Annotated in this window: 62 protein-coding genes (2 of these 62 only partly in view); 32 read left to right on the top strand and 30 right to left on the bottom strand. The window is 37.9% G+C overall.

Annotated elements, in window-relative coordinates; genetic code table 11:
* From adk to PYV58_RS05570, 3 genes are all read left to right on the top strand, one after another.
* Positions 1-221, top strand: the 3' end of a protein-coding gene (adk, locus tag PYV58_RS05560; RefSeq protein ID WP_004717260.1) for an adenylate kinase. 433 nt of this gene lie to the left of the window's left edge; only the last 221 of its 654 coding nucleotides appear in the window; its start codon lies off the left edge, out of view; its stop codon occupies positions 219-221.
* Between the two features lie 90 nt (positions 222-311).
* Positions 312-527, top strand: a complete 216-nt coding sequence (locus PYV58_RS05565) for a hypothetical protein (RefSeq protein ID WP_004823188.1) — start codon at positions 312-314, stop codon at positions 525-527.
* Between the two features lie 186 nt (positions 528-713).
* Positions 714-1,064 (top strand): SH3 domain-containing protein, encoded by a 351-nt coding sequence (locus PYV58_RS05570; RefSeq protein WP_004823187.1) that lies wholly within the window; start codon positions 714-716, stop codon positions 1,062-1,064.
* A 118-nt stretch (positions 1,065-1,182) separates the two neighbouring features.
* On the opposite strand, the gene nth is transcribed toward PYV58_RS05570, so the two are convergent.
* Both nth and PYV58_RS05580 read right to left on the bottom strand, forming a co-directional pair.
* A complete protein-coding gene (gene nth / locus PYV58_RS05575; protein WP_034612511.1) occupies positions 1,183-1,860 on the bottom strand; it encodes an endonuclease III in 678 nt (225 codons plus the stop codon).
* A complete protein-coding gene (locus PYV58_RS05580; RefSeq protein ID WP_004823183.1) occupies positions 1,857-2,660 on the bottom strand; it encodes an RnfABCDGE type electron transport complex subunit B in 804 nt (267 codons plus the stop codon). Before PYV58_RS05580 ends, nth begins: the two co-directional genes overlap by 4 nt.
* 345 nt (positions 2,661-3,005) lie before the next feature.
* Between PYV58_RS05580 and gdhA the strand changes: the two genes are divergently transcribed.
* A complete protein-coding gene (gene gdhA, locus PYV58_RS05585; RefSeq protein WP_034612519.1) occupies positions 3,006-4,349 on the top strand; it encodes an NADP-specific glutamate dehydrogenase in 1,344 nt (447 codons plus the stop codon).
* A gap of 79 nt (positions 4,350-4,428) precedes the next feature.
* On the opposite strand, the gene PYV58_RS05590 is transcribed toward gdhA, so the two are convergent.
* The 4 genes from PYV58_RS05590 to rlmH form a co-directional block, all read right to left on the bottom strand.
* Complete coding sequence (locus PYV58_RS05590; RefSeq protein WP_004823181.1) at positions 4,429-4,845, bottom strand: DUF4377 domain-containing protein; 417 nt, start codon at positions 4,843-4,845, stop codon at positions 4,429-4,431.
* Between the two features lie 276 nt (positions 4,846-5,121).
* Positions 5,122-5,892 carry an META and DUF4377 domain-containing protein gene (locus tag PYV58_RS05595; RefSeq protein ID WP_004717248.1) on the bottom strand — a complete coding sequence of 257 codons (771 nt, stop codon included), beginning with the start codon at positions 5,890-5,892 and terminating at the stop codon, positions 5,122-5,124.
* Between the two features lie 166 nt (positions 5,893-6,058).
* Positions 6,059-6,835 (bottom strand): class III extradiol ring-cleavage dioxygenase, encoded by a 777-nt coding sequence (locus PYV58_RS05600; protein ID WP_004717246.1) that lies wholly within the window; start codon positions 6,833-6,835, stop codon positions 6,059-6,061.
* A 126-nt stretch (positions 6,836-6,961) separates the two neighbouring features.
* Entirely contained in the window at positions 6,962-7,444 is a 483-nt protein-coding gene (rlmH, locus tag PYV58_RS05605) for a 23S rRNA (pseudouridine(1915)-N(3))-methyltransferase RlmH (RefSeq protein ID WP_034612522.1), read from the bottom strand.
* 139 nt (positions 7,445-7,583) lie between these two features.
* On the opposite strand from rlmH, the gene PYV58_RS05610 reads away from it, so the two are divergent.
* The 3 genes from PYV58_RS05610 to PYV58_RS05620 all read left to right on the top strand — a co-directional run bounded on the left by PYV58_RS05610 (position 7,584) and on the right by PYV58_RS05620 (position 10,124).
* Entirely contained in the window at positions 7,584-8,543 is a 960-nt protein-coding gene (locus PYV58_RS05610; protein ID WP_004717241.1) for a M28 family peptidase, read from the top strand.
* 50 nt (positions 8,544-8,593) lie between these two features.
* A complete protein-coding gene (locus PYV58_RS05615) occupies positions 8,594-9,523 on the top strand; it encodes a tyrosine recombinase XerC (RefSeq protein WP_004823180.1) in 930 nt (309 codons plus the stop codon).
* Between the two features lie 229 nt (positions 9,524-9,752).
* Positions 9,753-10,124: a hypothetical protein gene (locus tag PYV58_RS05620; protein WP_004717237.1), complete on the top strand. Its 372-nt coding sequence runs from the start codon at positions 9,753-9,755 to the stop codon at positions 10,122-10,124.
* A gap of 1 nt (position 10,125) precedes the next feature.
* On the opposite strand, the gene PYV58_RS05625 is transcribed toward PYV58_RS05620, so the two are convergent.
* The 3 genes from PYV58_RS05625 to PYV58_RS05635 form a co-directional block, all read right to left on the bottom strand.
* On the bottom strand, positions 10,126-10,677 hold the full coding sequence (locus PYV58_RS05625) for a GNAT family N-acetyltransferase (RefSeq protein WP_034612525.1): 552 nt from the start codon (positions 10,675-10,677) through the stop codon (positions 10,126-10,128).
* A gap of 153 nt (positions 10,678-10,830) precedes the next feature.
* Positions 10,831-11,385, bottom strand: a complete 555-nt coding sequence (locus tag PYV58_RS05630) for a GNAT family N-acetyltransferase (protein ID WP_034612528.1) — start codon at positions 11,383-11,385, stop codon at positions 10,831-10,833.
* 24 nt (positions 11,386-11,409) lie between these two features.
* The gene (locus PYV58_RS05635; protein ID WP_004717233.1) at positions 11,410-11,904 is read right to left on the bottom strand and encodes an Lrp/AsnC family transcriptional regulator; all 495 of its coding nucleotides are present in this window, start codon (positions 11,902-11,904) and stop codon (positions 11,410-11,412) included.
* 116 nt (positions 11,905-12,020) lie between these two features.
* On the opposite strand from PYV58_RS05635, the gene PYV58_RS05640 reads away from it, so the two are divergent.
* From PYV58_RS05640 to PYV58_RS05665, 6 genes are all read left to right on the top strand, one after another.
* Positions 12,021-12,626, top strand: coding sequence for a LysE family translocator (locus PYV58_RS05640; RefSeq protein WP_034612532.1), 606 nt, complete (start codon positions 12,021-12,023; stop codon positions 12,624-12,626).
* Between the two features lie 483 nt (positions 12,627-13,109).
* The gene (locus PYV58_RS05645; RefSeq protein WP_034612535.1) at positions 13,110-13,862 is read left to right on the top strand and encodes an electron transfer flavoprotein subunit beta/FixA family protein; all 753 of its coding nucleotides are present in this window, start codon (positions 13,110-13,112) and stop codon (positions 13,860-13,862) included.
* Between the two features lie 17 nt (positions 13,863-13,879).
* Positions 13,880-14,812 carry an FAD-binding protein gene (locus PYV58_RS05650; RefSeq protein WP_004717227.1) on the top strand — a complete coding sequence of 311 codons (933 nt, stop codon included), beginning with the start codon at positions 13,880-13,882 and terminating at the stop codon, positions 14,810-14,812.
* 735 nt (positions 14,813-15,547) lie between these two features.
* Positions 15,548-16,366, top strand: a complete 819-nt coding sequence (locus PYV58_RS05655) for a zinc ribbon domain-containing protein (protein WP_227504219.1) — start codon at positions 15,548-15,550, stop codon at positions 16,364-16,366.
* A gap of 523 nt (positions 16,367-16,889) precedes the next feature.
* Positions 16,890-19,913: a DNA gyrase subunit A gene (gyrA, locus tag PYV58_RS05660; protein ID WP_034612537.1), complete on the top strand. Its 3,024-nt coding sequence runs from the start codon at positions 16,890-16,892 to the stop codon at positions 19,911-19,913.
* A 193-nt stretch (positions 19,914-20,106) separates the two neighbouring features.
* The gene (locus PYV58_RS05665; RefSeq protein ID WP_004823167.1) at positions 20,107-20,421 is read left to right on the top strand and encodes a hypothetical protein; all 315 of its coding nucleotides are present in this window, start codon (positions 20,107-20,109) and stop codon (positions 20,419-20,421) included.
* Between the two features lie 56 nt (positions 20,422-20,477).
* Here the strand turns inward: PYV58_RS05665 and PYV58_RS05670 are convergent, their stop codons facing one another.
* Both PYV58_RS05670 and PYV58_RS05675 read right to left on the bottom strand, forming a co-directional pair.
* Positions 20,478-21,236 carry a nitroreductase family protein gene (locus PYV58_RS05670; RefSeq protein ID WP_034612540.1) on the bottom strand — a complete coding sequence of 253 codons (759 nt, stop codon included), beginning with the start codon at positions 21,234-21,236 and terminating at the stop codon, positions 20,478-20,480.
* Positions 21,237-21,334: 98 nt separating this feature from the next.
* The gene (locus PYV58_RS05675; RefSeq protein WP_004717217.1) at positions 21,335-22,135 is read right to left on the bottom strand and encodes an enoyl-CoA hydratase; all 801 of its coding nucleotides are present in this window, start codon (positions 22,133-22,135) and stop codon (positions 21,335-21,337) included.
* A 101-nt stretch (positions 22,136-22,236) separates the two neighbouring features.
* Here PYV58_RS05675 and PYV58_RS05680 point away from each other — a divergent pair, with 101 nt between their 5' ends.
* Both PYV58_RS05680 and PYV58_RS05685 read left to right on the top strand, forming a co-directional pair.
* Positions 22,237-22,803, top strand: a complete 567-nt coding sequence (locus tag PYV58_RS05680) for a nicotinate-nicotinamide nucleotide adenylyltransferase (protein ID WP_034612542.1) — start codon at positions 22,237-22,239, stop codon at positions 22,801-22,803.
* A 62-nt stretch (positions 22,804-22,865) separates the two neighbouring features.
* Positions 22,866-23,429, top strand: a complete 564-nt coding sequence (locus PYV58_RS05685; protein ID WP_034612544.1) for a YceI family protein — start codon at positions 22,866-22,868, stop codon at positions 23,427-23,429.
* Between the two features lie 75 nt (positions 23,430-23,504).
* Here PYV58_RS05685 and PYV58_RS05690 read toward each other — a convergent pair whose 3' ends face one another.
* Positions 23,505-24,416, bottom strand: coding sequence for a LysR family transcriptional regulator (locus PYV58_RS05690; RefSeq protein WP_034612546.1), 912 nt, complete (start codon positions 24,414-24,416; stop codon positions 23,505-23,507).
* Between the two features lie 97 nt (positions 24,417-24,513).
* On the opposite strand from PYV58_RS05690, the gene gstA reads away from it, so the two are divergent.
* Positions 24,514-25,119 (top strand): glutathione transferase GstA, encoded by a 606-nt coding sequence (gene gstA / locus PYV58_RS05695; RefSeq protein WP_034612547.1) that lies wholly within the window; start codon positions 24,514-24,516, stop codon positions 25,117-25,119.
* Between the two features lie 209 nt (positions 25,120-25,328).
* Here the strand turns inward: gstA and PYV58_RS05700 are convergent, their stop codons facing one another.
* Positions 25,329-26,219, bottom strand: coding sequence for a LysR family transcriptional regulator ArgP (locus tag PYV58_RS05700; protein WP_034612550.1), 891 nt, complete (start codon positions 26,217-26,219; stop codon positions 25,329-25,331).
* 180 nt (positions 26,220-26,399) lie between these two features.
* Here PYV58_RS05700 and PYV58_RS05705 point away from each other — a divergent pair, with 180 nt between their 5' ends.
* The gene (locus PYV58_RS05705) at positions 26,400-26,999 is read left to right on the top strand and encodes a LysE/ArgO family amino acid transporter (RefSeq protein ID WP_034612553.1); all 600 of its coding nucleotides are present in this window, start codon (positions 26,400-26,402) and stop codon (positions 26,997-26,999) included.
* Positions 27,000-27,153: 154 nt separating this feature from the next.
* Here PYV58_RS05705 and PYV58_RS05710 read toward each other — a convergent pair whose 3' ends face one another.
* The 6 genes from PYV58_RS05710 to dapD all read right to left on the bottom strand — a co-directional run bounded on the left by PYV58_RS05710 (position 27,154) and on the right by dapD (position 31,156).
* Complete coding sequence (locus PYV58_RS05710) at positions 27,154-27,615, bottom strand: peroxiredoxin (protein ID WP_034612555.1); 462 nt, start codon at positions 27,613-27,615, stop codon at positions 27,154-27,156.
* Positions 27,616-27,624: 9 nt separating this feature from the next.
* Positions 27,625-28,317: a diphthine--ammonia ligase gene (locus PYV58_RS05715; protein WP_004823155.1), complete on the bottom strand. Its 693-nt coding sequence runs from the start codon at positions 28,315-28,317 to the stop codon at positions 27,625-27,627.
* Between the two features lie 65 nt (positions 28,318-28,382).
* Positions 28,383-28,793, bottom strand: coding sequence for a hypothetical protein (locus PYV58_RS05720; RefSeq protein WP_004717195.1), 411 nt, complete (start codon positions 28,791-28,793; stop codon positions 28,383-28,385).
* Positions 28,794-28,806: 13 nt separating this feature from the next.
* Complete coding sequence (queC, locus tag PYV58_RS05725) at positions 28,807-29,478, bottom strand: 7-cyano-7-deazaguanine synthase QueC (RefSeq protein ID WP_004717194.1); 672 nt, start codon at positions 29,476-29,478, stop codon at positions 28,807-28,809.
* 36 nt (positions 29,479-29,514) lie between these two features.
* Complete coding sequence (gene queE / locus PYV58_RS05730; protein ID WP_004717192.1) at positions 29,515-30,225, bottom strand: 7-carboxy-7-deazaguanine synthase QueE; 711 nt, start codon at positions 30,223-30,225, stop codon at positions 29,515-29,517.
* A 109-nt stretch (positions 30,226-30,334) separates the two neighbouring features.
* Positions 30,335-31,156 (bottom strand): 2,3,4,5-tetrahydropyridine-2,6-dicarboxylate N-succinyltransferase, encoded by an 822-nt coding sequence (gene dapD / locus PYV58_RS05735; protein WP_034612558.1) that lies wholly within the window; start codon positions 31,154-31,156, stop codon positions 30,335-30,337.
* Positions 31,157-31,460: 304 nt separating this feature from the next.
* Here dapD and carO point away from each other — a divergent pair, with 304 nt between their 5' ends.
* Positions 31,461-32,204 carry an ornithine uptake porin CarO gene (carO, locus tag PYV58_RS05740; protein ID WP_034612559.1) on the top strand — a complete coding sequence of 248 codons (744 nt, stop codon included), beginning with the start codon at positions 31,461-31,463 and terminating at the stop codon, positions 32,202-32,204.
* 86 nt (positions 32,205-32,290) lie between these two features.
* Here the strand turns inward: carO and PYV58_RS05745 are convergent, their stop codons facing one another.
* The 7 genes from PYV58_RS05745 to PYV58_RS05775 form a co-directional block, all read right to left on the bottom strand.
* The gene (locus PYV58_RS05745; RefSeq protein WP_034612562.1) at positions 32,291-33,508 is read right to left on the bottom strand and encodes an outer membrane protein transport protein; all 1,218 of its coding nucleotides are present in this window, start codon (positions 33,506-33,508) and stop codon (positions 32,291-32,293) included.
* A 253-nt stretch (positions 33,509-33,761) separates the two neighbouring features.
* Complete coding sequence (locus PYV58_RS05750; RefSeq protein ID WP_004717184.1) at positions 33,762-34,691, bottom strand: CysB family HTH-type transcriptional regulator; 930 nt, start codon at positions 34,689-34,691, stop codon at positions 33,762-33,764.
* Between the two features lie 55 nt (positions 34,692-34,746).
* A complete protein-coding gene (locus PYV58_RS05755; protein ID WP_004823148.1) occupies positions 34,747-35,808 on the bottom strand; it encodes a sulfate ABC transporter ATP-binding protein in 1,062 nt (353 codons plus the stop codon).
* A gap of 10 nt (positions 35,809-35,818) precedes the next feature.
* Positions 35,819-36,715, bottom strand: coding sequence for a sulfate ABC transporter permease subunit CysW (gene cysW / locus PYV58_RS05760; protein ID WP_004717181.1), 897 nt, complete (start codon positions 36,713-36,715; stop codon positions 35,819-35,821).
* Entirely contained in the window at positions 36,712-37,545 is an 834-nt protein-coding gene (cysT, locus tag PYV58_RS05765) for a sulfate ABC transporter permease subunit CysT (RefSeq protein WP_004717179.1), read from the bottom strand. Before cysT ends, cysW begins: the two co-directional genes overlap by 4 nt.
* An 80-nt stretch (positions 37,546-37,625) precedes the next feature.
* Positions 37,626-38,231 (bottom strand): alpha/beta hydrolase, encoded by a 606-nt coding sequence (locus PYV58_RS05770; protein ID WP_034612566.1) that lies wholly within the window; start codon positions 38,229-38,231, stop codon positions 37,626-37,628.
* Positions 38,232-38,274: 43 nt separating this feature from the next.
* Positions 38,275-39,285, bottom strand: coding sequence for a sulfate ABC transporter substrate-binding protein (locus PYV58_RS05775; RefSeq protein WP_004823146.1), 1,011 nt, complete (start codon positions 39,283-39,285; stop codon positions 38,275-38,277).
* A gap of 163 nt (positions 39,286-39,448) precedes the next feature.
* Here PYV58_RS05775 and pabC point away from each other — a divergent pair, with 163 nt between their 5' ends.
* The 8 genes from pabC (at position 39,449) to PYV58_RS05815 (ending at position 46,377) form a co-directional block, all read left to right on the top strand.
* On the top strand, positions 39,449-40,270 hold the full coding sequence (pabC, locus tag PYV58_RS05780; protein WP_034612569.1) for an aminodeoxychorismate lyase: 822 nt from the start codon (positions 39,449-39,451) through the stop codon (positions 40,268-40,270).
* On the top strand, positions 40,263-41,324 hold the full coding sequence (mltG, locus tag PYV58_RS05785) for an endolytic transglycosylase MltG (RefSeq protein ID WP_034612571.1): 1,062 nt from the start codon (positions 40,263-40,265) through the stop codon (positions 41,322-41,324). The genes pabC and mltG overlap by 8 nt, the downstream gene beginning before the upstream one ends.
* Positions 41,325-41,333: 9 nt before the next feature.
* Entirely contained in the window at positions 41,334-41,933 is a 600-nt protein-coding gene (gene tmk, locus PYV58_RS05790) for a dTMP kinase (protein ID WP_004823143.1), read from the top strand.
* A gap of 391 nt (positions 41,934-42,324) precedes the next feature.
* Positions 42,325-42,741: a PaaI family thioesterase gene (locus PYV58_RS05795; RefSeq protein WP_004823140.1), complete on the top strand. Its 417-nt coding sequence runs from the start codon at positions 42,325-42,327 to the stop codon at positions 42,739-42,741.
* A 488-nt stretch (positions 42,742-43,229) separates the two neighbouring features.
* Positions 43,230-44,210 carry a hypothetical protein gene (locus tag PYV58_RS05800; protein WP_004823139.1) on the top strand — a complete coding sequence of 327 codons (981 nt, stop codon included), beginning with the start codon at positions 43,230-43,232 and terminating at the stop codon, positions 44,208-44,210.
* Between the two features lie 4 nt (positions 44,211-44,214).
* On the top strand, positions 44,215-45,096 hold the full coding sequence (locus PYV58_RS05805; RefSeq protein WP_034616257.1) for a histone deacetylase: 882 nt from the start codon (positions 44,215-44,217) through the stop codon (positions 45,094-45,096).
* Positions 45,097-45,204: 108 nt separating this feature from the next.
* Positions 45,205-45,585, top strand: coding sequence for a hypothetical protein (locus tag PYV58_RS05810; RefSeq protein WP_034616260.1), 381 nt, complete (start codon positions 45,205-45,207; stop codon positions 45,583-45,585).
* 18 nt (positions 45,586-45,603) lie between these two features.
* Entirely contained in the window at positions 45,604-46,377 is a 774-nt protein-coding gene (locus tag PYV58_RS05815) for a helix-turn-helix transcriptional regulator (protein WP_034616262.1), read from the top strand.
* Positions 46,378-46,695: 318 nt separating this feature from the next.
* On the opposite strand, the gene nadB is transcribed toward PYV58_RS05815, so the two are convergent.
* Entirely contained in the window at positions 46,696-48,339 is a 1,644-nt protein-coding gene (gene nadB, locus PYV58_RS05820) for an L-aspartate oxidase (protein ID WP_034616263.1), read from the bottom strand.
* Positions 48,340-48,565: 226 nt separating this feature from the next.
* Between nadB and PYV58_RS05825 the strand changes: the two genes are divergently transcribed.
* Both PYV58_RS05825 and PYV58_RS05830 read left to right on the top strand, forming a co-directional pair.
* Positions 48,566-49,966 (top strand): Do family serine endopeptidase, encoded by a 1,401-nt coding sequence (locus tag PYV58_RS05825; RefSeq protein ID WP_004823133.1) that lies wholly within the window; start codon positions 48,566-48,568, stop codon positions 49,964-49,966.
* Positions 49,967-50,056: 90 nt separating this feature from the next.
* Positions 50,057-50,503, top strand: a complete 447-nt coding sequence (locus PYV58_RS05830; protein ID WP_034616265.1) for a thioesterase family protein — start codon at positions 50,057-50,059, stop codon at positions 50,501-50,503.
* A 97-nt stretch (positions 50,504-50,600) separates the two neighbouring features.
* Here the strand turns inward: PYV58_RS05830 and PYV58_RS05835 are convergent, their stop codons facing one another.
* Positions 50,601-51,134, bottom strand: coding sequence for a peroxidase-related enzyme (locus PYV58_RS05835; RefSeq protein WP_034616266.1), 534 nt, complete (start codon positions 51,132-51,134; stop codon positions 50,601-50,603).
* A 117-nt stretch (positions 51,135-51,251) separates the two neighbouring features.
* Between PYV58_RS05835 and PYV58_RS05840 the strand changes: the two genes are divergently transcribed.
* Positions 51,252-52,115, top strand: coding sequence for an AraC family transcriptional regulator (locus tag PYV58_RS05840; protein ID WP_034616268.1), 864 nt, complete (start codon positions 51,252-51,254; stop codon positions 52,113-52,115).
* 108 nt (positions 52,116-52,223) lie between these two features.
* On the opposite strand, the gene PYV58_RS05845 is transcribed toward PYV58_RS05840, so the two are convergent.
* Positions 52,224-53,084 carry a glycerophosphodiester phosphodiesterase family protein gene (locus tag PYV58_RS05845; RefSeq protein WP_034616270.1) on the bottom strand — a complete coding sequence of 287 codons (861 nt, stop codon included), beginning with the start codon at positions 53,082-53,084 and terminating at the stop codon, positions 52,224-52,226.
* 799 nt (positions 53,085-53,883) lie between these two features.
* On the opposite strand from PYV58_RS05845, the gene PYV58_RS05850 reads away from it, so the two are divergent.
* From PYV58_RS05850 to PYV58_RS05860, 3 genes are all read left to right on the top strand, one after another.
* The gene (locus tag PYV58_RS05850; protein WP_034616277.1) at positions 53,884-54,711 is read left to right on the top strand and encodes an NAD(P)H-binding protein; all 828 of its coding nucleotides are present in this window, start codon (positions 53,884-53,886) and stop codon (positions 54,709-54,711) included.
* Positions 54,712-54,738: 27 nt separating this feature from the next.
* Entirely contained in the window at positions 54,739-55,599 is an 861-nt protein-coding gene (locus PYV58_RS05855; protein ID WP_034616278.1) for an arylamine N-acetyltransferase, read from the top strand.
* A 290-nt stretch (positions 55,600-55,889) separates the two neighbouring features.
* A complete protein-coding gene (locus PYV58_RS05860; protein ID WP_244013509.1) occupies positions 55,890-56,195 on the top strand; it encodes a helix-turn-helix domain-containing protein in 306 nt (101 codons plus the stop codon).
* A 72-nt stretch (positions 56,196-56,267) separates the two neighbouring features.
* On the opposite strand, the gene PYV58_RS05865 is transcribed toward PYV58_RS05860, so the two are convergent.
* Positions 56,268-56,906 carry the 3' portion of an AraC family transcriptional regulator gene (locus tag PYV58_RS05865; protein ID WP_034616280.1) on the bottom strand. Its footprint extends 249 nt past the window's final position, so the window shows 639 of its 888 coding nt (coding positions 250-888); its start codon lies off the right edge, out of view — the gene reads right to left on this strand; the stop codon is at positions 56,268-56,270.

The raw sequence follows: 56,906 nt of genomic DNA on the forward strand, positions 1-56,906 counted from the left end.
AAGATGATGAAACTGGCGAAGATCTTGTGCAACGTCCAGATGACGAAGAAGCAACGATTCGTAAGCGTTTAGGCTCTTATCATAATGAAACTGAACAGCTTGTTGGTTTCTATCAAGGACGTGCAGCTTCTGGGGAAAATGCACCGACTTATAATAAATTGAACGGTTTACGTCCAATAGAAGATGTCCAAAAAGATTTATTTGCGATTTTAGATAAATAAGACCGCATTCAAAGCATTTTTTTAAGCTTTGACAATAACAGAGACCTGATTCATATTAGGTCTCTTTTTTTTGCAAGAGTGGCGTAGAGAGTGAAGTTTGTATTAATTGCCTTGGTCATTTTGAGTATATTGCTTCTTTTAGGCTTATTGTATATGAGCTTTAAATTGCTACGCAAAGCACAAAAAGAAGAGCTTCAGCAACGTCGTGAAATGAGAAAATCAGGTAATTACCAAGTGCATCCACAGGTGGCTGAAGAGTGGAAGCGGCTTGAGAAGTTAAAGAAAGATTTGGAAAATAAAAAGTAAAATAGACAGGGAGATTCATGCTGAGGATAAATTAATCCTTATCTATCATCGTGCTTTATTCTTCCAAATTGATGAATTTAACTGATGAATTTGTATGATTGAGATGTGTAAGCAATTAATTCTAAGTGTTTTGTTTCCATCTACATGTTAAATTCACAGCATTCATATTATAAGAAGACTGTCTAAATGAAATTGATTGCCATAGCAGCACATCGTAGCGAATATTTAGAGCCTATTCATTTTTCAAAGGGGACTTTGCTAAACATAGGCGAAAAGTATCAAGGCTCGGAGAATTGGGACAATTGGTATTTCTGCACAGTCGACAATGGATTAGAGGGGTGGGTTCCTACTCAAATCATTGAATGGATCAATAAGCATCAAGGCTATGCAATCGCAGATTACACCGCGAAAGAACTTAATGTAGATCATGGCGAACTATTGCTTGGAGAAGAACAACTAAATGGCTGGATTTGGTGTAGCAGATTATCTGATGATCAGTCTGGTTGGGTGCCCTTAGAGGTGTTAAGTCAGATTTGATTGAGAACTATTTTAAGATGCTAGCTGTTTCTTCAGAAAATAACTTCCTCAGAAAAATGACAAAGCATGATCTTAATTAAACGATGATTATGCTTTGCTAAAATCTCTCGTTTATTCGTTACTTTGTTTTGACTTCGCGTGCAGCGCCAAACTCATATTTATCAGGCCAATTACAAACATCTGACACAATACATTCATTGCATTTGGGTTTACGTGCAATACAGCAGTAGCGGCCATGTAAAATTAACCAATGATGCGAGTCTATAATAAATTCTTTTGGAATCACTTTAATTAAACGATGTTCGACCTCAAGCACGTTTTTACCTACTGCCAGTCCAGTGCGATTGCCAAGACGGAAGATATGCGTATCTACAGCCATTGTAGGCTGACCAAAGGCGGTATTCAGTACAACATTGGCAGTTTTACGACCTACGCCAGGTAAAGCTTCTAAATCAGCACGATTGTCTGGAACTTGGCTATTGTGCTTCTCAATCAAAATCTTACAAGCTTTAATCACATTTTCAGCTTTGGCATTATATAAACCAATGGTTTTAATATATTGCTTTAAACCATCTACACCCAATGCATAAATCTGTTCGGGGGTATTGGCGACAGGGAATAACTTATCAGTGGCTTTGTTGACACTTACATCTGTGGCTTGAGCCGATAAGGTAACGGCGACAAGCAACTCAAATGGATTTGAGTAATTGAGTTCTGTTTTAGGATTTGGGCGTTGCTCACGTAATCGTTCAAAGAAAATCTGAATCTGCTTTTTGGTCATATTCTTTACAGTCATGATGCATCCTCTTGCAAAACAGATAACTGTTGAATCAATTCATTTAATTGATGTTGCTTATTTTCATCTGCTCGAACACTCAATTGTTTCTCTAGTTTTTTAATTTGAGTGCGTAGCTTAGCCAATTCAATGGTGGTTTTCGCATCTGTAACAATTGGATTTTTTATTGTGGGTTGGTTGATTTCAATGGTAGGTAAAGCCTGACTTTGCTGTGTTATTTGTGCAAAGAGTTCAGTGTCAATTTCTGCACGAACCACAGGACCTTTACGATGGATGCGTTGCTTTTCTTCACGTTGAATATGTGCATAGTAACGACCACGTAAGTCATTTTGTTCTAAGAGACGTTGTTCGTCATTTGGAATAGGCTGAATGTCTTCAACTAAATCAATGCAATCTACTGGACAGGGAGCAATGCATAGTTCACAGCCAGTGCATAGATCTGTAAGTACGGTATGCATCAGTTTACCAGAACCAATAATGGCGTCTACAGGGCAAGCACTGATGCATTTGGTACAACCAATGCATTCATCTTCACGAATAATGGCTTTCATGCGTTGTGGACGGCCATCGCTTTGAATTGGCCAGACACTTGGTTCAGCAATGAGTTTATTACGATTGAGTATATCCGCAAGCGCATCTGCAACAGGCTGCCCACCTGGCACACATTTATTGGCTTCTTCGCCTTTTTCTACAATAGATTTTGCATAAGGTAGACACCCATCACGGTGACCACAGAGTCCACATTGTGTTTGTGGCAAAATGGCATCTATTTGCTGAATGAAGGAAAGCGATGAATTCATGTGAATAAAACTTTAAAGAAAAATGAACAAATGCTTGGTAAAAGCGAAGAATATTTTGCAATTTTAGCATGTTTTGTAGTGAAAATCTTTGCTCTAATTTGGCGCTAAAAATGCGCTAATTTAGATCAAAATATCGAATACTTTTTGGTTAAAAACGCCAACAAATTGACATTTTATTTGGGGGTGATTAGAAATTATCATATTGAATTTAAATATTATTTGAAAAAACATTTGAAAAAAGGTTGTGGATTATATACAAAAGGGATTAAATACTTTGCGCCAAAATTTATCATTTTATTAAAAGGGTTGACCTTTTTTGTATCATTTTCTGCTGAGGAATGAGCGTTGAAATATAATAGCCTGAATGACTTTTTAAATTACGTTAAAGCACGTGATCCAAATCAACCAGAGTTTTTACAAGCTGTGGAAGAAGTTATGACCAGTTTGTGGCCATTTATTGAGAAAAACCCAGAGTATGCTGAGCACGGTTTGCTTGAACGTCTTGTTGAGCCAGAACGAGCGATTCAATTCCGTGTTTCATGGGTAGATGACAAGGGTCAAACTCAAGTTAACCGTGCTTTTCGTGTTCAATATAATTCTGCTATTGGTCCATTTAAAGGCGGCATGCGGTTTCACCCATCTGTAAATCTCTCTATTTTAAAATTTTTAGGTTTTGAGCAGACGTTTAAAAATGCCTTGACCACACTGCCTATGGGCGGTGGTAAAGGTGGTTCTGATTTCGATCCGAAAGGCAAATCAGACGGCGAGATCATGCGTTTTTGCCAAGCATTAATCATCGAACTTTACCGTCACCTTGGTTCTAATACTGATATTCCAGCAGGGGATATTGGTGTGGGTGGTCGTGAAGTAGGTTACATGGCGGGCATGATGAAAAAGCTCAGTAATGACACTTCATGTGTATTTACGGGTAAAGGTTCATCATTCGGTGGTTCTTTGGCTCGCCCAGAAGCAACAGGTTTTGGTACAGTTTATTTTGCTGAAGAAATGCTAAAAACTCGTGGTGAAAGCTTTAAAGATAAAATTGTGGTGATTTCAGGTTCGGGCAATGTTGCGCAGTTTGCTGCAGAAAAAGCCATGTACTTAGGTGCGAAAGTGGTTTCATTATCTGACTCAAACGGTACAGTACATGTAAAAAATGGCTTTACTAATGAGCTTCTTGCTGAAGTGATGGAACTTAAAAACGTAAAACGTGGACGTATTTCTGAGTTTGCTTCAAAACACGGGTTTGAATATTTAGAAGGTCAACGCCCTTGGTCAATTCAGTGTGATATTGCATTGCCATGCGCAACGCAAAATGAATTAAATGAAGAAGATGCAGATGTACTGCTTGCCAATGGTGTAATCTGTGTTGCTGAAGGTGCCAATATGCCTTCAACACTAGAAGCTGTAGAAAAATTTGTAGAAGCACAAATTCTTTATGCACCTGGTAAAGCATCTAATGCAGGTGGTGTTGCCACTTCTGGTCTTGAAATGTCACAAAACTCGATTCGTTTGGGGTGGACATTTGAAGAAGTGGATGAGCGCTTACATGCAATTATGAAAGAAATTCATCGTAACTGTGTGAAATACGGTACTCAAGCTGATGGCACAGTGAACTATGTAAATGGTGCAAATATTGCTGGTTTTGTTAAAGTTGCCGATGCAATGTTAGCGCAAGGCGTGTTCTAATCTCAGTTTGATTTTGAACTTAAAACCGATGCTTTTGCATCGGTTTTTTATTTGAGCGATTTAAAAAACAGCGACAAGCTTATTTGCTCGGAATGGTTTCAACAATTGAGTCGAGTTCATATTGGTATTGAGACTGATCAGCTGCAGGATTGGCAATTTCTGTGCGTTTGACCTTAATAATTTGAGTAGACTTTGAATTATGGGTAAAGCCGTCAATAGAGTCATAAAAATAACTCGCTTCTTTCTCAGTATAATTCTTTTGACCAGTTTCGCTCAATGTTAATTCACGGACTAAAAGACAGGTTTGTGGTGCAACACCAGTACAAGGTCGAGTTTCAGGACTGACCTCTAAAAAAATAATTTGTGGTTGAGTTGCTGTATTTGAAACTTGGGTCTCTATAGATGCAGGCGTTGGAACTTTTTGAGTTGTGGATTCTTGGCTACATGCCATGACGAGCAACGGTAAGAGTAGTGCAATGCTTAATTTGTGATTCATGATTTTACCTTTATCGATCTTGCTGTATTAAAAAATGAGCTTTGCTGCAATCACTATGGATTGTTAAGTTTCTATTATTGAGTGTATATATTCACTGCTTTTTTTAATTATTGTTCAATATTAGATGTTCTGCATCGATTAAAATAAAGATGCAAAGTTTAAGATAGAAATGTTTTGATAGTCTGATTGAAAAAGCATAAAACTGATTTAAATCTAGGTGTTTATAAATAGTTAAACAAAGAAAAGCTGAAGTTCAACTTCAGCTTTTCTATACAATTATTTTACAGTTTCACGTTCGATAATCATGTCTTGTACATAAGCGTATTTAGACTGATCAGCAGCAGGGTTTTTAATCTCATAACGTTTTACACGAACCACTTGGCGCTCAGCAGGGCTATGAGTAAAGCCTTCGATTTGGTCATAGAAATATGTCCAATCTTTATCTACTTGGGTTTTTACACCATTGTCAGCATATTTGATTTCGCGTACTTGTAAACACTGCATTTTTCTTACACCAGCAGAACATTCTTTAGTTTCTGGGCTGATTTCTAAGAAAATTGTTTCACCTTGGCTTTGGTATTTAGTTTCAGGTGTCATTTTACCTGTAAATACAACTTTACCACCTGTCGCGTTTACCAAAGTAAGCGTTGGGCTTTCAGTGTTTGCTGTATCGAGTACAAATGCTGTTTTATTTGATTGGAACAATGCAGCAGCAAAACTTTCTTGTTTCATTAATTCAGGAGAACACATCATATTGGTTGATGCAATATTGCCTGTAACTAATAAACCGTTTTCAACTTTTGCACTGGTCATTAGTCGGTTACAGCCAGTCGCAACACTTAGACGTTGGTCTGCAAAATTAAGTACGATGGGTTGTTTGGTATCTGCTGGTTGATAAGACCATTGATAAGCATTTAATGTTTGCTCTGCATTACCTTGTTGTTGTAATACTTTCACAGCGGTATCACCCAATTTTTGAATATCGCCAGATTGGCAAGCCGCTAGGGCTAAAGGAAGTACAGCTAATGCTAAATATTTGAATTTCATATTCTATTCACGTTTTAAAAAACTATGCATAGGATAAACCATGAAACACTAAAAGATATGGATACAATTTATTAATTCGGTTTCAATATGTATCGATATAACTAAAAGTTAAACAATAATTAACAAATTGTTATCATTTCTGCTGAATTTTGATCAATCAGGTTCTTTAGTCAAAACGATAAATATCCATACCTAGCGCACCCATTGAAAAACTACTGTGCACAATACTAAAGCGATGGCCTGTACCCATTGCAAAGAAAAGAGGCGCAAAGTGCTCAAGTGTTGGGTGATTTTTCTGTAGATAAGGAATGCTATCCCATTCCAATACTGCATCATAATTACTATGGTTGAGTTTGCTCACCACATAATTTCTAAATGTAGATGCCCATTCAGGAACGTTCTCATCTTTGCCGTTCCATGACAATTCTCTTAAATTGTGAGTGATGCTGCCTGAACCAATCAATAAAATTTGTTTTTCACGGAGTGGGGCAAGTGCTTGACCAATTTGGTAGATTTGATCAGCATGCATATTCATCGGTAAAGAAATTTCAATGACTGGAATATCTGCCTCAGGATACATATGTAATAAAGGCATCCATACACCATGATCACGAGGTCGAGTACTATTTGCATGTGCAGGGAGGTGAGCTTCAGCCAAGAGATGTAGAATTTCTTCCGCCAATTCAGGATTTCCTGGTGCGGGATAGCGAATCTCATACAACGCTTGAGGAAAACCACGAAAGTCATGCCATGTTTCAGGGCGTACACCTGTATTGACTTCTAAAGCCTCACTTTCCCAGTGGGCAGACATCACCACGATGGCTTGTGGTTTTGGCAAATTTAGACCAAGACGATGTAGTGCAGGACCGACTTGTTCGGGATCTAGCGCAAGCATGGGAGAGCCATGTGAAATGAATAAACCTGGGAGTGTTTGTAAGTTCATATCTTTGTGCCTAAATGATCATTAAATACAGCGTGAATTGCCCATTCTAGCTAAAATGCATGCTCTCAATAAGCCTTTTATTTCAACAGACTGTTTCAACAATGCAACTTTTGCCCAATTATATGACTAGCCAGCACGATGATACGGATGATTATGGTTAATACTCATCGCACGATAAAGTTGTTCAATCAGCATAACCCGAACCAATGGATGGGGCAGAGTCAGTTTTGACAGTGACCAGTGCCAAGCAGCAGCTTTTCGCACAGCTTCAGAATGCCCATCTGGTCCGCCAATGGCCAGTGCAACATCATAACCTTCAAGCATCCAGCCTTTCATGGTTTCAGCCAGCTTTTCAGTACTAAATTCACGTCCGCCTACTTCAAGTGCAATCAATACTTCATTGTGTTTCAGTTGGCTGAGAATACTATCACCCTCAATTTGGCGATATTTTAAAATATCTGCTTCTGAATCATTTTTGCCACGCTTTGCCATCGGAAGTTCAATAATTTGCGTCTGTACAAAAGGTTGGGTTCTTTTGAAGTAATCCTCAAAACCAGTTAATACCCAAGCAGGCATTTTTTGACCAATGGTCAGAATACGGATTTTCATATTAACAATTTCTAACGTGGTAATTGCATCATTATAGCGTGATATTGGTTATTCTCAGGCGTACAACAAGAACTGAATGTCTAATTGCTGTTTTTTTAAATTATAGCTATACCAACACGCTTTTTAATTGGATTTATACATGCAAATAGCTTATCCAAATTTTTTAAATTTAAACTATCTTTTCATTATATTGCTCAGCTGTGGGCTTTCAACATGGAGTGTCGCTGCAGAACAACGCTATGATCAGCAAGCTGAACCTGATCGTTTAAACAGTTATTTACAACAAGTGATTCACCCACAAGCGTTTCGAAATTATCAAAATATTCAAGAGCTCGATCGAGTTGCGGCATTCATTAAACAACAACTTGAACAGTTTGCGATTCCTTGTGAATACCAGCCTTATCAAGTCAAAGGCAAAACCTATCGAAATGTAATATGTCACTTACAAATGGGTCATGCCAAAAAAGTGATTGTTGGTGCACATTATGATGTTTATGGAAATTTCAAAGGTGCTGATGATAATGCTTCTGGTGTGGTGGGGTTAATAGAGATCGCACGAATTTTAGCAGCCAATAAAGCCAGTCTTAAACAGAATGTTGATTTTGTCTTTTATACTTTGGAAGAACCTCCGTATTTCCGTACTGAACATATGGGGAGTTATATTCATGCACAATCCATTTTAAAACAAAAAGATCAAATTCAAGCGGTGTATATTTTGGAAATGATTGGATATTTTGACCATAAAAATGTTCAGGATTATCCATCGGGATTAGCTTTGTTTTATCCCAAACATGGAAATTTTATTGGCGCAGTGAGTAATTTCACTTCACGTGGTTTGGGCGAAAAATATTGTGATGCCATGAAAGCGTTAAAACGCCTTGACTGTCAAAGATTGATAGCGCCATCATTTGTACAAGGCGTGGATTTCTCAGATCATTTGAATTATTGGCGCTTCGATATCCCTGCTATTATGATCACAGATACGGCTTTTTTTAGAAATAAGCATTATCATACCCAAGAGGATACTGTTGAAAAACTCAATTTAAATAAGATGGCGGAAGTCATCAATGGTGTGGTGTATACAGTTTTACAAGACTGATATTTTTCAATCTGGTTATATCATTTGCTATTTTGATCAAAGGAGAGCTTATGCAATACGGTGCAATGCAATTGCTCTCGATGTGGATTAAGGATCGGAAAATACAGAATCAATCGGTACATACCTTAGATGCTTATTTTCGAGATGTATCCAACTTTATTGATTTTTGCTATGACAAGCAGATTGAGTTAAAACAAGTCGAAGCTGCTGATTTAAGAGAATATGTAGCTTATCGGGTTGAAAAAGATCAGCTTTCGACCAGTAGTTTACAACGACATTTAACTTCAATTCGTCAGTTTATGAAGTGGGCCAAACAAGGTGGTTATTTAGAAATCAATGCCGCGGATGATTTTCAGATAAAGCGGCAAGCTCGACCATTACCAGGGATGATCGATATTGAAACGGTTAATCAAATCATGGATCAGCCCGAACCTGAAAAGCCAATAGAGAAGCAATTGTGGTTACGAGATAAGGCTATTCTCGAGTTGCTCTATTCCAGTGGCTTACGCTTGGCGGAAGTGCAAAGTTTAGCTATACGAGATATTGATTTTACTCGTCATTTATTGCGTATCACGGGTAAGGGGAATAAAACTCGAATTGTACCTTTCGGCTCTAAAGCGAGAGACAGTCTGATTGAATGGTTAAAAATCTATCGAATCTGGCAGGGGGAGTTTAGCCCTGAATCTTTGGTATTTATTACTCAACGCGGTACAAGTATTAGCCCACGTCAGATTGAAAATCGAGTCAAATACCAAGCACTACGTGCAGGGGTAAATGTTGATTTACACCCGCATTTATTGCGTCACTGTTTTGCCAGCCATATGTTATCCAATAGTGGCGATCTGCGTGCAGTGCAAGAAATGCTAGGACATAGCAATTTAACCACAACACAGATTTATACCCACGTCGATTTTGATCATCTGGCACAAGTCTATGATCAAGCGCATCCAAGAGCTGCTGCATCGAAAATAAAAAATTGACCTTGAATATAAGGCTTTATTAAGCGTTGATTTTTGTATTTTGTAGCGAATAGACCTGTTGAGAAGCACTGTTGGTTTTTTAATAAAATGCACAGTGCTTAAACACATTTAGCACAGAAAAAAGTCGAATAGATAATTGTTTTTAAAAATGCTCTCATGTATATCTAGGTTTGGTATTTATTCAATACATTTCTATTGATTCAATTTTGCAGAAAAATTAGGTCTTTCAATGATCCCTGAACTTGAACAAAAATATAAGCAACTGACTGACGCTCAAAAAGAAATTTTTAAGGGCTATGGCTTACGTCAAATTAAACATTTTGTAGAATTCAGCCTCCCCAAAATTGAGGCAACCTTACCGCAAGAAGGAAAAGTATTGGGTATCAATGCTGAGGGTAAAGTTCAAGCTGTAAATACCGCAACCAATCAGACCTATTTATGGATATCAGACCAACAATGGCAAGCGGCTCAAACAGTGTCTAATCATATTGACTTAAAAGAAGACTTTATTGAGATTTGGCAAGTGCTGGAGCTCAAAAATCAAGATTTGATTGATTTAAGCCATATTCATCGCGATTTTTTAGCAAGCATGGCGAAATAGTTCAATACTCAAATTGAAAATCTTGTTTTTGAATTCGATAGAGCTTCTCTTCATGTAGTGGATGGTGCTCATCAAAATCAGGATGTAGAAAGTCATGAGAAAAGCTCATTCCAATTTTTTTCATGACATTTTGCGAAGCAAGATTATGTTTAGCTGTAAATGCAACAATCTCTTGAAAATTCAGTTCTTCAAATGCAAAACTTAGACATGCTTGAGCTGCCTCAGTTGCATAGCCTTTATTCCAAAATTTTGGATCAAGTCGCCAGCCAATTTCTATACATGGTGAAAATTCAAATTTTGAGGGTTGTTGATGTAGTCCCACACACCCAATAAACTCTTGGGTTTCAATCAATTCAACGGCCCAAAGTCCCCAGCCTTTGATTTCGATTAAATATTTAATCTGATTTGCCAGTTCGTCACTTTGCTCACGATTTAAAATTTTGGGGAAAAATTGCATCACTTCAGGATTTGCTGTGATTTTTGCAAATGCATCGTAATCAGAAGCTTGCCATTGTCGAAGTAAAAGACGATCTGTACATAATTCATAAATCATTTTTATTAAACATCCTGATCAAAGCACTGCTTAGATAGAAAAGGGCGATAATTGTTAACGCATTGCCTAAGTCATATTGGGCTCGATATGCAGATCTTTGTTTTACGATATAAAATTTTGCATCGCCCAAGATAACCCACATATTGACCAGCGTTACAGCTTTGGATTTTGTATACGGTAAAGTACATGTTCAGCCAAAGCATGGTTTTTGTCTAAAGCGGGATGCATAAAGTTTTCAACATAATCCATACCAAGTCGTTGCATCACTTTTTCCGAAGCTTGATTCAGTACAGATGTGAAAGAAACAACTTGTTCTAAAGCTAATTTTTCAAATGCAAATGCCAAACATTGCTGAGCTGCTTCTGTTGCATAGCCCTGATGCCAATATTGTTGTGCAAATCGCCAACCAATTTCAACACAAGGAGAGAAAGCATATCTTTCCGCTTGATTGGCTAGACCCACAAAACCGATAAATTGCTGATTTTCTTTTAACTCAACCGCCCAAAATCCCCAACCATATTCGGTAATTGAGTCTTGAAATCGATGTGCCAAAAGGTCACTTTCGTTTTTTGACAAGGTCGTTGGAAAATACCGCATAACCTCTGGATCAGCATTTAAATCTGCAAAAGCTTCAAAATCACGAGCTTGCCACTGTCTAAGCATAAGTCTGGGTGTTTCTAATTGAACGGGGGGATTGAATGTTTTCATATTCACCTAATCGTATTTTTTGAATTACAAATCTTCAAGAGGTAGCTGAAAGCTTTGTTTAATAATTTGACTTGGGACATCCGTTTTTACACTGGTAATACCATTCTTTTTGGTCAAATGTGTCGACTGAAATTTACGATAGCTTTCTAAATCAGGGACCACCACTTTTAACATCGCATCACATTCACCCAGAATAATATAACACTCCATGACCTGAGGCAGTTCTTTCATCGCTTCAATAAAGGTATCAATGGTTTCAGCATCTTGCCCTAACAACCAGATTCTTGAGAATAGCATCAATTGAAAGCCAATTTTTTGTGGATCCACCACTGTTGTATAGTTTTGGATAACTTTGGCTTCTTCTAAGAGTCGAACTCGTCTTAGGCATGATGAGGGCGAGAGCCCAATCTCACGAGCCAGATCATTATTTTGGATTCGACCATTGGCTTGTAAAGCACGAATGATATTTTTATCAATACGGTCTAGCTTGATTAGAATAGTCTTAGATGAAATTTTCATAAATTAGAATTTAATTTGAAAAATAATCATCATTATAGAATATTTGAAATCCTATTTTAAGCATTTTAAAAGATACTGTTTTCTTCTCGCAGTCAAACTTCAGAAAGGGAAAAGAGATGTCTGTATTTGTACTTTTTGCCTTAACGGTACTTCCGTTAATTTTCACACCAGGACCAGATATGTTATTTATCCTGTCACAAGTGATAGGTAAAGATGCGAAAGCAGGTATGATGGCGACAATCGGTATCTGTTCTGGCTATCTGGTTCATTCGATTCTGGTTGCGCTTGGCATTGCCGCAATTATTGTTTCATTCCCAGTATTGTTTGAGACGATTCGATATTTAGGGATCGCCTATTTATTGTATTTGGCATTTCATTTGATTAAATCAGTATTTAGCCAAAAGACATTACGTATTGAGCAGAAAGCAGTTTCAAATCCTATTCGTAAAGGCTTTGTCACAGCATTGTTGAATCCAAAGGGCATGTTGATCTATTTTGCGATTTTGCCACAATTCATCGATAAATCAGGTAACACCGTGTTTCAAGGCTTAGCCTTGTCAGCAATTTTTATTGCTTTGATATTCTTGGTGTATTGTGGTTTGAGCCTTTTGATTGCTCAATTGACCAAAGAGCAGCACATCAATGAACGTAAGCAAAAATGGATTGATGGCGGTTCAGGAGCTTTGTTGACCATTGCAGCCGCATGGTTATTGGCAAATTAATCCAAGCAGAAACAAACGGGTGATTCTGAAAAGAAGCCCGTTTTTGCATATTTAGTATTTTGTTACAAGTTTAATGCCAAAAAGTTCACAAATTTAATCAATAAACATACTTAGAAAAATTGCTGAATCTGTCTAAAATGACAGAGCGTAACAGTATCGATGAAAGGCTAGTGTCATCCCTTTGATTGATTGATAATTTATCTTAATTCTTTTGATTATTTATACAGAATCAATACAAATAATGTTATTTATCAATATATAAATATTGTCGAAATAGTAGCCTTACGTGTCTAAGTTAAATTATTTAGAAAAAATGTGAACTGTACGTTCAAGCTTTTTTATGACTTTTTACAGTAGTTTTGCGAATTGTGACTTGACCGAAATGCCAATCACATTGCAAGATAGGACACCTAAATAATTTTAAATGAAGCGTTATTATAACTCTTCTTAACATTTACTTTTGCTAAAACAGCCGAGGATTACATGAAGGCTCTTGTTGCTGTAAAACGTGTGGTTGATGCCAACGTTAAAGTTCGCGTTAAACCGGACAATAGTGGGGTAGACCTTACTAACGTTAAAATGTCAATTAACCCATTCGATGAAATCGCAGTTGAAGAAGCGGTTCGCTTAAAAGAAAAAGGAACAGTTTCAGAAATCGTTGTTGTTTCTATTGGACCAAAAGAAGCGCAAGAACAAATTCGTTCTGCTATGGCGCTTGGTGCAGACCGCGGTATTTTAGTTGAGGCTGATGACAGTCAACTTGGCGCTTTAGAAGTTGCTAAAATCCTAAAAGCTGTTGTTGAACAAGAACAACCACAACTTGTGCTTTTAGGTAAGCAAGCAATTGATGACGACTCTAACCAAGTTGGTCAGATGTTGGGTGCTTTACTTGGCGCTGGTCAAGGTACATTTGCTTCTGTAGTAACAGTAAATGGTGATAAAGTTCAAGTAACTCGTGAAGTTGATGGTGGTTTACAAACTGTTGAGTTAAATACTCCAGCGATCATCACTACTGACTTACGTTTGAATGAGCCACGTTATGCTGCGCTTCCAAACATTATGAAAGCACGTAAAAAGCCACTTGATACGAAAACTCCTGCAGATTTCGGTGTTACAGCAACTTCTAATCTTAAAACAGTTAAAGTTGAACCACCTGCAGAGCGTAAAGCTGGTGTACAAGTGAAGTCTGTAGACGAGCTTGTTGAAAAACTTAAAAATGAAGCGAAAGTGATCTAATACAGAAGGATAAAATCATGAGTATTTTAGTTATCGCTGAGCACGACAATAAGACACTTAACGGTGCAACTTTAAACGTTGTTGCTGCGGCTCAAAAAATCGGTGGTGATATCACTGTATTGGTTGCAGGTTCTGGTGCTCAAGCAGTTGCAGATGCTGCTGCGAAAGTTGCTGGTGTAAGCAAAGTTTTGCTTGCTGATGATGCAGCTTATGCAAACCAATTGGCTGAAAATGTAGCGAAACTTGTTGCTGAATTAGGTAAAGGTTATTCACATATCCTTGCTGCTTCAACAACAACAGGTAAGAACATCTTGCCACGCGCTGCTGCACTTTTAGACTCAAGCATGATTACTGACATCATTGCTGTTGAAGGTCCTAAAACTTTCAAACGTCCAATTTATGCAGGTAATGCCATTGCTACAGTTCAATCTGACGAAGCAATTGTTCTTGCAACTGTACGTGGTACAGCTTTTGATCCTGTTGCTGCTGAAGGCGGTTCTGCTGCAGTTGAATCAGCGGCTTCTACAGGTGATGCAGGTATTTCTAAGTTCATTTCTGAAGAAATTGTGAAATCAGAACGTCCTGAATTAACTGCTGCGCGTATCGTTGTATCGGGTGGTCGTGGTGTTGGTTCTGGTGAGAACTATCATAAAGTACTTGATCCTCTTGCTGACAAGCTTAGTGCTGCTCAAGGTGCTTCACGTGCTGCGGTTGATGCTGGCTTCGTTCCTAACGATATGCAAGTTGGTCAAACTGGTAAAATCGTTGCGCCTGATCTCTACATCGCTGTAGGTATTTCTGGTGCGATCCAGCATTTGGCAGGTATGAAAGATTCTAAAGTGATTGTTGCAATCAACAAAGATGAAGAAGCACCTATCAATGCTGTAGCTGACTACTGGTTAGTTGGTGATTTGAATACTGTTGTTCCAGAATTAGTTTCTAAACTTTAATTCTCGAATTAAGTTTCAAAAAACGCGCTTAGGATTTCCTAAGTGCGTTTTTTTATTTTAGAAATTTATTGAATACGTAGATGGATGGTGTGCACGGATAAATAAGGTCGTGATGGTGGGTTATTCTCTATTCGAATAAAGAAACTCTGAGTAGCTTCTCTCATCAGTCCTTTTTATAGTCTAAATCAACTTAAAAGTTCCTTTATCGTCATTTTCTCCCATAGGGATAAGGAACCTTGCAAAATTCATATGATTCGCGCTACACGATCTTTTTTTGATTTATAAAAGTGGTTTTAAACATAAGCTGTCATAAAATAAAAATAGTGATCAAAAATGCTATTTTCATTTTTTCGGATCTTAATTTTTATGTTTAAGATGCTGTATCTTGAGTGATTATTTTATCAATAAGTAATTGATGTAACGAGATCAATGCTTTGGCGAAAAGAACAAGAGAGAAACAGTGGATAAATACCTTGAAGTCCAATTTTAAACCCGATAAGATCAAAGCATAAACACAATTAAATTTTCCATCGTATACTGGCGACATACAGAAAATTCCAGTGTAAATCAGCTGTTACAGGCATAACATTGTATTTAATCCTGTAGTGTCTCTTGACCATTCTTTTAATTCTATACTTGTTGGCGCGTTAGACTGGCTGATTCTGTCGTTTTAAATCCTTGCGTTTTTCCATTATTGCTCAATTCCTTATCATCTCACCTAGAATAGCTATAAATATGAAGTGTCCTAAATGTTACGCTGAGAATATCAATGAAGCCATGAAATGTGGTATTTGTGGTACTCGTTTAAAACAGGTTAAACAGACCAACAATTTAACAGGCAATAGCAATGTTGAATTTTCTGTACGTCGTGAAAATAAGCAAGAGCAGTCAAATCCCACGCATAATATAAAACCTCGTCAGACTCCGCCGAACAATGAAACCGAGAGCAATCAGCATGCTTCTGTAGGTGATAAGGCGAGTGCGTTACTTGAATCGTGGCAGCAGAGAGTCGCAAATACTCAAAGAGAGTCGCAAAATCAGCCTAAAAAGAAAAATTTTAAAATTGTCTGGATACTTTTAGCTGTATTTATGTTTGGTCCCGCAGTGCTTGGGGTTATTTCAAGTGTAGTTATTCCTATCGTAATGTCTGTTATTGGGTCATCCAATCAAGATGAGGCCGCTACAACAGATGAAGCACTACCCGCAAGCGAAGAGGTGGTGTCTAATGAATACCAAGCACGTTATTTTGATATGCAAGCTTATCAAGCACGCTTAGCACAGTATTATGATGCCAAGCATCGTTTTGCGACGAGCCTAAAAGATATTGAAAAGTTTGAACAGACCCAGTTTAGTGATTTTATTTTTGATCAAATTGAAATTACACAGCAAGGGATTTTAGTGGGTAAATTCACTGATGCACCTGCAAGTCGAATATATATGGTTCCACAGCTTGAAAATAATCAAATTCGTGATTGGCAGTGTTATCGCGTAGCAATCAGTGATGATTTGCTGCAACACTGTGAATTGCTTCAGTCAGATCCATATAAATTATAGAAATTTACAACACTCTATATTTGGAAGTGTTTAGATTTTTTTGATCAGTGGGGTGGACTTAGTATCACTTTCTCATATTTTTTGCCATATCGGATTTTATATGGCAATTTTCATGTTTGAGTTGTTTTAATCGATCCGAAATAAAACTGTTTGATGTGATTTATTTTTACTGATAAACATCGCAAAAATAGTGAATGAAGCACACCATTGAGTATGATTGGATAGATAAAAATAGGTCAGGTTTTGAGATAAAAATACCTAATCATTTATAAATTTAGCGATGCTTAATTGAGCGCCCAATCAGGCGATTTTTTATTGTCAATAAATCGTTAAAATTGTTTAAAAATACTACAAAAAATCATGATTATAGTGTGGTCGGATAGGCACAAAATCGCTTGGTTTTATGCTATACTGTGCGACTGAATTTTAGATTTTGGCTCAACGCTTTTTGAGCTAAATTTTGACTAGCTAGATTATATAAATGAGCAGTTGCTGCTTGCACTGTTTGTAATAAGGAGTATGCATGAGCGTATCGGAAATTAGACCGATTGCCATTGAGGATGAACTAAAAAGCTCATATCTCGATTATGCCATGAGTGTTATTGTATCTCGTGCATTACCAGACGTGAGAGATGGTTTAAAACCTGTTCATCGTCGTGTGCTGTTCGCTATGCACGAGTTAGGCAACGACTATAACAAAGCCTATAAAAAATCTGCACGTGTTGTTGGTGACGTAATCGGTAAATATCACCCACATGGTGATTCAGCTGTTTATGAAACAATTGTTCGTATGGCTCAAGATTTTAGTCTACGTTATCAATTGGTTGATGGTCAGGGTAACTTTGGTTCTGTCGATGGTGACAGCGCAGCAGCAATGCGTTATACCGAAGTCCGTATGCGTAAGCTCACCCATGAAATGTTGGCTGACTTAGAAAAAGATACAGTCGAGTGGGAAGATAACTACGATGGCTCTGAGCGTATTCCTCAGGTTATGCCAACACGTATTCCTAACTTATTGATCAATGGTGTGACAGGTATTGCTGTCGGTATGGCGACCAACATGGCGCCACACAACATGACAGAAGTAGTTAATGCATGTTTGGCTTATGCAAATAATCCGAACATCTCAATTGAAGGATTGATGGAATATATTTCTGGTCCAGATTTCCCTACAGGTGGCATTATCTATGGTAAATCAGGAATTGTAGATGCTTACCGTACAGGTAAAGGTCGTTTACATATTCGTGGTAAATACCATTTTGAAGAAGACCAAAAAACTGGTCGTACGACGATTGTTTTCACTGAAATTCCTTATCAGGTCAATAAAGCAAGAACCATTGAACGTATTGCTGAATTGGTCAAAGAGAAAAAACTTGAAGGTATTTCAGAACTTCGAGACGAATCTGATAAAGATGGGATGCGTATTGCAATTGACTTAAAGCGTGGTGAAAACGCTGAAGTTATTGTCAATAACTTATTTTTAAATACTCAACTTGAAAATTCATTCAGTATCAACATGGTTTGCCTAGACAATGGCCAACCTAAACTGATGAATTTAAAAGACATCATTGCGGCATTTATTCGTCACCGTCAAGAAGTAGTGACACGCCGTACCATGTTTGAATTACGGAAAGCGCGTGAGCGTGGTCATATCTTAGAAGGTTTGACTGTTGCTTTAGCTAATATTGATGAAATCATCGAAACCATTAAGACTTCTGCGAATCCAGCTGAAGCACGTGAGCGTTTACTTGCTGGCGAATGGGCGGGTGGAAATGTTGTTGCATTGCTAGAAAAAGCGGGTGCAATTTCAGTTCGTCCGGATGAGATCGAAGGTGAAGATCCAAGTCGTCCATTTGGTTTGGATGGTCAGCTTTATCGTTTATCTCCAGCTCAGGTTGGTGCAATTTTAGAATTACGTTTACATCGTTTAACCGGTCTTGAACAAGATAAGTTACAAGCTGAATATTCTGAAATTTTAGCTCAAATTGCTGAACTTACAGCAATTTTAAATGACTTCAATCTTTTGATGAATGTGATTCGTGAAGAACTTGCATTGGTTCTTCAACAGTATGGCGATGCACGTAAAACGGATATTGTTGAATCACGTATTGATTTTTCTCGTGAAGATTTAATCCCAGAAGAGCAAGTTGTTTTAACTGTTTCAAAAACAGGTTATGCAAAAACTCAACCATTGTCTGATTATGCTGCACAGCGCCGTGGTGGACGTGGTAAATCTGCAACTTCGATGAAAGAAGACGATTATATTCAACATTTAATCGTGACATCGAACCATGCAACTGTATTATGCTTTACCAATGTAGGTAAAGTTTATCGCTTAAGAGTATTTGAAGTACCTCAAGCGTCACGTGGTGCAAAAGGCCGCCCAATGGTGAACTTATTACCACTGGATGCAGAAGAGACCATTACAGCGATTCTTCCTGTAATTGATGCTCCGAAGAAATTTACTGAGCGTTTAACTGAGTTTAGAACTTTTGTCCGTGCCAACGTTGCTCAACTGCGTGAAAACACAATTATCGACTCACATTACGAAGCACTAAAAGCTGCGTTTGCAGAGCTTGGTGAGAATCCAGATGACTTATCAGATGCTTTACGTAAGCAACTCAAAGAAATTGGTATTGAGCTTTCTGCTTCTGATCTTGATGATGAATTAATTGCTGAATTTGCTGAACGTGTAGAAAGTGTGCGTAAAAACTTCTATGTATTTATGGCAACAGCATCAGGTACAGTAAAACGTGTTGAATTAGAGCAGTTTGGTAATGTTCGTTCAAATGGTTTACGTGCCATTGAGTTGAAAGAAGAAGATACTTTAATTGGTGTTGCAATTACTGATGGTGAACAGCAAATCATGTTGTTCTCAAATGAAGGTAAAGCAATTCGTTTCTCTGAAACTGATGCTCGTGTGATGGGTCGTACTGCGAAAGGTGTTCGTGGTATGCGTGTGGCATTGGCTGCGGCACAAACAGAAGAAGATGTTGAAGTTGATGTAGATTCAGATGATGAAGATACTGCAGATTCAAATACCAATGTGGTTAGCCGAATCGTTTCGTTAGTTGTTGTACCAGAAACTGGCGAAGTGTTATGTGCTTCTGCAAATGGTTATGGTAAACGTACACCAGTAGATGACTTCCCAACTAAAAAACGTGGTGGTAAAGGTGTTATTGCCATTAAAACATCTGAACGTAATGGTGAGTTAGTGGGCGCTGTTGCCATCGATGAATCTAAAGAATTGATGTTGATTTCTGATGGTGGAACACTGGTTCGTACCCGTGCTTCTGAAGTAGCGCGAACTGGTCGTAATGCCCAAGGTGTCCGTTTGATCCGCTTAGGTAATGAAGAAGTCTTGGTCGGTGTGGTTGCAGTTGAAGCTGTCGAAGCTGATGATGAGATTATCGATCAGTTAGACGCGATCGAAGGCGAGACTGCTTTAGATTCAGAGAATTTAATTGATTCTGAAAAATTAGTTGATGATGAAACTGTTATGGATGAAGGTGAAACTGAGTCTGATAGTACTGAATCTGACGAGTAATTTTTAGAGAAATAAGAAGAGCGCTTAGGCGCTCTTTTTTTTGTATTCTGTCAAGCTTATAAAATCTAAAGTTCTGATTAAATCTTATGAATTGAGCTAACGATACATAGCTTTTTTCTAACGAAACCAAATAAAAAATAAGTAAAAGTAAATATGAACAAAGCTATAATCGAGTTTTTGAATATAAAATAATATGCTTAAACTGATCTACTATGTTCCAGAATCACACCTTGAAGCAACCAAACTTGCAATTTTTCAAGCAGGAGCGGGTGGTATTGGTGATTATGAACATTGCGCTTGGCAAGTGTTAGGAACAGGGCAATTTAAACCGTTAAGCGGTGCAAAGCCTTTTATTGGTGAGTTAGATCATTTAGAGCAATTGCCTGAATGGCGAGTGGAAACCATCGTTCCTGAACACAAGGCCAAACAAGTGGCAATCGCTTTAAAAGCAAGTCATCCTTATGAAGAACCTGCTTTTGAGTTTATTCAAATGATTGATATTGAATAATAGTTTAAAAATCTCAACCCTCTTTTGAACAGAGAGGAGGAATTTATAAGCTAAAATTAAACTTTTTGAATAAACAAATCACGATCAAAACGGTATTGTGGGAAGAATACGCCATCTTCAGCACGTTCACCGGCACTAATCACCATGACTGGAAATTCTTTATCACCTAGATTAAGGATCTTGCGAACTAAGGGTTCATCAAAACCTTCCATCATGCAACTGTCAAAACCATAAGCGCGTAAAGCCAAAACCAAGTTTTCACAAGCCAAGGCTGTCGTTTTACTGGCCCAAAGCTTTGCATCAGCTGGGTTAAACGCAGTAACAGGAAGTTGTTTATCTAAAGTGCGTGCAACTTTGAAAGCCACTTTTTTAAAGTTACCTAAAGCATTCATATAACCTGTTTTATAGTTATATGCGATAAATTTATAATATTGTTTTACCGCTCTTGGCGCTTCAGGCATGGGAAAATGGGTTAAATTGTTTTTTGCCATTTCATCAATACGGTCAATACGTGCCACACATACAATCAGTTCTGCGGCTGTTTTTGCTGATAATTGGCTTAAACAAGCTTTGACCAATTGTTTCTTTTTCGCTTGAGACTGAACCACATAGAACGTCCAAGGCTGTAGATTTGATGAGTTTGGTGCCAGTAAAGCCAAATCTAAACAAGCATCTAGAATATCAGCAGGAATTTGCTTTTCAGTGTATTTACGGACTGAGCGACGACTTTCTATGACTTTACGGAAATTTTCAATATCGATATCTTGTGGAGCGGGTTCGTAATAGCGCTTCTTGGTCGTTGTATCTTGTGACATGATCTTTACCCATAATTAAATGAACAGTTTTATTGGATTCAAAATGAGCAAAGCCACTGAATATTAGTCATGCAGTGGCTTTGATCAGATTCACTCAATTAATTAAATTGAGAGAAGTTTGGCTTACGCTTTTGCATAAATGCAGCAACGGCTTCAGCCATTTCAGGTGATTTAACGCGTTGCATAAAGATCACCGCTTCATCATCTACGCATTGAATAATCTCTTCAAGATTATGCTTCATTAACGCTTTGGTTTGTTTGATTGAAGCCAATGGAAGTGCTGCAAGGGTTTGTGCTTGATGCAAAGCGTGACCATATACATCGTCTTCAATACTATTGATTAAGCCAGCATTGAGTGCTTTTTCACTGTTAAATTTTTGTGCAGTTAACAGTAATTCAGCCGCTTTATGATATCCCGCTTGTTGAATTAAGAGTTTGCTTGAAGCACCCTCAGGAGAAAGTCCTAAGCTGACAAATGGGATTTGGAATAGGGCTGTATTGTCTGCATAAACGAGGTCAGCATGTAAAAGTACTGTTACTCCGATCCCAATCGCTACACCACGGACTGCACAGATCAATGGTTTAGATAAACGTGCAGCAGATTTTAATAATACAAATGGAGGACCATCACCTTCTTTACCTTCAAGTGGTTGTTGAATGAAAGCCATAAAGTCTTTCATATCATTACCCGCACTAAAGTCAGCGTCTGCACCACGTAAGATCACCACACGAACATCACGATCTTGATCAGCTTCATCTAAGGCTTTTGCAATCCATAGATACAATTCACCATACAGTGCATTTTTTGCTTCTGGTCGATTAATTGCTAAAGTCAGTACACCATTCTCTAAATTTGCGTTTAAATGTTGATGTGGCTGTTGAATACAACTAAGTGTCATCGTACTATCCTTGCTTTAAAATTTAATTGGATTTTATGCCCTCATTATGTCGCATATTTGAAATTCTGTTGCAACTGATGAGTTCATAAAAAATTACTTTTATGACTTATAAATTTGATTATCTTGTTTATATTGGACGTTTTCAGCCCTTTCATCTCGCGCATATGCAAACTATTAAAATTGCATTACAACAAAGCCAATATGTAATTTTGGCCTTGGGTTCTGCGCAAAATGAACGGAATACTAAAAATCCTTTTCTGGCATCAGAACGGGAACAAATGATTTTGTCTAATTTTTCTGAAGCGGATCAAAAACGAATCAAATTTGTACATGTTATTGATGTTTATAATGATACTAAATGGGTAGAGCTGGTTAAGTCCTTGGTCAATGCTACAGTTTTAGAGACCGATAAGATTGGTTTAATTGGTCATTTTAAAGATGATTCATCTTATTACTTAAAACTATTTCCAGAATGGCAAATGGTTGAACTGGATAGTTTAGTCGGCTCTATCTCTGCGACCCCGTTACGTGAAGCGTATTATCGTGGTGAAATTTATCAGGTCGAATTTCCTTTGGGCACAGCTGAGTTTTTAGAGAAGTTTCAGAAAACTGAAATTTACCAACAATTAAAGTACAAATACCAAACGCAAGACAAATCAAATCTTTAATGTTTTTTGTGTGCATTGCAATACACTGAATAGAAATATATAGAATATGAATGGAGTATTGCATGCAGTTTAAATCAGTCGCTATAAACGGGGCTTTATTGGGTAGCTTCGTTATTTCGATTTCAAGTTATGCCGCATCTTGGACATTGACACCCAATAGTGATGTTGGATTTCATATCGACTCATTGGGTATGAACATCGTCAAAGGGCAATTTAAGCGTGTGAGTTCTGCCCTTAATTTTGATACGAGCGCTCCGCAAAAGGCATCTACTGAATTTGTGATGGATGTAAATAGCCTAAGCATTAATAAATCTTCCTTGAAAAATATGATTATGGGTGAAGACTTATTCTATGCTGCTAAATATCCTTCCGCTTCTTTTAAAAGTACCGCATTTAAACCGCTTGCTAATAATAAGTATCTAATTTCAGGTAATTTAACCTTGCGGAATGTGACTAAGCCTGTAACTTTTAATGCGACAATTAAACCCAATCTAAATAATCCAAAATTGCTGGATTTTAGCTCTACTACAGTCATAAAGCGTAGTGATTTCGGAATGAAAAAAGCTGTGGGTGGCGTTGGAGAAAAAGTGAATATCCAAGTGTCTGGGCAGTGGAAAGCACAATAGAAAACAGCCGAGATAGAAAGGATCAGGGTGCGTTATTTTCTAATCTTATCGTTATTTCGGGTCTGTTTTTTAAGTCTAATATTTTAGATGTTCAATTAAAAAATCAATGAATAAGCGGATGTGTCGTTGTTCATATTTATTCTTAGGATAAAGCAGGGAAAATTGTCGTTGAGTACCTGAATATTGTTGTAGGACTTCGACCAGCTTTCCTTGTTTTAAATCATTTTCAATAATAAAACGGCAGGTTTGCAATAGACCACCACCATGTTGAACTAAGGTAATGGTGGCTAAAATATCTTCACTGCAATTCAAGTGCCCTTGCGTTTGAATCTCTACAACTTCATTTTCAATGAGCATAGACCAAGGCACTTCTTTTCCTGTGCTGGGTAAGATAAATTGAATACATTGATGATGTTGTAAATCGGCAATCTCAGTAGGTGTGCCATGTTTCTTTAAGTATTCAGGAGAGGCGACAATCAGTAAGTCGGCTTTTTCTAAACAACGAGCAATTAAATTGGATTCAGGCACATTACGCCCCCGAATAGCAAGATCAAAACCTTCGGTAATGAAATCTACATTTTTATTGGTGAGCTGTATATCCAAGTTAATTTCAGGGTAAAGCTGCTGAAATTTAGGTAACAGAGGTAGAACTCTAAAGTGACCGAAAGGTGTTGGTAAACTCATCCTGATTGTTCCAGAAGGTTGAGCTGATTTATTTTTTAATCTTAATTCGACTTCAGCAATTTGTTTGAGGGCCTGCTGACACTCTAAAAAATATTCCTCACCCGCTTGGGTTAAACGAACATTGCGTGTTGTTCGATTAAACAGTTGAATCCCTAAGCGATCTTCTAAACGAGCAATGGATCGGCTTACCGCTGCGGGTGTTAAACCAGCTTGATAGGCAGCCTTGGAAAAACTTCGTTGTTCTGCAACGAGACAAAATATTTCAACACTACTCAACATTGTTCGTTTGAATGTTGTGTTCATTATATACACCATGTAATAACTGAATTGATATTATGAGTATTTATTGTTCATGATGTTAAGAATAGTATGAAGTTAAAGCCACTTAAGGAATAAGCAGATGCAACTTTTCTACACAGCGGGTGCATGTTCACTTGCGCCTCATATCGTATTACAAGAAATTAACCAAGATTTTAATTTAGTGAAAGTTTCTTTTAAAAATCACCAGACGGAACAGGGTCAGGATTTTTTGAAAATTAACCCGAAAGGTCAAGTGCCATTTTTAATCAGTGATGATGACTTGCATTTGAGTGAGGGTGCGATCATTAGCCAGTATTTGGCTGAGACTGCTAAACGTAGTGATTTATTACCTACATTTGGTGATTTAAAGCGCTATAAAGTATTGGAGTGGATGAACTACATTAGTTCGGAATTACATAAATCGTATGCACCATTTTTTCAAAAAGGGTTTGATGATGCGAGTAAAAATATTTTTAAAGAGAAATTATTAAAACAATACACATGGGTAGATGAGCAAATTCATGATTCGGAAAATCTGTTGGGGCAAGGATTTACCATTGCAGAGATTTACTTATTTGTTGTGACTCGTTGGGCAACATTTATCAATTTGGACTTAAGTCATTTGAAATCTTTACAAGCTTTTATGGAGCAAATGCAACAACATCCATCTGTACAAAAAGCAATGCAAGCAGAAGGTCTTCTTTAGGAAAAAATCCAATGCCGTATGTTTTATAAATACTGAGTAAAACTACGGCAGCTCTAAGCTTGAAGTATGTGATTGAAGCAAAGTATTTCTATGATGTTTTAACACAGCTTTATAGCGAAAATCGTGGCTGAATGATTCTAAAAGTTTTTCATTATAAATTATTAAAATAAGATACTTTAATTTGGGTCGAGTCGTGGCTTCTAGAAAGCTTAATCCAGAATAGATTGAGTATTGCGAATTAAATCCAATGTGAGTTTTTCCAGTTGCTTAGATTGTTGTTTCCAATGATGCCAATATAGATGTAAATCGGTTCTTGCTTTGGGCATGATTTCAAGCAATTGTCCTGTTGCTAATTCTTTTTGAATTTGCATTTTAGGTACCATGCCATAACCCAAATCGAGCAAAATTGCATCTACAAAAGATGTTGCAGAAGGAATAAAGTGGCATGGATAGCTGCTTGGCATCAAACCAAAAACGTGTTGTAAAACTTCGGCATGTACATGGTCTTTATCATTAAAAATAACAGCAGGGATATGCCGTAACGTTTCACGTTGAATACCATGCTGAAAGTAAGTGTGAATAAAATTCGGTGTAGCAACCATCCTATAGCTCATTGTACCTAAATGAATCGCCTCACAGCCTTTCATAGGTTTTGATTCGGTCGAGATACAAGCATTGACCAATCCCGCTTCAAGAAGGTGGTGGGTTTGGGTTTGATCATCAATTTTTAAGTCTATAACAATTTTTTCTGTGAGTAAGGTGTGTTGAATTGTCGGTAATAGCCATGTCACCAATGAATCGGCATTAGTGGCGATATTTAATTTAAAAAATTGTGATTGCGAACTTTGTCCTTGAAGATTCTGAATTAAATTTTGTTCCATCAAGCGATGATGTTGCAGGAAAAGTAACACTTCCTGACCTGCTTGAGTAACTTTACATGGCCTTTCTCGAATGATCAGCACTTGCCCAAGTTGTTTTTCCAAAGTTTGTAAACGTAGCGTTACCGCTGATGCTGTGATATTCAAACGAATAGCAGCTTGTTCAAAGCTACCTGTTTCGGCAACCGCTAGAAATGCTTCACTATGCTTACTTTGTAACATGCTGATCCTCAAAAAAATGGGCGTTTTTTATATAAAGATATAAGTTATTTTAAAAATGCCACATCACAAGAAACTAAGAAAAACTTAGCTAAGATGATATTTATTTAGAAATACTCATTTAAAGAGATAAGTTTGGATAATAGCACAGTCCATTCAAAACTTTAAAAGTGTAGTTTTAAAATGTTGCAAAGTTATATGCAGGGGTTGGCTGTTGGGTTTAGCTTGATTATTGCAATTGGCGCTCAAAATGCTTTTGTACTCAAACAAGGCTTAAAAAAACAACATGTATTTTGGGTCTGTGTTGTTTGTGCCGCATCTGACTCGATTTTAATTTTATTGGGTGTACTGGGGTTTTCTAAAGTCATTCAAACGCATCCAGAGTTTGTCGATTGGGCAAAATATTTTGGAGCAACGTTTTTATTGGTTTATGGGGCGCAACATTTTCTACAAGCTTTTAGAGCATCGACAGGTTTAAAACCGAGTGAAAAAAATGAATCCAAGCTTATGAAAATGCTTCTGATTTGTTTAGCTTTAACTTGGCTTAATCCACATGTTTATTTGGATACAGTGGTTTTAATTGGTTCTATATCGACAAAGTTTGAAACTACCGCACTTTATTTTGCGATTGGTGCAGTAACAGCATCGTGGTTATTCTTCTTTAGCTTAGGTTTTGGTGCACGCTTTTTACTCCCGGTTTTTCAAAATCAACGCGCATGGCAAATATTAGATTTTATTATTGCATTGGTTATGTGGGGAATTGCAATCTCTTTGCTGCTTTGATTGGTATTGTTGGATCAAGTCAGAGTAATGATCTTTTTATGAGGAAAGAGGGAACAATCTATATCGGGCTTGAGGATGTTCTCAATAAGAAGATTTAAAGTCCCTGACTCGTTTAAAGTCATGTTAACTTTAGAGCGAGTAGGGACTTTTGCAGTTAAGCTTTTTGTAGTGCTTTTAAGTCTTCTAAAACTTGTTCAGCATGTCCAGCCGCTTTAACTTTACGATACTCTTTAACCAGTTTGCCTTGATGATAAATAAATGTTGAGCGCTCAATCCCCATCACTTGTTTACCATACATATTTTTTTCTTTAATCACATCAAAGTGTTTACATAATACTTCTTCTTTGTCACTGATCAGATTAATGGTCAATGCTTGCTTCTCCGTAAAGTTTTGATGTGCTTTTACAGAGTCACGTGATACACCAATGATGGCGGTATTTAAAGCGTCAAATTGGTCTTTTATACAAGAGAAACCAACCGCTTGAGTGGTACAGCCAGGTGTAGAATCTTTTGGATAAAAATATAAAACTAACCAATCTGTAGAGAGCTCAGTGAGGTTGATCTCACCCGTCGTCGTTGGGAATTTCTGATTCGGAAGTTGTATTTGTTCAGTCATTGTTTGTCCTTAAATGCTGTTGTGTTTAAGTTCAAGTGCTAAAAAGGCATAATTTTCATGATAGAGAATATCACCTTTATTCAGTAAAAGCGGCTTTTTAAAAATTGGACCATCGATCAGCGTGGTATGAAATTCACCAGCTTCACCACATGGATCAATCCCACGTTCGATTAATTCATCCACAAAATCAGCTGTTAAAACTCTACCCAAATCTTCAACCCGCATACCGAGGTTTAAATTAATCGTCACAATGATGCTGACAAAACCCAATTGAATAAATTCACCCACAATGTCGAGCCGAGGTTTTTGCCATAATGGCATACATAACTGCAATTGGCTTTGCTCACAGACAGATTGGTTCCATTGCGCATGTCCAATCAGATCAATATCACCGGTAACAAGTGCTTCTGCACCCAGTTGTTTGGTTTGATTGAGGAGATTTACAAATTGATGTTCATAGTCATTCCACGTGGCTGATGCTTTGAGTATAGGTAAACCAATCAGCTCTGCTTGGGCATCAATGATATCAAGCGGCATGGCATGAGAACGAGATCTTTGTCCATGTTCTTCTAGCATGACAATGAGAGCTACGGCTTGCCCACTTTGCAAAGCGTGATATAAAGCCAGGCTACTATCTTTCCCGCCACTATATGAAGCAACAAATTTTTGTTGCTGTATCACAGTATTCCATTGGTCCTGCATATGGTTTTGTATCATCCAATTGTAAAAAGAGCCTGCATGGGCAGGCTCTTTGCAATGAGAAGAAATTATTTCTTCGCTTGTGCTGCTTTCATTGCTTCTTCAGTTAAGGTTTTTAATTTACCTGTTAACTGAGGACCAAAACATGTTTGAAGGTCTTGGTTATTTTTTTGAACGAAAGCAAGTGTTGCTGGGCTTTTCTTTTGGTTAATGGCACTTTGAATTTGCCATTTTTGATCGTTGGTTAACTTACCATCAGATTCAACAGCACAGCTACAGTATTTACTTACTTCAGCAGACGTTAATTTACCACCTTTAGCTGTTTCCGTTTTACACACGCCAATAAGTGCAGATTTAACATTTGCACTCTTATAGGCTTGTTGAACTGCATTTGATTCAGCAGCAAAAGCCGTAGATCCCATTAAAGCCGAAGCTGAAAATAAAGCAGAAAGAATAAGACTTGATTTTAAATTTTTCATAAACAGTACCTTGTTATTGCGGTATATAACGTGTTGGGTCTGCAATACCTGCATCCTTAAAACCTTCTTTACGAAGTCGGCAGCTATCACATTTGCCACAAGCACGTCCTTGGTCATCTGCTTGATAGCATGAAACCGTTTGACTATAGTCTACGCCATGTTCGATGCCTAAGCGTATTATATTCGCTTTGGATAAATGTAACAGAGGTGTTTCAAATTTAAGAGGTTTTCCTTCTACACCGACTTTCGTTGCAAGACGAGCCATGTTGGCAAAGGCCTCGATAAACTCTGGGCGGCAATCAGGATATCCTGAATAATCAACAGCATTGATACCAATCACGATCGCTTGAGCATCAAAAACTTCTGCGGCTGCAAGTGCATAAGACAAGAAAATGGTGTTACGTGCTGGAACATAAGTTACAGGAATACCATCTGTTTCATGATCAGGAACATCAATGTTAAGGTCTGTAAGCGCTGAACCACCTAAATTACCTAAATCGATATTAATCACACGATGTTCTACACCTGCACGTTGCGTTAAAGCGCGGGCTGCATCGAGTTCAGTGGTAGAGCGTTGACCATACATAAAACTTAGGGCAATACAGTCATAGTTTGCTTGAGCCCAAGCCAAACACGTCGTTGAGTCTAAGCCACCAGATAATAAGACTACGGCACGAGGGCGCATATCCAACTCTCCAAATATTAATAATTGACGATAAATTTAACGACCAGTTTCATCGTTCCAAAGCAATTTATGTAATTGCAACTGGAAGCGAACAGGGAGATGGTCTTCTAAAATCCATTGTGCTAAATCGCGTGCAAGCTGAGGTAAACGTGCCGCACCTTTTTCCACTGCAAAAGCAGGAGAAAACCATACTGTGCTGACTTTTTGCGCTAAAGCGTATTGTTCAACTTGCTGTTTAGACCACTCATAGTCTTCACGATTACAAATCACAAATTTGATTTGATCATGTTGAGTTAAATGATCAAGGTTGCTGAGTAAATTTCGTGCAACCTCACCCGAAGTTGGGGTTTTTAAATCTAAAACTTTTGAAACACGTGGGTCGACTTTAGAGACATCTAAAGCACCGCTGGTTTCTAAAGAAACTTCACAACCTAAATCTGCCAAACGTTGCATTAAGGGTAAGGCATTGGGCTGAGCGAGCGGTTCGCCACCTGTGACACAGATATAAGGCGTTTTATAATCTAATGTTGTTTGAATTATTTGGTCAAGCGATTGGCGTTCGCCACCTTCAAAAGAATAGGTGGTATCGCAATAGGTACAGCGTAATGGGCAACCTGTTAAACGAATAAAAACAGTCGGTAAACCCGCAGTGTTGGCTTCACCTTGCAATGAATAAAAAATCTCCGTGATACGCAGCCCCGCAGACGGATCAGAAACAGGAATAGTCGAAGAACGAAGAGAATTCATGAAATTTACCACAGATTACAAAATGAAAAATCTCTACGATCACGATTGACCGTAGAGATGAGAAGCGATTGCTACGCTAGATAACTAAAATTCCACGAGGGAATATAAATTAGTCTTCGCGAAGCAATTCGTTCAAGCTTGTTTTAGCACGCGTTTTAGCATCAACTTTCTTGACAATAATTGCAGCATATAAACTATATGTACCACATTTAGACGGTAGGCTGCCTGAAACAACGACAGATCCAGCTGGTACACGACCATAATGGATTTCACCTGTCTCACGGTCAAAAATCTTAGTCGATTGACCAATGAATACGCCCATTGAAATGACTGAGCCTTCTTCAACAATCACACCTTCAACGATTTCAGAACGTGCGCCAATGAAGCAGTTATCTTCAATGATTGTTGGGTTTGCTTGAAGTGGTTCAAGCACACCACCAATACCTACGCCACCTGAAAGGTGAACATTTTTACCGATTTGCGCACATGAACCTACAGTCGCCCATGTATCAACCATTGTGCCTTCATCTACATAAGCACCAATGTTTACATAAGAAGGCATCAATACAACATTTTTCGCTTGGAAAGAACCTTTACGTGCAACAGCAGGTGGTACAACACGTACACCAGCAGCTTTAAATTGTTCTTCAGTCCAACCGGTAAATTTAGTCTCTACTTTGTCATAGAAACGAAGATCACATGATTCAATTGGCTTGTTATCGTTTAATTTAAAAGACAATAAAACAGCTTTTTTCAACCATTGGTGAACAATCCATTCACCGTCAATTTTTTCAGCTACACGAAGTGTACCGTTATCTAAGCCAGCAATGGCTTCTTCAACAGCTTGACGTACTTCAGCAGGACAATCTACTGCTGTAAAGTTGGCACGGTTTTCAAACGCTTGTTCAATGATCGTTGAAAGCTGAGACATGATCTTCCTTCCCAAAAAATTTTAAAAGATTCTACACCAAATTCGACTCAGATTAGATATAAAATCTAGTTTCAATCGAAAAAACTAATCTTATAATTTAAAATAAAACAACCAAATAAGTGAATTGTTAAGTTTTTATTTATTTTATTCCTTTTAAAAACAACAATTAATATCCAATTGTATCAAAAAATAACAAAAAGTAATCAATTTCTCTATTAATTGTGAAGAACGAATCACATATGATCGTTTCGAGTCCAACACATTAATGATTAAAGAACAAACTCTATTTTTTGAGGAGACATAAATGAAAGTGTTAAAATTATTGGCTGTTACAGCTGCATTATCTGCTTCTGGTTTAGCAATGGCTGATGGGTCTGTTGTTGACCAAGGTTATGCATTTGAAGCAAACCAATTAATCCCTACAGGCGCTCGTCTTGAAGTCGGTACAACAGGTTACGGTGGTGCTTTACTTTGGACTGCAAACCCTTATGTTGGTTTAGCATTGGGTTATAACGGTGGTGATATTTCTTGGTCTGATGATTTAAAAATCAATGGATCTAAGTATGACTTAGACATGGACAACAAATTAGCGTATTTAAATGCTGAGATTCGTCCTTGGGGTGCAAGCCAAAATGTTTGGGCACAAGGTCTATATGTTGCTACTGGTGTAGGCTATGTAGATAATGAATATGGGTTAGAGCGTCGTATTTCTCAGGGTCGTAATTTCTCTGTGAATAATACTGACTTTAATGCTACATCTGATGTTCAGATAAAAGGTAAGCAAAAATACGATAACCAATTTGCACCATATGTAGGTTTTGGTTTTGCTCCAAAAATCAACAAGAACTTCGGTGTATTTGGTGAAGTAGGTGCATACTATACTGGTAATCCTACTGTTTCACTGCAACAAGTGAGTGGTACAGACCAAGTCAACGGTAATGGCGATCGATTAAGTGATGCTATCCGTGGTGAAGAGAATAAAATTTCAAATGATGACAAATATAAATGGTTACCAGTTGGTAAAGTGGGCGTAAGCTACCACTGGTAATTTATTGTTGATCATGTAATAAAAAACGAGCTTCGGCTCGTTTTTTATTTTGAATTTGGTTTTTTATAGCTGAATTTTTAGATGAATCAAAAGCGATAGCCCACTCGAATTCCATGTGCAAAAGCATCATTATGGCCCACTTCAGATAACGTTGAGTTTTGGACAATTGAAGTATTGGCATCTAAGTTGCTAACTTTTGCTTTATTGAATTTAAAATATTTAACCCCATAAGAAATAAAGCTCTGCGGATTGATGTTATATAAAGCACCCAAGCCTAAAGCATAAAAACCATCTGAAGGATTGAGTGTTCCAGCGGGATTAGCATTGCCTGAGTCCCATGAAATATCTGTGGTGGCAACCCATTGCTGTGAAAATACATGCGCAAGCCCAAGCTTTGCAGACCATTGATCCTTGTTGTAATCAATCAGATTAAAAGGTTTGATCAGTTCAGGGTATTGTTCAGCAGCAATCTTAACCACTGCACCAAATTGTCTTGGTTGAATTTCAAAATCTTTCCAATTGACCCACCTCAAATTGCCATAAAGAATATTCGATGGTGTTAAACCTGTCTGAAGATCCATATTGACGGATTGAGGCGTGGTGATTTGTGTTTTAGCAAAAGGAATAATACTTAAAGCTTGCGCTGAAACATCCTCAGTGATTGCAGATTGATGATTGATCTTGGAACGATAGGTAATCGCAGTTTTTACTGCATAGTCTGGAATTTGATAGCTTAAACCTGCGAGCCAACCATGACCTGAACTTTGTTTTAGCTGTGCATGATAGCCACTCATCGCTGAATAGTTTGCTCCAAAGACTTTGAGTTCACCTTCGAACTGTTGATAAATGCCACCAGCATATATATTCCAATTCGCACTAGGTTGATAACCCAAGAGCATCGAAAGATTTTGACTTTTAAAATTAAATTGCCCCGACTCTAAAAGTTGCTTTCCAGCAAAGCTCTGTGGGCGATATTCATAACTAAGATCAACACCATAAGGCTGATCATAAATCAGTCCAAATGAAAGTTGTGGGGCCATTTGCAGTTTTGCAGTAGCATTGACAAAGTGGTAATTGTTGACAAGGTTGCCTGTTGAAAAATCTTCAACGCCGAGTTGTTTGAATTGCTCATGTTGAGGGAGTTGCCCTGAAACATCTGCATAGAGCTCTGCATAAGACAATTCTACATAATGATTCGGTTCTAAAAAAGCAAGGATAGACTGGTCAGATTTCTCCATACCTGCGGCATGGCTAAAAAGAGGAACAAAACTTCCAAGGGTTAAGCCCCAAGCAATAGAATTCATTCATTCCCCCCGAAATAAATTGATCAGTGATAAAGATAAGACTAAATTTTATACTAAAAAGTCATGCTTATAATAAAATATTAAATAAAATCAAATAGATTAATTATTCTTAAGAGTTTGTGTTTAATTTTTAAATGATAAAAAAGAGAGCCGTAGCTCTCTATCTTTGATCATCATGACTATTTGATGGTTTATTTATTGACGATTTATTCCTTGATGACTTCATTTCTTTCTTAATCATTTATCTCAAAGTTTAATCATCAGGATAGGCGATTTTTTTCAATGCTTTGATATCGGCTTCTGGAGAGCAGAGTGAAATAAACTCATAGCCATAGCCACGAAGTAAGTGGCCTTTACGAACCGCAATCCATGTCGTATTTAAACCAAAAATATCAGTATCGATTTGTTTTAGACGTTTATCGCGTTCTGTGTCATAAGCAACATCATTGACAATACCGACACCCATTCCCAGTTCAACATAGGTTTTGATTACATCGGCATCCAGTGCTGACATGACGATATCTACATCTAAATTGGCATCTTCAAACGCTTTATCAATTTTAGAACGTCCTGTAAAACCGCCGTGATAGGTGATAATTGGAAATTCAGCCAATTTTTCCAAGGTAATCTCTTTAGGATTCAGCTTAGTCAGTGGGTGATCTTGTGGCGTAATGATACTGTGTTTCCAGTTATAGAAAGATACACTGCCCAAATTATCTTCAGTGGTTAGAGATTCAGTTGCAATACCGATATCAGCCAAACCAAGCAATAACATTTCAGAGATTTCAACAGGGCTGGCTTGTTGCAAAATCAAATGAACTTTGGGAAATGCTTTTTTAAATAAATTAACAATCGGTGGTAACACATAACGTGCTTGTGTATGTGTTGTTGCGATTGTAAGCGTACCTTCATCAACTTTATTAAAATCATCGGCAAGACGTTTAATATTGTCAGCATCAATAAGCATGCGTTCAACAATACTCAACAGCGCTTGACCAGGCTCTGTCAAACCTAATAACCGTTTGCCTTTACGAACAAACAGCTGTACACCCAATTCATCTTCTAAATCTTTAATATGCTTACTGACACCAGATTGCGAAGTATAAAGTGCAGCAGAGGCTTCGGTTAAGTTGTAATTTTGACGAACTGTTTCTCGGATAATTCGTAATTGTTGAAAGTTCATGATGTTCGATACCTCAAATGTGGATGAATAGGGGTAATATTCATCCTGTCGTCGATTACGCGACTTGATTTTCAAATAGGTGAAGTGTAGATGCACTTACCCAAACTGTTTGATTTGGTCGATATTGATGTAATTTTGCTTCATCAGGATTTAAAGCAATTTCAATCAGTTGTCCTTGACGATCTTGTAACTCTGCCATGACTTTACCCGCAATCCACAACTCACGTAAGAAGGTTGCTTGAATTGTATTTTCAGTCGGTTGCGTGTGAATTTTCAATTCATTTGGGCGAGCAAAGGCAATCACTTTACCATTTGCGGTTTGTGTCGCCGTAGGCAGTTGGATGCGATCTTCACCAATTTGAATGATGCCTTGATGGTTTTCACCTTCAAAACGGTTTGCTTGACCTAAAAAGTCAAATACAAACGGGGTTGCAGGCTTTTCATAAACTTCACGCGGTGAACCAATCTGTTCAATATCACCTTTGTTCATCACCACGATTTGATCAGCAACTTCTAAGGCTTCTTCTTGGTCATGGGTTACAAAGATTGACGTGATATGTAATTCATCATGTAAAGTCCGTAACCAACGACGTAATTCTTTACGTACTTTGGCATCCAAGGCCCCAAACGGTTCATCTAAGAGCAATACACGTGGTTCAACAGCTAAGGCACGTGCCAATGCAATACGTTGGCGTTGACCACCAGATAATTGTGCTGGATAACGATCTGCCAAGAAACCAAGTTGTACCAAATCCAATAAACGGGTAACACGTTTTTTGATTTCAGTTTCATTTGGTCGAGTCGCCTTTGGACGAACACGTAAACCAAATGCAACATTGTCATAAACAGTCATATGACGGAACAGTGCGTAATGCTGAAATACAAAACCAACTTGACGTTCACGCACGTGAATATTGGTTGCATCTGTACCTTCAAGGATGACTTGTCCTCTATCCGTTGATTCCAAACCAGCAATAATACGCAGTAATGTGGTTTTACCACAGCCAGAAGGACCAAGCAGGGCAACCAATTGACCTTCTGGAAAATCTAGCGATATGTTTTTAAGTGCATGGAATGCACCGAAGTTTTTTTCAATATTTTTAACTTGAATACTCATGTGCAATTCCTTAAGAAACAGTTGATTCTTTACTTTCGCGATCTTGTTTTTCTTGGCGATATTCAACCCATGTTTTTAAAATTAGGGTAATGATGGCCAAAAATGCTAACAATGTTGAGACGGCAAAAGCAGCACTAATCGAATTTGGTTCGTTATATAAAATTTCAATATGCAACGGTAAGGTATTGGTTTCGCCACGAATATGACCTGAAACCACAGATACAGCACCGAACTCACCCATGGCACGTGCATTACACAAAATCACGCCATAAATGAGACCCCATTTAATATTTGGAATGGTAATTTTCCAAAAGGTTTGCCAACCCGAAGCACCCAGCACAATTGCAGCTTCTTCTTCTTCTGTTCCTTGTGCTTCCATCAATGGAATTAATTCACGTGCAACAAAAGGAACAGTAATAAATACAGTTGCGAGGATAATGGCCGGTGTCGCATAGAGGATTTTAATATCATGTTCAATTAACCATGATCCAATCCAACCTTGAGAGCCAAAGATCAAAACCAGCATTAAACCAGCAATCACCGGTGAGACTGAGAATGGCGTATCAATAATGGTGGTTAGGAATGATTTTCCACGGAAATTAAACTTGGCAACACACCATGCTGCTGTAACACCAAAAATCACATTCAAAGGTACTGCAATGGCTGCAGTCAATAATGTGAGTTTGACTGCAGACAGGGTATAAGGGTCAACCAGTGAGGCAAAGTAGACTTGAATCCCTTGTTTAAATGCTTCAACAAAAATAAGCACCAACGGTAGAATTAAGCAGCCTAAAAAGAAAATCAGACCAATAATCAGTAGGGTATTACGTACCCAAGCTGGTTCACGTGTCGCATCACGAGATTGCAGTTTTTCAGCCAAAGCATTGCTGTTGGTATTTAAGCTCATCGTGCTGTTCTCCCTGTACGGCGACTTGCCCAAGCTTGTACCAAGTTAATCAGGAACAAGATAAAGAAAGAAATCACCAGCATCACCACTGCAATTGTCGTCGCACCTGCATAATCATATTCTTCAAGACGGGTAATGATCATTAACGGAGCAATTTCAGTTTCGTAAGGAATATTGCCTGCAATAAAGATGACCGAACCATATTCACCCACACCGCGAGCAAATGCCAATGCAAAGCCAGTCAGTAAGGCCGGAAACAAAATCGGTAAAATGATTCTTGTCACGATCTGAAAACGATTTGCACCCAATGCAGAAGCGGCTTCTTCTAGCTCAGTTTCAAGATCACTTAAAACTGGCTGTACTGTACGAACCACAAAAGGAATACCAATAAAAATTAAAGCAAGCGTAATACCCAGTGAGGTATAGGCAATTTTAATCCCTAAAGGCTCAAGCAAATGACCAATCCAACCTGTTGATGCATATAACGAAGTTAACGCAATACCTGCGACCGCTGTAGGTAATGCAAAGGGTAAGTCCACCAATGCATCTACTATACGTTTACCAGGAAATGAATAACGGACTAAGCACCAAGCCAATAAAAAGCCGAAAATGACATTGATCAAAGCTGCAATTAGGGCGGTGGTAAAACTGAGCTGTAATGATTTTAAAATACGTTCAGAGCTCAAGATTTCCCATAAACCATCCCAACCTACGCCTAATGATTTTATGAATACGGCAGACAGTGGTATCAGTACGATTAATGATAGATACGCTAGGGTGAAGCCTAGTGAAAGACCAAAACCTGGCAGCACTCGGGATCGCTGCGACATGATGACTCCTCAAAAGAGAGAAAGCTTATTGAAATCAATAAGCAAATTTAAAACGATTTTGCAAGCTTAAAAGGCAATGATTAAATTGCAAATTTAAATAACAACTTGTTGTCATCAGCATTACTGATAAAGAAATTTTGCTGATTAAAAATTAAATGATCATAAATTTCAGGAAAGTGTCCAAAGCCTGATGCAACATTGATATGTCCAACCTGACCTAAATTTCGAGGTCGAATTTTCCACGCTTTCGCAAGCTTCTGTGCATCTTCAAAATTTAACCAAGGATCATTTTCAGAAATAATCATTTCAGCAGGGACTGTGATTTTCAATTCGTGAAAATAAGCTTCATAGTCACCCATACTGTTTCGAGCAAAACCAGCCTCACCAAAACGTGCTGGATTGGCTGGTGCAACTAAAATAATTTTTCTTACTTTAGCTGCGATTTCAGGGTGCTGAGCCAAAGCAGCAACCGTGGTTAAACATCCGAAACTATGTGCAACAATTTGAACAGGTTGCGTAGCATTGACGACAGTCGCAACAAATTGGGCAATCCAATCTTTAAGAATAGGTAAGTTCCAATCTTGTTGTTGTACGCGCGAGCAAGACATGAGTTCACGTTGTAATTTAGACTGCCAGTGATCGTTATCACTACCACCAACGCCTGGAACAATAATTGTATGAATCATGTCTATGCTCCTGTTTCCTTTCGCTTAAGTTTATTTTAAACAGTTATTTGCTACTTGCATTGGCTTTTACGATTTGATCAAAAACACCATTGTTTTCAAAATGTTGCTTTTGAACTTTAGTCCAGCCACCAAACTCTTTATCAATTGTGACCAATTTTAATGGTTTGAATGTTGTCGCATACTTTTGCAAGATTGCTGCATTACGCGGACGGTAGAAGTTTTTCGCTGCAATGTCTTGACCAGCAGGTGAATACAGATAGTTTAAATATGCTTTCGCTAAGTTTAAGTTACCGTCTTTTTCAGCATTCTTTTCAACAATTGCGACAGGTGGTTCTGCCAAGATCGACAATGATGGGGTAATGATTTCAAATTTACCTGGTTGTTCACGTGTAGATAAATACGCTTCATTTTCCCAAGCCAATAACACATCACCAATACCGCGTTCTGCAAATGTCGTCGTAGAACCACGTGCACCAGAATCAAGTACTTTAGTTTGTTTATAAATTTGACGTACAAACTCTTGTGCTTTCGCGTCTGAACCATATTTGTGTTTTGCCCAAGCCCATGCTGCTAAGTAGTTCCAGCGTGCACCACCTGAAGTTTTAGGGTTTGGTGTTACAATTTCTACACCTGGTTTTACCAAATCGCCCCAGTCTTTGATGCCTTTCGGGTTACCTTTACGGACGAGGAAAACGATTGTTGATGTGTACGGTGTAGAGTTTTGTGGGAATTTCTTCTGCCAGTCTTTTGGCAATAAATTTGTATTTTGTGCAATTGCGTCGATATCTGCGGCCAATGCTAAAGTCACTACATCTGCTTGCAAACCATCAATAACCGCGCGTGCTTGTTTACCAGAGCCACCATGTGATTGTTTAAACTGGATGTCTTGACCCGTTTTAGATTTCCAAAACGTTGCAAATTGTTTGTTAAAGTTATCGTACAATTCTCGTGTTGGATCATAAGATACATTTAAAAAATCTTTTGCAGCAACGCTGAAAGATGTGGTTGAGATCAGTACTGCTGCCACAGCAAATTTAAGTTTAGAGAACTGCATTTTTTTGCCCCATTTAATTCTGAAGTTCGGTAAGATGGAGTGAGGATAACGCTAGTCTTTATCCATAAAAAATAATAAAAAACGAATTTTATATGAATAAAAGAGAAAAAGAAAATGCTGATATTGCTTATAGTATTCGTGCAAAGCCATAGGAAATTGCTTAATGATCTGTTTTAAAAATGCTCAATTTGTTGATTCTATTTCACTTTTAGATCGAGCATTTCATTATGGAGATGGTTGTTTTAGCACAGTTCGAATACATCAAGATGTTATGGAGTTGGAGCTTTTACATCGTGCTCGATTGAAGTTGGCGGCTGAACGTTTATTTTTAGATGTGAATTTTGAGTTGTTGGATCAGACGCTACAATGTTTAAGACAAAAAAATGGAATATTAAACGGTACATTGAAGATCATCATTAGTCGAGGCGATGGCGATCGTGGCTATGCAATGCCTGAACATGAGGCCGATCTTTATGTGGTTTATTATCCAAAAACAACCGCGTGCTTCCAGCCTGAATTAATTCACAGTGGTGTATTGGACCAAGCAATTGGTTTATTGATGCCGAATTTGGTGGGTTTAAAAACCTTAAACCGTTTAGAACAAGTGTTACTGAAAAAAGAAGCTCAAGCAAAAGGCTGGTTAGAAGCATTAGTCACAGATGTACAAGGTTCAGTTGTTGAAGGTGTGAGCAGTAATTGTTTTATTCGGATAAACAATAGATGGATTACGCCTGAACTTCGTTATAATGGTGTACATGGTGTGATGCGTGCCGAGATTTTGTCACGGATGCAACATTATGGTGTCACCTGTGAACAGCGTTTTATCGATATGGATGAAATTCGACATTTTCAAAGCCTGTTCTTTTGCAATGCCCTCAGTCCAATGAAAGTGGTCGAAACGTTGAGTCATCAACATCTAGACACTCAATCCTGTGTTGAGTTATTTCATACTTTAAATTTAAGTCAGTTTAATTCTCATGCCTAAAACCAAACCTAAGCCAAAATCTAAAAAGAAAACTCAAGCCCAAGTGAGCAATAACATCTATAAAGGCATTGTGATCGTTCTGGTTGTTTTTTTGATCATGACTGCAATCATTTTAAAAATGAGTATTTTTAAAGCGTATCCAGTGACGGGTCAAAAACAAAAGCTGTCTATTTCAAATGGTGAAACCTATACCGGTTTTATTGATCAATTGGCCAAGGAAGATAAGGTTAGTTTTCCAATCATTCTTAAGCTTTATCGGAAAATTTTCATTCATGACACCATGAAAGCTGGTGTGTATGAAGTCACTAAAGGTATGAATGTACGCCAAGTATTAGAAATGGTTTCTAATATTGAAAATGCACAGATGAGTCGACTTTTGGTGATAGAAGGGACGACAGCGAAGCAATTAATTCAGTCATTGAAAAAAGATCCATTGGTTGAAAAATCGGTGATTCAGCTTCCGAGTGGTGAAATGCTGAAAGCCTTAAATATTCCTTATGATCACCCAGAAGGTTTATTTGCGCCTGATACTTATTTCTTTGATAAAGGTGCAACGGATAAGCAAATCTTGACTGACCTGTACCAACGTCAAATGAAAATTTTAGATGAAGCTTGGGAAAAACGTGCGCCAGACTTACCTTATAAAAATAAATATGAAGCCTTAATCATGGCCTCGATTATTGAAAAAGAAACCAGTGTAGACAGCGAGTTACGTCAGGTTTCAGGTGTGTTCTATCGTCGTTTAAAACTGGGCATGCGTTTACAAACCGATCCTACTGTGATTTATGGGATGGGTGATAAATATACGGGTAAGATTTCAAAGCAGGATTTACGTACTCCGAGTGCTTATAATACATATACGATCAATGGTTTACCGCCAACACCGATTGCTTTACCAAGCAAAAAAGCCATTGAAGCGACGATGCATCCAGATAACTCTGAAAACATTTACTTTGTTGCCACAGGTAATGGTGGGCACAAATTTACAGCCAATCTGAATGATCATAATCGTGCAGTGCAAGAATATATTCAAGTTATGCGGTCTAAGAATTAAGGAATGAGCATGTTTATAAGTTTTGAAGGTACTGAAGGTGTAGGAAAAACCACGCTCATTCAAAAGTTATTTGATTACTTTCAACAACAAGGTCAACAGGTTGTTTTAACACGTGAGCCTGGTGGTACGCCTTTAGCTGAACAAATCCGTTCATTATTGCTGTCGGTCAATCATGAAGAACAGATGAGTAATGACACGGAGTTATTGCTGATGTATGCAGCACGAGCACAACATTTGGAAGCTGTGATTTTACCTGCCTTGGCTGAGGGCAAGATTGTACTCTGTGACCGTTTTGTCGATTCAAGCTTTGCTTATCAATGTGCAGGTCGAGGTTTAAGCCGAGATAAGTTACAGCTGCTCAATGAAAATTTTGTTTCTAAAATGCCAGATATTACTTTTTGGTTGGATGCGCCAATTGAATTGGGAATGAACCGTGCCCGCGCACGCGGTGCATTAGACCGCTTTGAACAAGAAAAAGTGGTGTTTTTTGAATCGGTACGCAGTGGGTTTTCTGAAATTCATTTGCGTGATTCTCAACGAATGAAACGCTTAGATGCGACTCAAGCACCAGAGCAAGTATTTGCTGAGGCGTTGAGCTACTTAAAATAAATACCAATTAATCCTCTAAATAAGTGAAATTGAGCAATTTATTCTATTGATTTGAACGATAAAGGGGCTGTTGGCATTTCATAAATGGCTTGCGTTGGAGGCTAAAATTGAGCAGGCAAGGCATGAAAGGAAGAGAATAGCGAGACTATTTTCGAGTTTCATAACGCAGACTGAGATAATTTTAGTCACAACCCTTCGGGACTTAAGTGTTTTTTGTCACTACTTCGTTACGAACCACTCATTTAGAATGACTAAATTTCGTATTTCGTGCCTAGTATTGCCTAAAAAACACTTGTAGTCGCAAACATAGACGAATTGTCAACAGCCCCTAGTGTTTTAAATGGCAAAAGTCTTTATATTGTTTTAGGTCAGGGATATAAAGACTTTAATTATGAAAAGCTCGAAAGCTGAAATCGTACAATTCTTACAGCAATTTTTTTCACCTAGTTTACAACGTTGCGAAATTGAGGAAGTAACTGAAAAAGGGGCTTCTTTGGTTTGGCACGTCAGTGATCAAGATATACGACCAGGTGGAACTGTTTCAGGTCCAACCATGATGGCCCTAGCAGATTTTGCACTTTATGTTGCGATTATGGGTGAAATTGGTTTAGTCGGTTTGACGGTTACGACCAATATGAATATTAATTTTTTACGCAAGCCAACGGGTGGTGTTGATATTCGTGGCGTGTGTAAATTGATGAAAGTGGGTAAAGCTTTAATTGTCGGTGAGGTCTGGATTTATTCTTTAGATTCGGATGATCCTGTTGCGCATGTGACAGGAACGTATTCTGTTCCACCACAAAAATAAATCATTCAGGGATTTTAAAAATGCGTATTGGACGAAATTTTTTATAGTCCTTACTGGGTTTTCTGATGGTGTGTTAATGCTCACTATTTTTAGTGATGGTTAAATTGTTTTGATCATCAATCTATATTTTTGGTTATAGCGTCATTAACAATAGACTTCTTACGTTAGTTCTTTTTAAAGCCATAGATCATCATAAAATCCCCCTCATCCTAGCCTTCTCCCAAAGGGAGAAGGGTCTTTCAATACCAATCTGATTTACTCAACATGGTCATTTTTTGATTTATGAAAGATCTTTAATAGATACTTAGATCATGTATGGGGATGTGAGCATGAATATCAAAAAGAATAATAAACAATCAATTGTATTGATTGATATAGATGCAATTACAACTTGAGTGATATATTGAGTTCTGCAAGGGATAATGCTAATTTATTCATAATAAATAGTTTATTTTGAAAATTAATATAGATTAAATGGAATAAAGAATATGTCATCAGGTCATGAAGTCGTAGATTTGTTTAAGGAACAGGTTTTTCCTTTATCAGATAAATTGACGGAGATGTTGAATGAACACTATTCACATCAAACTGAACGCCGTGGTTGCGGTTATACGCAGGCTACACGCGTATTGGCTGAGTACATTAATTTTCCGCGTGATCAAGTTGAAGCAACTGATTTAAAAATATTTAAAGATTATGATTTTAAGAAATTAAAAAAGATCCTTGAGCAAAAAAATGCTTATGGATTAGACATCGATGATTGGCATAACTTAGATCAAAATAAATCGATTCAAAATTTTCTTACTCAAGCCAAAGATGATGAGTTTAAAGCCTTAGTTGAACAAGAAGTTGCAATCCAAGCAAACTTAAGACGCTTATCGCAACAAGCACAATTAGAAGAAAGCCATGTGATTTGCGCTATGTTGGAAGATGTGATTTTACCCAAAACAGCAGATGAAACAGGTTATGTTGAAATTGCGACGCTTGACGGCAAGCCTAAAGTGGGCTCATGTCCAATGGCAGAAGCATTTTTCTTAAAGATTGCCCATCGTTCCATGTTAAGACAAGGCTCAATCAACATTTTTGTAGATGATCAAAATCGTCCGCTGTTGATCGAAAAAATGAACATGGGGGATAATCATTCCTGTATAAATTTACAACCTTTATTGATGAATGGAATTCGTATTCCGATTGGTTCTTTATTTTCTGTCGATTATGATATTGAACAAATTGCCAACAAAGTCCCTAATCAAGAGTTTAAAGGCTATATTATTCCTTATAAAGAGATTCAAGGTTTTTGGTTTTTGCGATTAACCACTTTAGCCATTTCACCTGAGAATCGACAAAGGGCATTTACGACACATTTTGAACAACAAGTGAATAATGGGCTGTTTAGTCCTGACACAACACTTATAAAACAACTCAATGATGTTGCAAAATCACAATTGAGAGCACTCAGTCTCGGATAGCTTTATGTTAAATGTTTGTTTTTCTCCACGCTATTTTGCTCAAACACATACCAATAGCATGGAAAAACTTGTTGCAGTCGCGGAGCAACTACAGCAATTTAATCATTATAAATTTCATGAACCACAACAAATTGATCCAGAAATTTTAAAAGCCTTACATTCGCCTAAATATGTTGAGGCTTTTTTAACAGGACAACCGGCAAAACTGGCAACGTTTGCTGGTTTTAAGCCTTGGAATGAACAATTAAGGGATGCGGTACTCTCCATCAATGCTGGGCAATTGTTGGCAACTGAACTGGCATTCCAACATGGGATTGCCGCCAATATTGCGCAAGGGTTTCACCATGCCAATTATGAATATGGCGGCTCATATTGTACTTTTAATGGTTTGGCATTAATTGCACAACATTATGCAAATAAGCGCATCTTTATTTTGGATTGCGATCAGCATGGTGGTGATGGGACAGCTGATTTTACCCGCAGATTAGATAATTTATATAATTTTAGTATTTACGGTTTGGCTTTTGGCTACCCCACGTATGAACGTGCGGAAAGCCGCCACATTCATACCAAGCATGGAAGTTTTGCTCAATATACCATGGCATTGCATGAAGCGTTTCAGCGAGCCAATGAATGGAAAGCAGATATTATTATTTATCAGGCAGGGATGGATTGTCATCAAGCAGATCCTTATGGTTCAGCATGGTTTACGACAGAGTTGATTCAAAAAAGAGATGAAATGGTGTTTAACCTTGCTAAACGTGACAATATTCCGATCATGTTTGTACTTGCAGGGGGCTATCAGAACTTAGATGATTTAGCAAAATTACATGCTGAAACTTTTCATATAGCGCATCGTATTTATTATGGAAAAAATAAAGACTAAACTCGCTGTTAAATTTGGCTGGAATACCGTATTTTTTGGCTGAATTTAGTAATGTACGATCTGTATAAATCAATACAATGATAATTATTCTCATTTGTGGTGGTTATCATGTTTATTCAAAATTTAGAAAACTTTCCAATCGTTCGTATTAGTTATCAAGCTGAAGATGCAGTTTCAGTTGATGAAACAATTGCAATTTATGAATCATTATTGAGTCGCAAAGAAACTTTTGTTTTTATCAGTGAAGGGGCCTTTCCTGAACAAAAAAATGATCATGAAGAACGCAAGCAAGTTGCAGCATGGGTTAAAGCAAAACGTGAAATTTTAACCCAATATGTGAAAGCATTGATTCATATTGAACCTGATGAAAATATTCGACTAGAGACGCAAAAATTTGCCAATAACTTTATTAAGTTTACTGGCTATCCGATGTTTATTGTAGACAATCAACAACAAGCGCAGAAAGTCATCGACGCTGTTTTAAAGTGATAAATATATAGGCAAACCATGCTTGATAATGTGGATCCTTTTTTTGTAGATCAAATAGACCAAGCAATTATTGTATTAAAAATACAACAGCAAGTTCCTGATTGGGAGCTTGCGTCACATCAACATGTAAAAAGCCAATTGATGATGACGGTTAATGGCTTAATTACTGTGGAAACACCGTCTGGTATTTGGGTTGTTCCAGCACAACATGCTCTATGGATTCCGTCAAATGTGCCACATAAAGTCAGTAGTTATGGTGTCTCTTCTGGCTATGTTGCATTTATTGACCCCCAACTTGATCATCTTTTAGAACCGAATTGCACCATGTTGCAAGTGACAAATTTACTGAATGCCTTATTGGAAAGAGTTGAAACCTTGTCTGATACGGTACTTTCAGAAAAAGACCTCCGTTTGCAGCAATGTTTGTTAGATGAAATTCAATCAGTTGTAAAGCCAACATTTTATTTACCCATTCCACAAGATCTTCGTTTAGTCAAATTGGCCCACCATTTATTAAAATATCCTGAGCAAAATCAAAGTTTGGCTGAATGGGCAAAATTATGTTGTATGAGTGAACGAAGCCTTACACGAACTTTTCATCAAACGACAGGGATGAGTATTAATCAATGGCGAAGAAAGTTACATGTTGTATTGGCATTACAGTGGTTAACAGAAGGAGATTCAGTACATCAGGTTGCTATGAAATTAGGCTATGATAGTGATAGCTCATTTATTGTGATGTTTAAGAAAATAATGCAGCTTTCTCCTCGAAATTATATGCAGCAAATATAAGGTTTTATTTTTAAGTAGAAGGATTTATTGCATTTTATCAAAATGAATTTATAACTTTATGAATTATTAAAAAGATTTGCACTGTCGCATTTTAGCTTGAAAAATTTAAATTGATTTGGGTAGACGATGTCTGACCTTGCGCTACCACATCCTTGCGCTACTATATCTGTAGCGGTGCCTCTCCTTGCGTTATCACATTCTTGAGCAAGAACAAAGCAGTGCTTTGTTCTTGCTCAAGTGCTTTGTTTTGCTCATTAAGCTCCATTATATAAAAATAGTCAGAATGATCTGACTATTTTTTTGCAATTTTAAAGGGGTTTAAACTGCTTCATTTACCAATGGTGTTTCGACTGTAAAGTTTGGTGGCGTTAATACCGTTTTTCTTAACTCAGGTGAAAGCTCAGGATAATCAAGCGTGTAGTGTAGACCACGTGATTCTTTACGTTGCATGGCACAACGAACAATCATCTCAGAAACCATGACTAAATTACGCAGTTCAATCAAGTTCTTACTGACATGATAATCTTGATAATATTCAGTAATTTCTTTCTTCAACATTTCAATACGATGCAATGCACGTTGTAAACGTTTTGTGGTTCTTACAATCCCGACATAGTTCCACATGGTTTGGCGGAGCTCATCCCAATTTTGTAGGATCACAACATCTTCATCAGGATTGGTCGATTGTGAAGCATCCCATTCAGGCACGGTCGGTATATCAAAGTGAGAATTAAACTTTGCCTCTATGTCCTTGGCAGCACTCATACCATATACAAAGCATTCAAGTAGTGAATTGCTGGCCATACGGTTAGCCCCATGTAACCCTGTATACGACGTTTCACCAATTGCATATAAACCAGCTAAATCAGTTTGGCTATGTTCATCGACCACCACACCACCGCAAGTATAGTGTGCTGCTGGAACAACGGGAATCATATCCTTGGTGATATCAATACCGAGTTCCAATAAGCGCGCATATAAGGTTGGGAAATGTTCTTTAACAAATTCAGCTGGTTTATGACTGATGTCTAACCAGACATGGCGGATGCCTAAGCGTTTAATTTCATAATCAATGGCGCGTGCAACAATATCTCGTGGTGCAAGTTCGGCACGTTCATCAAAGCGCAGCATAAAGCGTTCACCATCAGGTAAACGTAAATACGCACCTTCACCACGCATTGCTTCCGTAATCAGAAATGAGCGTGCTTGAGGATGATATAAACAGGTTGGATGGAATTGATTAAATTCCATATTTGCGACACGACAGCCTGCACGATATGCCATGGCAATACCATCGCCTGTGGCAATATCAGGATTTGATGTATATAAATAAGCTTTCATTGCACCACCACAAGCAAGGGCAGTGAATGGCGCTAAAAAGGTATGAACTTTTTCATTGCTTTCATCAAGTGCGTAAAGACCAACCGCCCGATTGGGCTGTTGTTTATGTCCTAATTTATGTGTGGTGATTAAATCAATCGCAATGTAATTTTCAAAAATATGAATATTTTTCTTTTCTTGAGCACGTTGAACCAGTGTGGTCGAAATGGCTTTACCTGTGGCATCGGCTGAATGAATAATGCGACGTTGTGAATGTCCACCTTCACGAGTGAGATGTAATTGTTCATCTTCATCTAATGTAAACTGCACACCATGGTTGAGTAAGAAATCGACAGAAGGTCGACCACCTTCAACGGTATGTTTGACGGCATCAATCTCACATAACTGTGCGCCTGCAATCATAGTGTCATCAATATGCTGTTGAATGGAATCTGTTTCATCAAGTACAGCAGCAACACCGCCTTGTGCAAAATATGTGCTTGCATCGGTTAAGCTTGATTTCGCTAAAACAGCAATATTAAAATGTTCAGGCAAAGATAAGGCTAAACTTAAGCCTGCACCGCCACTCCCCACAATAACCACGTCAAATTGATGAGTTGTACTTAAATTAGACATGTCCATCAGCTAATTTGAAAAATGTTTGCTAATAACACTCTTTTTTTTAACAAATTACAATAGTCACATGTGTCAGATTTTAGTATAAATAAGATATTCCAAGGCTTTTAATATAAAATTAAGTAAAGTCTTGTTTTATAAAAAAATGTAAACATATTTTTACGTAACGATATTAAATAATATGTTACAAACATTTTTAAGCAAATAATCATCAGATGCAGGTTCGTGAGAAATGAGTAATGGTCTAATACAAAAAGGAATGTATGCAGCAGTATTTACTGTCGCTGCGGCAACATCACAAGTTCAAGCTTCAACACCTGTGGATTTTTCTAACTTGGTTGAACAAGTCAGTCCAGCTGTTGTGAGTGTTAATGTTGTTAAAAAGTTATCTCAGGAAGAGTTGTTACAGCAACAAGTACCTGAAATTCTAAAGCGTTTCTTTGGTAATCAAATCATTATTCCACAACAACGCGCGCCACAAGAAAAGACTGCGTATGGTAGTGCATTCTTCATTAGTAAAGATGGTTATTTACTGACAAACCACCATGTGGTTGAAGATGCATCTAAAGTGACGATTATGCTGAATGATCGCCGTGAAATTGATGCAAAAGTAGTGGGCAGTGATGAACGTACAGATGTAGCTTTACTAAAAGTCGAGGGGAATAATTTCCCATCATTATCTGTGGGGAATGTAGATCAACTTAAAGTCGGGCAGCCTGTTCTTGCAATCGGTTCGCCATTTGGTTTTGATTATTCTGCATCAGCAGGGATTGTCAGTGCCAAGTCGCGGAATATGATGGGTGAAACCTCTGTTCCATTTATCCAAACCGATGTGGCGTTAAATCCGGGTAACTCAGGTGGTCCGCTATTTAACCAACAAGGTCAAGTTGTCGGTGTAAACTCTCGTATCTTTAGTGGTACGGGTGGTTATATGGGCTTGTCATTCTCTATTCCAATTGATGTAGCAATGGATGTTGCTGATCAGTTGAAAAAGAATGGTAAAGTAACCCGTTCTTATCTTGGTGTAATGCTGCAAGATATCGATCGAAACTTAGCAGAAGCTTATAAATTAGATAAACCAGAAGGTTCGTTGATTACCCAAGTTGCACCGAATTCACCTGCAGAAAAAGCGGGCTTTAGATCAGGCGATGTAATCTTAAAATATAATGGTTCGCCAATATCACGCACCTCTGAATTATTGAATTATTTGAATCGTACTCAACCTAATCAATCTGTTAAGCTCGAAGTTTTACGTGACGATAAACCAAAAGTAATTACAGCAACTTTAACTGTTGCACCAGATGATACCCCTGCAAAAGTTGACAATACCAATACTTCGGCTAAGCCAAATAAAGGGCCTATCATTGGTGTTGCGATTCGTGCTTTAACTGAACAAGAAAAGAATCGTTTAAATGTTAAAGGTGGTGTGTTTATTCAAGATGTAACCAGAGGCGGTTTAGCGGCACAGTCACGGATTTTACCTGGTGATGTGATCACCCAAGTAAATAACAAGAAAGTAAATACACCGAATGATTTTGTTGATGCTATTTCAGAGCTACAGAAAAATACGGTAGCGCGTGTAGCGATTGTTCGTGAAGGACAACATGCTATGATTGGATTACGTATTCAATAAATACAACTGATCAGAATCAGCCACTCAAAGAGTGGCTTTTTTATGTCAAACTTATAAGGATGGTTGAAAAAGTGGAAAAGGAAAGAAGATATGAGTTCAGTATTTGATTTAAGAATCAAAGTAAAACCAGAGCATATAGATGTCTTAGGTCATGTAAACAATGTGGTCTATGTACAATGGATGCAGGATGTTGCATCTGCACATATCGAAACATTGGGTGTTGGACTCGATCAATATTTAGAAATGAAACATGCAATGGTAGCCGTAGAACATCATGTTCAGTATCGCAAAGCAGCAATGTTAGATGATGATGTTATTTTGAGAACTTGGTTATACGAGATCAACGCACTTTATTCTTTCCGTCAGTATGCTTTTTTTAATGCTAAAGATCACAGCTTACTCTTTACGGGCAATACCAAATGGGCATGTATAGAAATTGCTTCAGGGCGTCCGAAACGGATGTCACCAACTTTTATCCAAGCCTATCAACCCATTGATCCTGAAATAGATCCTTTTGATTTAAGTTCAATTATTTAAATTACTTGGATTTTTAGATGAAGTGCAATAACACATAAAGAAAATCTTATATTTAATGAAAGCGACCTCTCTGTTTTACACGAGAGGTCGGTAGGTTTTATATCAATTCGACTCGTGGAAAGTCTACTGGCGTATCTAGTGCAATATTGATGTAGTTGGTGAATATATTCAAAGCCACATGCGCCATGATCTCAACGATTTGTTGGTCATTAAAACCTACATTGCGAAGTGTTGTGATATCAGCGTCAGTCATCTGAGCTCGTTGATTGACCACCTTTAAAGCAAAAGTCAGTGCTGCTGCTGTTTTATCATCAGTTGCTTTTCCTATTTGCGCTTCAGCCATTTCAGCAGCGCTAGCGCCAGCATTTTGACCGAGTACAGTATGTGCAGCTAAGCAATATTCACAGCGGTTCAAATTGGCGATTGCAACAGCAATCTGTTCACCTAATTTTGCGCCAAGTGTACCTTTACCTAAGGCAGCAAAAGCGGACCACATGCTTTGTAACGCTGCTGGCGAATTTGCCACTGCCTTAAACATATTTGGAGTCGTACCAAAAGCTTGTTGAATTTGAGTTAATAAAGGCTGACTTGCTTGGGGGGCGAGTTGAGTGTCAAGGTTGATACGTGACATGTTGTTCTCCTTAAAGGATCGTAGTGATAGTAGAAGTGCATCAAACTTTGATTATTATGTGTAAATTTTCTGTATGATTAGATACAATATGTTCATAAAATATATCAATTCGTTCAAATGAAAACTATTCACCCTATTGATCGCCTTTCAGGTCTGCTTGATCGTTTCCGCATGCAGGCAGAGTTGTACCATACTGGTGTGTTATGTGGCGTCAGCCATTTTGATGCTAGTGAAGGGTATGGCTATTTACATGTTTTACGTCAGGGACAACTGGAAGTCAGTCATCCAGCTATGGCGCATTTGCCAAGACGCATGCGTTTTGATGAACCAACGCTACTTTTTTATCCTGGGCCAATTACACATCATTTTCATAACCCGCCCAGAGAAGGCGCTGATTTTACCTGCGCGCGGTTGATACTGGATGGTGGGCAACAGAATCCACTGGTAAGGGCATTACCTGCCGTAATTGCACTTCCTCTAGCGCGTGTACAAGGATTGGATCAGACGCTTGCACTATTATTTGCTGAAACCGTCCATGCTCGTTGTGGGCAACGATTATTAGCGAATCGCTTATTTGAAGTGGTGGTGCTTCAACTATTACGTTGGCTATTAGATCATCCTCATGAAGCAGGGGTAAGCACTGGACTTATTATTGGCCTTTCAGATCCACGTTTGGCGCGTGCGCTGGTGGGAATACATGAATGTCCGGGTGAATCGTGGACACTAGAGCGCATGGCTGAACTGGCATGTATGTCTAGAACAGCTTTTGCTAATACCTTCCGTGATGTGATGGGACAGACACCAGCCGAATATTTAATAGACTGGCGTATTGCTTTGGCTCAAAGTAGATTGCGTGAAGGGCATTCAATTAAAATATTGGCTGAAGAACTGGGTTATGCTAATCCATCAGCATTATCTCGCGCATTTTCAGTCAGAGTAGGCATGTCTCCCCGAGAATGGTTGACCAGCCATCCAGTCTAATGCATAGTTAATGGTGATCTTTAACGAAAGCAAGATTGAGTAAGACAGTTCAATTTATATTGAACTGTCTGAGTTTAATGATCTATGAGTTGAGTTAGCTTAAACACTTCATCGATTGGAAAATTGAGCAGGGGAATCGACCATTACGGCTTCAGCACCTAACTGTTTTGCTATTCGATAGTCTGCTTCAGAATTGATACCGAACAGCACAATACGATTTGCTGCTTGTGTCCTAAAACAGTTCATAATTTCCTTATCCCAAACAAACTCTGCTTTTGAACGGCCTTCACCTAAGGTATAGGTTTCTACAACCTCAACCTGCCGTCTTAACTCCAAGCCGTGCCACCCAATTGGTTCCTGAGCAGCCTGACAATTATGGTTTAACGCGACACGAGCTAAAATATCCCGAGTATCATCTCTTGCAATAAAATACGGAAGTTGACCGACCTGTTTGACGGCATCTGTATAACGGCGTTCAGTGGAGTAGAGCCTAACTCGATTAAGTGAGTTAGTTGAAACGAGTACACGTTTAATAGCCGTAGCAATTTGCACCGGATCTGCATCAGGCGATTTAATATCAATATAAAAAGTGGTTCGAGGAAACTGAGTAAGCACCTGTTGAAGTGTTGGGATACGGATTCCTTTACCTCTCCATGGGTAAATCGTTTGTTGTCCTGCATTGCGGGCGACATTCCATCCAGCATCCAAACCCTGTAATTGTTTTACAGTATATGCAGAGACCAAACCCTGGCCATTACTTAAAGCATTCAGATTATTAGGACGATAGAGTACAGGAACACCATCATTGCTTAACTGTACGCTGATCCAGATCATATCTGCGTGATTTCTTAGAGCGAGATCAATTGCATAGGCTGTGTTCTCAGGCGCATCTGCCGTTCCACCGCGATGCGCAACAATTAGTGGTGATTGACCCGTTTGATTTGAGTAAGGCGCTGCATTTAATGCCATGCTATGTAGTCCATGACCGAATATGCATATCAACATGATGTTTTTAAACACGCTATTTTTCATAATAATATTGCAACCTATGGATTAAAATTTATAGCCATATTGGAGTCTTATGCCATTTTCACTATATTTTTAGCTTAAATTGTCGTCATTTATAAAATGTGACTATTTATAGTGAATAAATTAAACTAATGATTTTGTTTAACTTAAATAAATTTTTCTGTTCAATCATTAGCTTAAGATCCAAAACTGAAAAGAAGATTAGATCTTTATTATTTGTCCTGTGACAAAATAATTAAAACAACAGAACAATATCATGGCATGTCAAATAATTAAATATTCATTAGGGATTTTTGAAAGTTAAATGGTTTTTTAATGCGTAATCTTACATATCATTGACTGACCATCATTATTTCGCATTGATAAAATCCTGTTAAATATACATACGCAGATCAACAAATATTTATTTTAAAAACAGAAGATTAGAGTAGAGATCATGGATTAGATGCCGTGGATATTACGAGCAATTTTTAGCGATTTCGTGATTAAACTCGTTTCCAACTGGATACCACATATTTGTATAAGTCTGCTGTCATCCCATTCATATTGGATCATGCTTTGCGCATACTGAGATAGATTAACGTAGACAGTGGCGACAAGGATGATGGCTTGAATGGATTTATTAACTTATGAATTTTATTATTAATTTGATGAAATTTTTCATGTAGTTAAATACGCATTGTTTCGTTAAACAGCATCTAGAATCTAGTAATTTTTTGAATTAATGAAGTGGTAATCTATGAAAAGTTTAACCAAGAATGTTTTGATCATTGGTGGAAAAGGCAAAAATGGACGACGCGTCGCAGAGAAATTAAAGTCGCATAAATTTAATCCAATTGTTACTACTCGTACCATCAATGAGCATGTAGAAAATGAACGGTATTTTGATTGGAATGACAGCAGTACATTTGGCCCAGCACTGAAGAATATTGAAATTGTTTACATTGTTCATCCAGATACTTCAATGTCAGGAGCAGATCAACAGCTTGAAGGATTAATCACAGAAATGATGAATCAGTCTGTTTCCAAGGCTGTATTATTATCAGGCAGAGGTCAAGCATCTGTTGAGAAGTGTGAAAAAATTTTAATGCAGGCTGAACTTGATTGGACTGTCATTCGTTCAGCATGGTTTAACCAAAATTTCAGTGAAGGTCATTTTCTACATGGCATAAAATCTGGCGAAGTGACGTTTATGGCAGATACTGTAAAAGAGCCGTTCGTTGACTTAGAAGATTTGTCAGACGTGGTGGTTGAATGTCTGACTAATAATGCACATAACGGCAAAATTTATGAAGTCACAGGCTCAGAGTTATTGACTTTCGCTGAAGCGGTGAATGCTATTGGAGTAAAGCTTAAACGAAATATACAGTATCAATACCTTAATCAAGAAGCATATAGACAATATTTAAAGAATGCAGGACTGGATGAATTTATTGCAGCGCATATGGCGCAGGCATTTTCTGAAATTCTCGATGGGCGAAATGAAAATATCGGCAAAGGTGTTACTCAGGTTCTGGGGCGCGATCCGATTAAATTCAATGATTTTGTAAAATCAAATGAATTCTAGTTTTATAATTTATAAGGTAGCAAAGTGATGTCTTTAGAATTATCAGTTTCACAGAAATATTTAACCAAATTGGGCGTAGAAGATAAGTATTTAGCTACGCTTGAGAATCTAAAAAAGTTGTTATTTCTACATGTAACCAGCATCCCGTTTGGAAATATTTCTTCTTTTCTTGGTGATAACGTGTCTATGGAATTATCACAGATCGCAGACAAGTTACTCGATCAAGGAAGAGAGGGCTATTGTTTGGAACAGAGTACGCTGACTAGAACAGTATTAAACGAACTGGGATATGAGGCTTTTAATCTTTTGGGGCGCGTATATTATCAATCTCAACCTATAGAAGCTCCGATTCGTACTCATTTGGTGACTGTGGTAAAACTGGTGGATAAATTATATTTATTTGATCCCAGTTTTGGTGGAACGACTCCGACTGCCGTTCTTTCACTGGATAAGCTCGGGGAAATTCAGAATACACCGCATGAAGCTTTCCGTTTTATTGATGTAAAAGACAGTGGTGTTGCTGAAAGTGCCCTGACGGGTGTGAAGATTATGCTTCAAGCTTATATACGTGATGAGTGGGTCAATATTTATGCACTTGATCCAGAACAGAAAGTCTCGGAGTCGGATGCTGTGATTGCCAATTGGTATATTGCAACATCACCAGATTCTATATTTACTCAACATTTGATGCTTGCTGCAGTTACTCCAGATGAACGAATAAACTTAAGTGGAACGACTGTAAAGATCCATGGTAAAAATCATTCAATAAAAAAAGAGCTCACAAGCGAAGATGAATTTCGCGAATATCTTGAGAAGTATTTTAAAATTAATACGCAACAACTGAATGTGGCTTTCATATTTAAAAAAATAATCAATCCTGCCGAGTGAAAGATGCGCTTCTAAGAACAACAAGCAACGCTTGCAAGCTGTTAAACAGACCTGAATGAATCATCGCAAATAGGCTTAAGTAAGATTCACGATAATCATCAGGTTGCAGCTTGCGCATATTTTCAGCATAGTATGTCAGTGGAATATCATCCTTGGAATTAATATTCAATACATGAATAAATAAGAAATCTCAGAGAAAATCTCAAGAATGAATGGAGGAAACTTTGGGTCTAAAGCTACGAAAAAACCGTGCGCCTTCGCCAAATAATGTCTGTCCCTTGAGTAAAAGTATGGCACTGCTACGGGGCGCTTGGACTGCAGAAATCATCTGGTGTTTAAGTGCTGGACCACGTCGATTTGGAGAGTTAAGAGCTGACTTGCCATCAATTACCGCAAAAGTATTGACAGAACGTCTACGTCATTTGGAAAGTAAAGGAATTATACAACGTCTGCCAATCCCGACATCGCCGCCCTCTGTAGAATACAAATTAACAGTTATTGGTGCAAAATTCCTACCCGCTATTCACGCAATCGCCAAAGTTGGTGATGAACTCAAATTTGGCATGCCAGATTCCGAAACAGACTTAAATGAATAAAAAGCTAACTATTAAAATACTTTGATTTAACAATATTTTGCACAATACATTGTTAATAAGCGCGGTTGTGTTTTATTCCTGTGTAGGATTGTTTTTAAAGGATTCTCTAAACTCAGAAGGTGAGTAGTTAAATGTTTGGGAGAATACTCGGCTGAATGCAGCTTGAGAGGAATAGCCAACAAGCTCAGCAATATGAAAAATACTTTTTTGCGTGGTTAATAGCAATTCACTTGCTAATCGCATTCTCAGCGATTTTAAATATTGTATTGGGGTGGTCCCGACAGATTCTGTAAATTTCTTGTAAAAGCTTGATTTAGAATAATTGGTAGATTTTGCGAGTTCTTCAACAGTCCAGTCAAAATGTGGGTGATTATGCATTAAAGACATGGCTTTACTGATCATCGGTTCCTGTAATGCTGAAATCCAGCTTTTATGATTCGGTTCAACAGTGCTAAGCCAGCACCGAATTGACCAGATAAATAATAGATCAATAATTCTGGTCAGCATAATTTGACTGCCTATCGAAGGTGCTTTAAGTTCCTGTTGAATTGCATGAACAGTGATTGGAACCCATTCTGCAATAATATTTGTGGCTTTACAGGTAAAAGGGACATGAATAAAAGCAGGTAACCCCTCGGCAATGGCTGAGCCATAAATACCTGAAAAATCGATTGTACAGGTGATGATTTTAGCATCCTGAAATGCATCTGT

The sequence above is a fragment of the Acinetobacter sp. TAC-1 genome (genome assembly GCF_029025845.1).
GTDB lineage: Bacteria > Pseudomonadota > Gammaproteobacteria > Pseudomonadales > Moraxellaceae > Acinetobacter > Acinetobacter guillouiae.

What these genes read in the sequence shown, in the direction of transcription:
- PYV58_RS05775 (WP_004823146.1), bottom strand. Translation starts at nt 39,285, where the DNA reads ATGCAGTTCTCTAAACTTAAATTTGCTGTGGCAGCAGTACTGATCTCA.
- PYV58_RS05825 (WP_004823133.1), top strand. Translation starts at nt 48,566, where the DNA reads ATGAGTAATGGTCTAATACAAAAAGGAATGTATGCAGCAGTATTTACT.
- PYV58_RS05655 (WP_227504219.1), top strand. Translation starts at nt 15,548, where the DNA reads ATGAAGTGTCCTAAATGTTACGCTGAGAATATCAATGAAGCCATGAAA.
- PYV58_RS05610 (WP_004717241.1), top strand. Translation starts at nt 7,584, where the DNA reads ATGCAAATAGCTTATCCAAATTTTTTAAATTTAAACTATCTTTTCATT.
- queE (WP_004717192.1), bottom strand. Translation starts at nt 30,225, where the DNA reads ATGAATTCTCTTCGTTCTTCGACTATTCCTGTTTCTGATCCGTCTGCG.
- PYV58_RS05795 (WP_004823140.1), top strand. Translation starts at nt 42,325, where the DNA reads ATGAAAAGCTCGAAAGCTGAAATCGTACAATTCTTACAGCAATTTTTT.
- PYV58_RS05770 (WP_034612566.1), bottom strand. Translation starts at nt 38,231, where the DNA reads ATGATTCATACAATTATTGTTCCAGGCGTTGGTGGTAGTGATAACGAT.
- nth (WP_034612511.1), bottom strand. Translation starts at nt 1,860, where the DNA reads ATGACTGTAAAGAATATGACCAAAAAGCAGATTCAGATTTTCTTTGAA.
- PYV58_RS05625 (WP_034612525.1), bottom strand. Translation starts at nt 10,677, where the DNA reads ATGATTTATGAATTATGTACAGATCGTCTTTTACTTCGACAATGGCAA.
- PYV58_RS05630 (WP_034612528.1), bottom strand. Translation starts at nt 11,385, where the DNA reads ATGAAAACATTCAATCCCCCCGTTCAATTAGAAACACCCAGACTTATG.
- PYV58_RS05710 (WP_034612555.1), bottom strand. Translation starts at nt 27,615, where the DNA reads ATGACTGAACAAATACAACTTCCGAATCAGAAATTCCCAACGACGACG.
- rlmH (WP_034612522.1), bottom strand. Translation starts at nt 7,444, where the DNA reads ATGAAAATCCGTATTCTGACCATTGGTCAAAAAATGCCTGCTTGGGTA.
- dapD (WP_034612558.1), bottom strand. Translation starts at nt 31,156, where the DNA reads ATGTCTCAGCTTTCAACGATCATTGAACAAGCGTTTGAAAACCGTGCC.
- PYV58_RS05635 (WP_004717233.1), bottom strand. Translation starts at nt 11,904, where the DNA reads ATGAAAATTTCATCTAAGACTATTCTAATCAAGCTAGACCGTATTGAT.
- PYV58_RS05680 (WP_034612542.1), top strand. Translation starts at nt 22,237, where the DNA reads ATGACTTATAAATTTGATTATCTTGTTTATATTGGACGTTTTCAGCCC.
- queC (WP_004717194.1), bottom strand. Translation starts at nt 29,478, where the DNA reads ATGCGCCCTCGTGCCGTAGTCTTATTATCTGGTGGCTTAGACTCAACG.
- PYV58_RS05705 (WP_034612553.1), top strand. Translation starts at nt 26,400, where the DNA reads ATGTTGCAAAGTTATATGCAGGGGTTGGCTGTTGGGTTTAGCTTGATT.
- PYV58_RS05805 (WP_034616257.1), top strand. Translation starts at nt 44,215, where the DNA reads ATGTTAAATGTTTGTTTTTCTCCACGCTATTTTGCTCAAACACATACC.
- PYV58_RS05640 (WP_034612532.1), top strand. Translation starts at nt 12,021, where the DNA reads ATGTCTGTATTTGTACTTTTTGCCTTAACGGTACTTCCGTTAATTTTC.
- PYV58_RS05750 (WP_004717184.1), bottom strand. Translation starts at nt 34,691, where the DNA reads ATGAACTTTCAACAATTACGAATTATCCGAGAAACAGTTCGTCAAAAT.
- PYV58_RS05665 (WP_004823167.1), top strand. Translation starts at nt 20,107, where the DNA reads ATGCTTAAACTGATCTACTATGTTCCAGAATCACACCTTGAAGCAACC.
- PYV58_RS05810 (WP_034616260.1), top strand. Translation starts at nt 45,205, where the DNA reads ATGTTTATTCAAAATTTAGAAAACTTTCCAATCGTTCGTATTAGTTAT.
- tmk (WP_004823143.1), top strand. Translation starts at nt 41,334, where the DNA reads ATGTTTATAAGTTTTGAAGGTACTGAAGGTGTAGGAAAAACCACGCTC.
- carO (WP_034612559.1), top strand. Translation starts at nt 31,461, where the DNA reads ATGAAAGTGTTAAAATTATTGGCTGTTACAGCTGCATTATCTGCTTCT.
- PYV58_RS05840 (WP_034616268.1), top strand. Translation starts at nt 51,252, where the DNA reads ATGAAAACTATTCACCCTATTGATCGCCTTTCAGGTCTGCTTGATCGT.
- PYV58_RS05620 (WP_004717237.1), top strand. Translation starts at nt 9,753, where the DNA reads ATGATCCCTGAACTTGAACAAAAATATAAGCAACTGACTGACGCTCAA.
- pabC (WP_034612569.1), top strand. Translation starts at nt 39,449, where the DNA reads ATGATCTGTTTTAAAAATGCTCAATTTGTTGATTCTATTTCACTTTTA.
- PYV58_RS05835 (WP_034616266.1), bottom strand. Translation starts at nt 51,134, where the DNA reads ATGTCACGTATCAACCTTGACACTCAACTCGCCCCCCAAGCAAGTCAG.
- PYV58_RS05755 (WP_004823148.1), bottom strand. Translation starts at nt 35,808, where the DNA reads ATGAGTATTCAAGTTAAAAATATTGAAAAAAACTTCGGTGCATTCCAT.
- PYV58_RS05845 (WP_034616270.1), bottom strand. Translation starts at nt 53,084, where the DNA reads ATGGCATTAAATGCAGCGCCTTACTCAAATCAAACGGGTCAATCACCA.
- PYV58_RS05745 (WP_034612562.1), bottom strand. Translation starts at nt 33,508, where the DNA reads ATGAATTCTATTGCTTGGGGCTTAACCCTTGGAAGTTTTGTTCCTCTT.
- PYV58_RS05615 (WP_004823180.1), top strand. Translation starts at nt 8,594, where the DNA reads ATGCAATACGGTGCAATGCAATTGCTCTCGATGTGGATTAAGGATCGG.
- PYV58_RS05850 (WP_034616277.1), top strand. Translation starts at nt 53,884, where the DNA reads ATGAAAAGTTTAACCAAGAATGTTTTGATCATTGGTGGAAAAGGCAAA.
- PYV58_RS05675 (WP_004717217.1), bottom strand. Translation starts at nt 22,135, where the DNA reads ATGACACTTAGTTGTATTCAACAGCCACATCAACATTTAAACGCAAAT.
- PYV58_RS05600 (WP_004717246.1), bottom strand. Translation starts at nt 6,835, where the DNA reads ATGAACTTACAAACACTCCCAGGTTTATTCATTTCACATGGCTCTCCC.
- PYV58_RS05720 (WP_004717195.1), bottom strand. Translation starts at nt 28,793, where the DNA reads ATGAAAAATTTAAAATCAAGTCTTATTCTTTCTGCTTTATTTTCAGCT.
- gyrA (WP_034612537.1), top strand. Translation starts at nt 16,890, where the DNA reads ATGAGCGTATCGGAAATTAGACCGATTGCCATTGAGGATGAACTAAAA.
- PYV58_RS05670 (WP_034612540.1), bottom strand. Translation starts at nt 21,236, where the DNA reads ATGTCACAAGATACAACGACCAAGAAGCGCTATTACGAACCCGCTCCA.
- PYV58_RS05570 (WP_004823187.1), top strand. Translation starts at nt 714, where the DNA reads ATGAAATTGATTGCCATAGCAGCACATCGTAGCGAATATTTAGAGCCT.
- gstA (WP_034612547.1), top strand. Translation starts at nt 24,514, where the DNA reads ATGCAACTTTTCTACACAGCGGGTGCATGTTCACTTGCGCCTCATATC.
- PYV58_RS05715 (WP_004823155.1), bottom strand. Translation starts at nt 28,317, where the DNA reads ATGCAGGACCAATGGAATACTGTGATACAGCAACAAAAATTTGTTGCT.
- PYV58_RS05700 (WP_034612550.1), bottom strand. Translation starts at nt 26,219, where the DNA reads ATGTTACAAAGTAAGCATAGTGAAGCATTTCTAGCGGTTGCCGAAACA.
- PYV58_RS05860 (WP_244013509.1), top strand. Translation starts at nt 55,890, where the DNA reads ATGGCACTGCTACGGGGCGCTTGGACTGCAGAAATCATCTGGTGTTTA.
- PYV58_RS05580 (WP_004823183.1), bottom strand. Translation starts at nt 2,660, where the DNA reads ATGAATTCATCGCTTTCCTTCATTCAGCAAATAGATGCCATTTTGCCA.
- PYV58_RS05595 (WP_004717248.1), bottom strand. Translation starts at nt 5,892, where the DNA reads ATGAAATTCAAATATTTAGCATTAGCTGTACTTCCTTTAGCCCTAGCG.
- cysT (WP_004717179.1), bottom strand. Translation starts at nt 37,545, where the DNA reads ATGTCGCAGCGATCCCGAGTGCTGCCAGGTTTTGGTCTTTCACTAGGC.
- PYV58_RS05690 (WP_034612546.1), bottom strand. Translation starts at nt 24,416, where the DNA reads ATGAACACAACATTCAAACGAACAATGTTGAGTAGTGTTGAAATATTT.
- PYV58_RS05830 (WP_034616265.1), top strand. Translation starts at nt 50,057, where the DNA reads ATGAGTTCAGTATTTGATTTAAGAATCAAAGTAAAACCAGAGCATATA.
- PYV58_RS05855 (WP_034616278.1), top strand. Translation starts at nt 54,739, where the DNA reads ATGTCTTTAGAATTATCAGTTTCACAGAAATATTTAACCAAATTGGGC.
- mltG (WP_034612571.1), top strand. Translation starts at nt 40,263, where the DNA reads ATGCCTAAAACCAAACCTAAGCCAAAATCTAAAAAGAAAACTCAAGCC.
- PYV58_RS05815 (WP_034616262.1), top strand. Translation starts at nt 45,604, where the DNA reads ATGCTTGATAATGTGGATCCTTTTTTTGTAGATCAAATAGACCAAGCA.
- PYV58_RS05645 (WP_034612535.1), top strand. Translation starts at nt 13,110, where the DNA reads ATGAAGGCTCTTGTTGCTGTAAAACGTGTGGTTGATGCCAACGTTAAA.
- PYV58_RS05590 (WP_004823181.1), bottom strand. Translation starts at nt 4,845, where the DNA reads ATGAATCACAAATTAAGCATTGCACTACTCTTACCGTTGCTCGTCATG.
- PYV58_RS05685 (WP_034612544.1), top strand. Translation starts at nt 22,866, where the DNA reads ATGCAGTTTAAATCAGTCGCTATAAACGGGGCTTTATTGGGTAGCTTC.
- PYV58_RS05650 (WP_004717227.1), top strand. Translation starts at nt 13,880, where the DNA reads ATGAGTATTTTAGTTATCGCTGAGCACGACAATAAGACACTTAACGGT.
- nadB (WP_034616263.1), bottom strand. Translation starts at nt 48,339, where the DNA reads ATGGACATGTCTAATTTAAGTACAACTCATCAATTTGACGTGGTTATT.
- PYV58_RS05800 (WP_004823139.1), top strand. Translation starts at nt 43,230, where the DNA reads ATGTCATCAGGTCATGAAGTCGTAGATTTGTTTAAGGAACAGGTTTTT.
- cysW (WP_004717181.1), bottom strand. Translation starts at nt 36,715, where the DNA reads ATGAGCTTAAATACCAACAGCAATGCTTTGGCTGAAAAACTGCAATCT.